The following is a 57,671-nucleotide window of genomic DNA, read 5'->3' as shown; positions in this document are numbered from 1 at the left end:
CCATGGTGAGAATCGTCAAACACCATTAGTGCTCGGAGACGTCGACGACTTTGTTCTCACTGTAGCGGATCGCCATTCCCAGCCTCCGGTGCTATTTCAAGCCAAAACCGAGGCCTACCCCGACTGGCTGAAAGAGTCCTGGCAGCAAAGAACTCTATGGCTAAATGCAGGAATACTCCACACGCACCCCCGCCTCATTCGACGATTGGATGAGACGCTAATCGAGATCGAGCGCCGCTGGCGTTATGGTGCCGATGATAACGCACTGAGAACCTACTGGATATCGGCTGTTGGACCAATGCTCTCGGTAATCGAAGGAGGCAATCTACCACTCAACAACCCCCTATCTCTGGGTTCGCTGGCACACTCCATGCCGGCTCCGAGTGTCGAGGCCAAGAACGCCTGGTCCGTCTACTTTTCATCACTTGCAGCCTTGGACTACACCGAAGCCCCGAAGATGGTTGAGAAGCAACAGTCGCAGCTGTTGGATACTCTCCAGAAAAGTTTACAACCGCACAATCAATCCGAAGTACTCTTGGCGCTACTTGAGGTACTTCCTCATGCTCAAGGAACATTCACGACTCAATTGACCGCGATCAGCGACTATCTCCAGCTGACTGGTTGCGATTGCAGCTACGTTGAAACAGCTGCGATCATTGAGATCTCCAATCGCCTGGACTCTCACCAGTTTGCCGAAGTAGAAGATGCTCAACTTTGCTTGCAGTGCATCCTTCTGGGTGAACAAGCATGCGGCGACACTCTCGCAACTCCCGATGTTTCCCATATCCTTGATCAGGCGTTGAGCCATCGCCTTGAAGGCGAAGTTCTCCTATTCAATCCGGGTTACGGCCCCATAGAGCAAGGGCGAGAAGAGCTGAGTCAAGCAATCATGCTCTACGAAAAGGCAATTCGATATCAACGCATTGCCAATGCTGCGATTGCGACACGAGACCGCTCCTTTCAATTGCTGCCGGCATTCCTACCCATTGTACGCACCAATTCAGCTACCCTTCCAAACTGGAAAGAAGCCTCGGTGCTTTCCAAGCAACTCGCCGACTTACTGCAGCAGAATAGGCAAGAAGACTTCTGCAACGAATCCCCCCTTATCGAACAACTCACTCGCTCGGTTAAGCAACACTGCGACGACCTTGAGAGTTTGCTATCTCAGGAAAACATCGATGCTCTGTTGGTAGCCATTGAGCAAGAACTCAGCATGAGTCGCGAAGAAGCAGAAGCGGTGCTCGCGACTCCGCTACTCTCTCTGGACAACCGATTAGCACTGCTTAAGAAGCTTGAATCGAAGAGCGAGGCACAGTCACAAGAACTGGACCACTTTGCAAGGCAGGTTAACACCAGGACAATCGTCGACGCGATGACCATGCGTCGCAGTGACACTGCAAACGCGACATTTGCCGACCGTGCTATCCAGGAAGCTGAGTGCACGTATCTTCTTGGCGAGATGGGGGGCCTCGACATGGCTCCATTCAAGCAGAAGTGCGACGACTACAAGCATCATACCCAAGAGTGTTTCGCTGCCATCCTAAATAGAACCTTGGCCGCAGCCTATCGAGCTGTTGCCTCCACTTCAGACACCGAGCACGACTTGGCATTCTTCGACAGAGTGTCGCGTGTTCTTCCAGCTGGATATCGCGAAGGCATGTACGCCAGCGGACAGTTCCATCCTTCTGCGGAACTTGCTACTCAAGTCAGTGAGCAATGGCGGTCGCGAGAACAACAGAGATTTGCTCTATTCTCCCGCAATCCCCTTCCCTCTTCAATCTACGCTGTTGCCAATCAGCGGCTGGCGTCTGCATATCGCTCCTCTTCGCCGGCGTGGGCGGTGATTGGTCCAGTTTCCTGCGATAAACTAAGCGAACAGACTCCAACGGAGGCGGTCGAGTTGTTAATCTCCACCGACCATGATTCGCCAGCACTAGTAGTACTCTCACCAAATTCGGCGTTATCGGCAAACACGCACCTAAGTCAACAAGACGAGCACTGGAAGGCGCATATTGATTTGGATGTGCAACCGGATGCTGCGTACCCTGAACTCTCCGGCATTCGAGGTATTCTTGCCCGCATCGAAGTCGGTAGTGATGTTCGATACTATCCAATCTCTCTTCCAAACTTGTCGCGTTCCTCTTCAGTGGAAGCCTGGATTGAAGTCGCTGGCATTCGTCGCCAGCTTGCGAACAGCCTCACCATTACGCCTGCATCCCAGAGTCAGCCTTTCGAGCTTATGCTGCAGAATCGCATGGACAATGCTCAAAGCGTGACCGTTCATTTGGATTGTGGCGAAACGTACTCCGCCGACCTTGAGCTACCGCCAGGGCAACCGGTATCAGTACCGTTTCCTGCTACGAAGGATCCTCTCCAGACTCCTCTCCCACTTGAGCACTTAGGAGTGACCGTTCTCGATCAATCCAACTCGCAAACTCTCTATACCAGCCATTCAGCAGTTACGGTACTTTCCCCCGAAAATTACATGGAACTCGCAGAGGGGTGGATAGAGTCAGCCGGTGAGCACTTTACGTTGCACCTACCTGTTCGCTGGCTTCCTGGCGGCCCACGATCGAGTCTCGTCGAGCTTTCTCCAAGCAACGGCTTGTCGACACCTAGCATTCATGCCACGGGTGGCCAGATGGCAGCGGTACTCGATGCCGAACACCCCATGAGCACGCTCACCTGTCGGTTTACGACCGACGAGTTGGCGAATCTCACTTCACCCCCTCTGTGGTCTATCACCATCGACGGCGTGCAACATACCTACTCGCTCCAAGCACCACTTCCGAATGAAGGGGAGACCACCCGGCTCGAGCTACTAAAAGAACCTCGACTGACGTGTAGCACACCATCGCTTTTGAAATCGGGTGCTCCGCTTGAATTCGCCACAACCGTTTACTCCGCCCCACGGAATGCGACGATCGAAGCAAGACTGCTTCCTGCTGATACGCCATCAACGACGCCGGTCCGCAGCATTCAGCTGAACCAAGCACGAGTTCCTCAGGTCACCCTCTCACCACCCGATAAAAAGGGCCGGATGAGCATTCTAGCCACGATGCAAGATGCTCAAGGAGCACTGACAACCGACGGACTAGTAGGTACTTACAAACTGAATCTGGCGCTCACCGACGAACGCCATCAGCTACTGGCCAAAACCGAGACCGAGGTAACACTCGACAACTCTCCTGCCAACCAGGTGCTGATCACACCGACCTCTCCACAGCTTGTCGCGGGGGCTGCGACACGGTTCGAAATCAAGGCTTCCGACAATCTAAGTGGAGTCAGCACGGTCCACATGTTCGCTGGTTCAGCCGATGGCGACGAGGTACCAAAGGGCGTGACACTCGTGCCAGCCCATGTTACTCCAGGCACCATGAACACTTGGGGTGCGACTTTACCACTCCCCGCCAACCAACCAACGACGACAGTTTCGGCTGTTGTCACCAACGGTGTTGGCTTGGCTCGCATTGTTTCTCGTGAGTTAAGGCTTAAGACAGCCGTGCAGGCTGAGCTTGGGAGTATCGCTGGACAAGTCTCTGAAGGAGGTCGACTACAACCCGGACTCACGGTGGAGTTGCGATCTCCCGACCAGAAAGTCGTAGCGAAAACCACAACACAGAAGCAAGGCAACTTCGAATTCGGCGGAGTGAAGCCGGGTGCCTATCTTATTTGGTGTACCAAGCTGCAATCCCAACGCACCGGAACCTCGTCGGTAAAAGTCGAGAAGGGACAGACAGCTCATGCCGGTATCGAACTGAGCCTATAGAGACCTATAGGACAAGAAGGCTTATGGATACCACGCCCAACGCTATCGCCACACCCCAGAGACACTTCGCCCAGCAAAGATTGCTACGATTCAGCGACACCGCGTCCGAGGTCCACTGCGCCCTTCCCGGCAAGTCGAGCAATCGTTGCATCACACATCCACCGAACCCTCTTACTTCGGGATGGAAATGGCCTGTTGCGACAAGATAGCCGCCGGCGACTGGCCATGGCTGCTTCGTTCGACTTGCAAGACTAGCGACAATCTTGCTTAGATTTTCCCGTTTCCTAGCGATGGCGTGCTGAAACGCAAAAAGCTGGCGATTCGTGTTGACTTGTGACTTTGCCGACTTGAACAATCGCAAACAAATAGCAGGAGTAAGTAGTGAACTGATTTGGCCCATCTGCTCGGCAACCCCTTTGCTATCGCCCGATGTTGCATCATCCATAGCAATATCGCATCCGAGTAGTAGCTGTTGACGATTCTTAGGCAGTTGGTTCAACAGTTCTCCGCAACCTTCGACATCGTCCACATCGGTAAAGGCACACACGATTGGCGCCGTGGCGCCGGACGACTCAGAAAGCGTGTTGAGATCTCCACAGGCCAAGCGAAGCGTTAGGTCTGCCCTGCTTGGCGAATCGAGAGACTCACCCGGCAAGAAAATTGCCACTCCGTCAAAAGGCACTTGCCCAGACCGAGCTTCACCTATGAGCGAAACGAGATACGCAAATTTAGTTCGCATCGACTCGCATTCGCTGGCAGCAATCGCCGAATCGCAAACCGAATTCTCTTCCTCGGGATCTGAGACTGCTTTGCTCATCGATCGAATCGAGAGATCTTCCAAAGTTTCATCCTGCGGCAGCGACGCTGCGTGTTCACTGGCACTCACCGACTGCAGTGTGACATCACCGCTCTCCGCTGGTGTCGCGACGCCGGCGGTTACCAAGGCAGGTGCCCGCAAAGTGATGGGCATACCTTGTTCAAGCGTACCCTGTTTCTGCTTACTATTCGTGTTCGTCGGCTTAGCGACCGCGTGTAGCTTTGCGTGACGCAGTTCGCACCAGCGTTCGGCTTGAGCCGATAAGGCCGAAACGCCTGGTGCTGAGATATACACGGCTTTCTCATCAGCCAATATTCTGACTGGTGCGGTAGCAGCTAAAGGTCGGGGACCGTAGACAGCATCAACCTCAAGGCTAGCAAGAATATCGTTGTCGGTACTGGGAGTGCTGCCGACCATGAACACAACTTGGCGGTCACTCAACTTGATGCCCGCACTTTCCAGTCCAGTGAGGCCCGCCTGCCAAGCTTGTTGAATTTCGGGGTAGGGGGATAGTGGACTAGGTTGCCGCCAGGCTAACCAAGTCCACCAACTAAACCATGCGATGGCGTAGGCGACTACAAACATCAGTGGCAACCACATTTGGCGCAGCACGAGCGAAGGTGCTTGCACTGCCATATCGAGTCGGAACCATTGGTTCACCCACCACAGCCCAACCAGTGCCGCGAGCACCATCACGCCATGCATCGCCCATGTAATAGCATTGGAGCTTGATCGCTTCCAGATCGACGTGAATGGCAAAGCAAGTACCTGCCATATCCACTTGCTGGTGCTCTTAACTAGCTGGATCATCTTCTTACTCTCACTGGATATCGATACTACCTAGCGCAAGACATACTGTACCAAGGCGTAGGTGATTACGGGGGCGGATGCCAAGGTGGCTACCATGGCTGCGGTGGACGCCCGGCGAAATTCTCTTTCGCCGGTAAGCAGGGGGGGAGTACTCATTGGCGTATCGAACACGTCCATGCTCCGAGAGCTACGGCCTCCTCGCGTGATTCTTACCTTGGTACGTTCCATCCAGGATTCAAGCGATTCTGGGTCGTTCCGCAGTTGTCCACGGAAGCCGAGTGCTACGCACACATAGAGCGTTCGCAACAGTTCCTCGTCTCCTCGCGACTCTGCCACTTTGGCCAATCGCCAAAATTCCCATGCCCGATCGTTCACCCCATACAGGCGAGACTCGAGCTTATTCTCATTCCACTGCGACGACCACGGAGAATCCTGCACAAAGATCTCATCCAGCCAACAAGCAAGGGCATAGCGTGGGCCGAGATCGCCCACTTGATCGGAGGTCGATTCAGGAAGCTCCAACAGTTGATTCAGAAGAACCGCTTGTTCGTACTCAAAGTTGCGCTGCCCAAGCGAGTTGGCTGCCTCATGCACCTTGAGTGCGTAGCTAACTAGTTGATCGACAGTTTCACGATACGACACAGTCATGGCGAGATTCAGTGTTACCGGATTGTAGCGAATGTGAGACTTGTGCTCAGGCCGAGGCCACTGCGCACTTCACGCCCAATACAAGAAAGGTAGGCCATGCACGGCTATTTGATCGAATCTGGTGAAAGTAGACAAAAAAATCTGCAAGCCCGAAATACACGCATTTACCCGTAACCTACTGTTGTCGGACTCGATCGACTGATGTGCCTTTGCCACATCTGCCCCATCCCCCCCACTCTCGCAATCGTCTCCATGCAAGAAGACCACTCGAACACCTTGGTCTGCGAACCTGCCGCCGCAGATACATGCGCGGTCGACGAGTCGTACTACGCTCATCGCTTTGCTCCGACGTTTCGAGAGCTCCGTCGCGAAGAACACCCTTTGGACTTCGACGATGTCACGCGTCCGGAAGTTCTAAAAACGGCCGATTGGAAGGCAATTTACGAGCTTTGCCATCAGTCACTCGCCGGCCCTACGAAGGACCTTCGCATCGCATGCCACCTTGTGGAAGCTGGGCTACGAGTCGACGGATTATGTGGTTTTTGCGATGCCCTTGCCCAGCTCAATGAAGTGGTCGACACATCTTGGGAATCTCTGATCCCCATAGCTCAAGACGATTCGCACGAAACTCGCGCGACTCCTGTCGAGAACCTGCTGGACGATCCAGATCGGGGTGTTTGCTTGCCCAATACACTACGGTCGTATCCGCTGTTCGGATTGTCCCCGCGAGTTAGCTACAACAAACTTGTGCAACTTACGCGGTCAACCGACCCCAATGACCAAGATCGACTCTCGCACTTCCGTTCGAATGTTCCACCGGAGCACTATCGGGAGATTGTGAATGTGCTGGAGGAATGCGACGATCACTTAAACCGTCTTTCGAAGAGCCTCCAACTCCACATGGGCGACGAGGCTCCCGCTCTGCTCAACCTGCGGGCCGCTTTGACCGACATTCGAAATCTTGTGGCGGCGGAAATGGCACTGCTTGGTGTCTATTCGGCTTCTTCCACAACCAACACACCCGATCTCCCATCGGACACCCAAACTCCGGCAGCTAGCACCGATCTCTTACACCTTGATCGTGAGGGGCTCTACTACCTGCTAGATCAGGCCGCCGATCGCTTGCGAGGCATGGAGCCCCATAGTCCCATCCCCTACCTGGTAAAGCGCGCGGTGCGACTAGGACGCCTGCCTTTCCCAGCATTAATGAAGCATGTTATTCGCGAGGAATCGATCCTCACCGAATTGAACAGAGAATTCGGCATTGCCGACTCCGAAGGACACACACCAGTCGCATGACGCCCCGTTTATCACACGTTTAGCCATACTTACCTTACCCGAGGAAAAGAGCAATGAGCGAAAGCCAGCAACATACTCTCGATCGAGTACGTCCGCCACGCGTACAAATCACTTACGATGTTGAAACCAATGGAGCCCTCGAAAAGAAAGAGCTTCCTTTTGTTGTGGGTGTGATGGCCGATCTCAGCGGTGACGCCGCGGCCGACAACAAGCCCCTGAAGCAACGCAAGTTTGTGCCGATCGACCGAGACAACTTCAACGAAGTCATGGAAAAGGCAGAACCTCGCCTGGCGATGAACGTCGCTGACCGTCTGACTGGCGAAGTCGATACCAACCTGTCAGTCGCTCTGAAGTTCAGCAATATCACCGATTACGAACCTCAGAACGTTGCGAAGCAAGTCCCCTCGTTGAACAAGTTGCTCGAAGCCCGTCATAAGCTTCGCCAGGTGCTGAGCACCATGGAAGGCAACGATTCGTACACAGGTCTTCTGGAAGAAGTACTGGGCGATCCCGAAGCTGCCAAGTCGCTGGCCAGCGAACTCGGCACGGAAGAAGAGACGAAGTAGAAGCCCCTTTACTCCGACCATCCCACCACTATTTCCTCTACGGGAGATCTAATAATGGCAACTGCCACCGAGACTACCACCAGCGATGTCGCTGAGGAGCTAAGCCTTCTCGAACAACTACTCGAGAATTCGCGTGCTCTTGACGAAGCAGAACGCGACACCCAAAAGGACTACCTGGCTGAGTTCATCCGCCATGCGGTTGAACCCGATCAAATTACTTCGAAAGACACTGCTGCTACGATCAACAATTGGATTGCTCAGATCGACGAAAAGATCTCGGCCCAATTGAACGAGATCATGCACAACGAGAAGTTCCAACAGCTCGAAGGTAGCTGGCGTGGTCTTCACTACCTGGTGCATCAGTCGGAAACTGGAACCTCGCTCAAGATTCGCGTGCTGAACGTCACCAAGCGAGAATTGCTGAAGGACCTGGAATCGGCCGTTGAGTTCGATCAAAGCGCCCTGTTCAAGAAAGTCTACGAAGAAGAGTACGGTCAACTCGGTGGTGCTCCCTACGGCCTGTTGATCGGCGACTATGAGTTCAGTCGTCATCCCGACGATATCACCCTGCTCCGTTTGGTTTCCAACGTTGCCGCGAGTGCTCACGCCCCGTTCATCTCGGCTGCCTCGCCACAACTGTTCAACCTGACCAGCTTTACCGAACTACCGAACCCTCGTGATCTGGCTAAGATCTTCGAGAGTGCCGCCCACGCTTCGTGGCGTTCGTTCCGTGACTCGGAAGATTCCCGTTACGTTGCTTTGATGCTGCCTCGCGTGCTCGGCCGTCTGCCCTATGGCAAAGACTTCAAGCCAGTCGAAGAGTTTGACTTCGAAGAGTTTGTCGACGGTCGCGACCACAGCAAGTACCTGTGGATGAACGCTGCGTGGGCCTATGGTGCGCGCGTGACCGATGCCTACTCGAAGTACGGCTGGTACGCCAAGGTTCGCGGTGTCGAAGGTGGCGGTAAGGTTGAATTCCTGCCGGTGCATACGTTCAACACCGACGATGGCGACGTTGCCATGAAATGCCCGACGGAAATTGCGATTTCCGATCGCCGTGAGTTTGAACTCTCGAATCTCGGTTTCTTGCCACTGCTGCACGCCAAGGAGACGGACTTCGCCGTATTCATGGGTGCCCAGTCGACCCAAAAGCAGAAGACCTACTTCGACGCTTTGGCCAACGCAAATGCTGAGCTGAGCGTGAAGATCAACTACCTGATGTGCGTTTCGCGTTTTGCCCATTACCTGAAGGTAATGGCTCGCGATAAGGTTGGCTCGATGCTCGAAGCCGCCCAATGTGAAAAGTGGCTGAACGATTGGATTGGCAACTACGTGTGCGATCCCAACATGGCTGGCGACGAAACCAAGGCCAAGTGCCCGCTTTCGGATGCGACCATCGAAGTTCGCGAAGTCGCTGGCAAGCCTGGTTGGTACGAAGCGGTTGCTTGGTTACGACCTCACTTCCAACTCGAGACTTTGAATGCCTCGATGCGGTTGGTGGCTGAAGTACCCAAGAAGGGTTAACCACAATTGGATCCACGTGTCGTCCCTGGTGCTCGTCGCCGGGGACGGCACTTCCTAAAAGCATAGAGAACTAACCATGGAAACGCCAAGCAACGCGACGTTCGGGAACAACCACACTGGTCTACCCGACAACTTAAAGTCGGGCTTAGAAAATTTATCTGGTTACAGCATGGACGATGTAAGAGTCTACTATAACAGTGCAAAACCTGCTCAACTGCAGGCTCATGCCTATGCTCAAGGCACCAATATCTACTTGGCCCCCGGACAAGAGCGACACCTCCCTCACGAGGCGTGGCACGTCGTCCAACAGAAGCAAGGCCGTGTGAAACCCTTTACCCAACTCAACGGCGGCACCAGCCTCAACATCGATGCTGGATTGGAAAAAGAAGCCGATGTCATGGGTGCCCGCGCCATGAGCGTTTAACTACCACAACAATCACTATCAACGACATACAAAGGATATAACTATGGGCAATAACGGCGAACCCAAATCGCAAGGCTCGATCGACTACTTCCTGAAGATCGATGGCATCGAAGGCGAATCGAAAGATTCGAAGCATGCCAAAGAGATTCAGATTCTGGGATTCACCTGGGGCGAAAGCCAACCAGTGAGCATCCCCTACACCTCCGGTGGTGGTAGCGGAAAGGTCACGATGCAGGACCTCACCTTCACCATGTATGCCTGCAAGGCCTCTCCCAAGTTGTTCCTGTCGTGCGCCAAAGGCGAACACATCAAGGAAGCAACTTTGGTAGCCCGCAAGGCTGGTGGTAGCCAGGAAGAGTTCTACCAAATCAAGCTCGAAGAAGTACTTGTGTCTTCGTACAACACCAGCGGTGGCAATGGCAGCACCTTGCCTCTCGATACGGTTACCTTGGCCTTTGCCAAGATTAGCTACGAGTATCGTCCTCAGAAGGACAAAGGTGCCCTCGATACCCCAGTGAAGGCTGGTTGGAACCTGGAAGAAAACAAGGCCATCTAGGTTCATTCACAGCTGAGAATACTCGGGGGCCGCCACGTTAGTGTGCGCGGCCCCTTTTTTATTTTCACCGTCACACCCCCATCTCATGCTGGCGACAAAATCACATCCTGATCTAGTACCATCGCTTCTCGACAAGCTCACGCTCGCGAGTTACGACGTGTCGTCGTCTGTACCAGCGGATCCAGTCAGAGGGCTGTTGCGAGATATCACCGACCTGCTCAACACCTGGACAACCGCTGACGCCCGTACCGAGGGATTCGATGAGCTTGCTAGCAGCATTACCTGCTACGGTGCACCGCTGCCTTCTTCGCTAGTGATCGGCACCTACGACAATCAGCAAGCGGTGGGCCGTCGACTTGAACAACTGATTGTTCGCTTCGAGCCTCGTATCGCTACGGCAAAAGTGACCGTGACTCCCAATCGCCAGCAACCCACGACGTGTCAACTCACGATTGTGGCGACGCTCACCAGTAATCCCGACACGACAATCTCCGCAGACTACTCGGTTAATTACCGACAAGGGCGGGCTCAGGTGGAGTTAGTGCAATCATGAGCGACACACTCTATCCCTACTACGAACGCGAGCTTCATTTCATTCGTCGTGAAGCGGAAGATTTCGGGTGCCAATACCCTGCGGCCGCCGGGCAGCTGCTGCTGGAACGCAATCGTAGTCGCGACCCGCATGTCGAACGATTGATCGAAGCGTTTGCTCTGTTGAGCGCACGCGTTCAAAAGAAACTCGACGACGATTTCCCCGAGATCACCGACGGCATGCTGTCGATGATCTCCCCTCACTACCTTGCGCCGATTCCTTCTTTGGCCATTGCGCAGATCAATCCCAATCCGGCGAGCCCGCAGGTTACTGGTTTGACCATTCCTCGGGGCACTGGCCTGCGTAGCGCTAGCGTCGAGGGTACTCGCTGTCGCTACCAGAGCTGCTATCCACTCAAGATCTGGCCGATTGAAGTTGCCTCGGCCGAGCTGCTACCGCCTCCCTTTGATCGCGACCTATCGGTTCCGAACGGAACCGCTGCCATCCTCAAGATTCGCCTGAAGACTCATGCGGACTTGCAATTCGAACAACTGGATATCGACTCCCTGCGTTTCCACCTGAGTGGCGACCAAGCTTTGATGGCAACGCTTTACGAGTTGCTTTTAAATCACGTTACTTCCATCGCACTGGGGGATGGAACTGACTTCACAAATGCGCGTCATCTGCCGATTGGCTCAACCATAACGCCGGTTGGTTTCTCGAAAAATGAAGGGTTACTCCCCTACCCTGCTGCGACGGACCATGCCTATCGGCTACTGACGGAGTTGTTTGCCTTCTCCGAGAAGTTCTCCTTTGTCGACATCAATGGAATAGGTAAAGAGAATCTCGTCGGCGTCGGCCAGACGCTTGAGCTTCGCCTCGCGTTGAATCGCTGCGACGATGCCTTGCTGCGAGAAGTCGATGCCCAAACCTTCCGGCTGGGATGCACTCCGATCGTCAACCTATTCGCGAAGGTGTGCGAACCCATTCGAAACACAAAAAAAGCCAGTGAATACCTGGTGGTGCCCGACCTGAACGATCGCGATGGCTACGAAGTGTACAGTGTCGACAACGTTACCGGGGTCGCCGGGAATAAAGGCACGGAGTACACCTCGCTGTTTGGGCTGAACCATGAGAACTCATGGCACGGCCCCGGCGAAGCCCGATACTACTGGCAAGATCAGCGACGCGACAGCCTTCGGCACAACGATCGTGGCACCGACGTTTACCTTCGTCTTGTGGACCTCGACTGCAATCCTCATCATCCTACCAACGAAACGATCACGGTTCGCGCGACCTGCACCAACCGCGACATGCCGATGCGGCTTCCTACCGGAAACGATGGACTGCGGTTCGAGCTAGAGTCGGCCATGCCTGTCGGTGCGGTACGGTGCCTGCAACACCCCACCGCTCCTAACCGGGCAGCGCTAGGACATGCGGCAAAATGGAGGCTCATATCGCATCTCTCACTCAATCATCTTTCACTTAGCGAAACAACCAAGTCCACCGAAGCGTTGCAAGAGCTCTTGCGACTTTACGACTACGCCGACAAGCACACCGATCCACAGCGAGCGATAGCCAACAGTGAGATGATTGATGGAATCAGCAACGTAACCGCGCGACGGTGCGTTACCCGGGTCGGCGGAGCCCTCGAAGGAGGCGTATGCCGAGGAGTGGCTGTCGACCTGACGCTCGACGATCAACGCTACCGCTCGGTAGGTAGTTTTCTGTTTGCTAGTGTACTGGAACGATTTTTTGCCCAGTACTGCAATGCCAACTCGTTTACAAAGCTCCACTTCTCAACTGAGCAGGAAGGACTTAAACGAGTGTGGGGGGCCCGTTCCGGTGAGGTAGAACTGCTATGACAATTTCCAACTCCCAGACATCGCCGACAAAAAACGCCAACGAACTCGAAGACCTGCTGAGCGACCAGGGCCACGCTTTTGATTTCTATCAGGCCATTTCGCTGCTGACAAAGCAAGAGACTGACGGTGATGTAAGAATCGCTGATGAAAAGCCGGTGAAGTTCGTCACTTCTCCCAGTCTGGCGTTTCCAGCTAGCGCTATCCAGCGAATCGACATCGCGGACTCCCAAGCCCCTCCCACGGTTACCGTAAACTTCATGGGGCTCACCGGCCCCAGCGGAGTGCTCCCTCGACATTACACGGAGAAGGTCCAAGAGATCGAACGCGACGGGCACGGTCCGGCGCGTCATGCAATGCGGGGATGGTTCGATATGTTTACCAGTCGATTCGTCTGGTCGATGTATCGAGCTTGGAAGAAAATGCGTATCGACCGCAGCCTACCAGAACGTCAGGGTCCTCGGCCGCCAAGAAGCACCTACACCCAAGCTTTATTCGGCTTGATAGGTCTGGGAGGCAACGCGTTTCGCAATCGTCTACACGTCACTACCACACCCGGTACTTCGGAGCGCACCCACACCACATCCGACGATTTCATTAACGACTGGGCTCTGCTGCGACATGTATCGGTGCTCTCGCGCCGGCGGCGTTCCGCGGCGCAGATCGAGCGAGTACTTTCGGAACACTTTCAGGTGTCGATCACCGTCGAACAGTTCACTGGGCAGTGGCTCGAACTTGACTCAGCAAGCCAGACTCGCCTTGGCTGTCGCAACAACAACTCACAGCTTGGGATCAGTGCGATTGTCGGCAGTCGTGTTTGGGACGTTCAAAGCAAGCTTCGACTTCGTGTGGGTCCTTTGTCACAGCAGCAATTCGACTCGTTCTTGCCCAACACCTCACCCGACGGAGAGCGGCGGCGGTTCTTCATGCTTTGCCAGCTTGCAAGATTGCTGTTAGGTCCGGAGTTTGACTTCGATGTTCAGCTAGTACTCGATCATCAGCAGGTTCCAGCGATGCAGCTTGGTAGCCCCACCGAGACGAGTTCGTTCCGACTCGGGTGGAACACCTGGCTATCCGCTTCGAGCAAACATTCGGATCGGGTGGATGCCATCTTCCCGTGCATCGACAGTACCAGCATTGAGAGCGTTTGCTCATCAGCGAATGTTGCCTAAGCATCGACAGGCTATACAGTCAGCGGTATGTCGGTGCTCGATGCCTCGAATCCAAAGGGAACCCTTGCTTTCGCTTTTGGCACTGCAAACAGTGATAGTGCTAGCGTGCTAGTGTGCCCCTGGAAATTCACCACAATCGTTTGACCATCAGGCAGATGATCGATAACGACTTGTTCGCCAAATCTCGCCGCCAAGGTGAGCGAGTGCATCACTTCGCGCCATTCGCCGAGTGCCTCGTCTTTCTCAACCAAGTAGTAGGAGACATTCGTACTGAGGGGTAACGCTCGCGGAGGGTGACCGACTCGCGTGAGCTTCAAACCTGCGGCCCCTTGCAGATAGAGTTCATTCGCGCGATCTCGCGACCCTACTTTCAGGAACCGACCACTCCGGAACAGCTGCTCTACTTCATCGGTATCTAGAGAGCTTCTCACTCCGACCAACAGTAGATGCCCTTCGTCGAACCAATTGGGGGCCAGCTCAACATTCAAGAGAGTGCCTTCGGCCATGAACGGACGCTGTTCGTACCGTGGTTCTGCGACTTCGTCCAACTGCTGCTCAATCAGATCGCGGAGCTTAAAGAAACATTTTCCAAGTTCGTCGTGGTTGTAGGCAGGAATTGTCGGCAAACCGATCTCTGATGCAAACACGCTCAACTGACCAACGATCGAAGCCAATTGGCGGTAGGCAAAGAAAGGTGGAATGCCGACTGCTTGAATATCGACCGCCAACTCGGCTGTGATTGTATTAAGCACCCGCAACTGCTCTAGCAACAACCGCTCGCCTTGCCCGGCGCAATCGAAATCGATCGAGCGGCTGGTAGCTTGCGCCTGCAATACCGACCGTTTTCTGCCTAGATGCTCGGTCAGTCGGCCGAGCACTTCCGCATGCAGCGGCTGCCATCCGTCGCATGCCAAAAGTGGGGGAACATAGGTCGGATCAATCTCTGGCACTGAGGTCGATCGATGCGAACGCCGCACTTGGGCGATTGGCAAAGTCTCGAACCCAGCATGATCTTCCTGCGAAGTCAACAGTCTCGCATTGAGTCGTCGCACTTGCACGGTTCGCGCATCGGTTCCCAGGTTCTCATCCGGCACTTCGGCATTCGAAACTAGATATCGAGCCTCAATACTCTCAGGCGACTCCGCGACATTGGCTCTCGCCAGATGATGGAGCGGCACCGCTAAAAAGATGCGAACAGTCGCATCCTTCTGCAGACAACTTCGCAAATCGATCACTGGCAAGGTCGTGTCATCGGGCACCGAAAGCACTTCGCCACCTGGCAATCGTGCCCGCAATTGCCTTACCAGGAAGCGGTGATTCGCAAGCGATTCCTGGTCGACTTCAATATCGCGAATCCCCCAACCATACGGGCGAGTCCAATCAATGTCGCGTTGTAGCGTCTGCGCACTAAATCGATCTGCCAATTGATAGTGCTGAGGAGCGAGAAACATCCCCTCGCTCCAATGGACGGCTTGGTACGACACGTTATCTGCTCCACTATCACCGTACGAATGGTCATGGCCGAGGAGCGTGCGCACCTCGCTGCCTTTCCATCATCGTGATAGCAGCAGACTCTAAACCAGAAATCAGCGAGCTTTGTCGATTACGTACACTGTGGGGGTTTACCGCACTTTGCCGGCTGTATCGACAGCACCAATCACAGGGACATCACCGTTGCCTCGCTGCGAACTAGAGATCAAGCCACCAATTGGAAAGTGACTGCATCTTTCGTGTTCTGCTTTACCTCGTACATCAACACATCAGCACTGTGGATAATGTCTTCGATGGAGTCAGGCAGGGTTCTATAGATTGCCACACCGATACTAAACGTGACTGGCCAACCATTCTTTTCCATGCGGGCGAGCAGTGTCTCTCTCAAGCGAGAGATTACCATCTGAGCATCTTCCATGGTTGCTTCGGGAAGAAGAATAGCAAACTCGTCTCCCCCCATCCTGGCGGCAGTGTCCATTTTTCGCACGCCTTCCTCCATGGTTTCGGCAATGGTCTTGAGCAGAGCATCTCCTGTTCGATGCCCGAGTGTATCGTTCACTGTCTTGAAGTTATCGCAGTCGATAAAGGCAACCGCAATTTGGTTTTCGTATCGCTTGGCCCGCGCCAGTTCTCGATCGGCAACATCATGAAACGCTTTTGAGTTGGCTAATCCTGTGAGTGCGTCAGTGCGGGCATAGAGTCGCTCGCGTTCGTGAGCGGCCCTTAATCGAACCAGCATGCCAGTAATCACGGTAAAAAACACAAAGTGCACCGATGCAATCCACAGATTGTGCGGACTAACGTGATGCCTCTCTAACACGAGAAGATCATCGACCATCCATGCCGACGAGCAGATTCCCGCAGCTAGATACGCCCACATTGGTCGCACCGCCCAACACAACATCATGATGGAGGGAAGATAGAGCACCACGAGAGGCACTTTGTCGCCAACGAGAAAGTCGATCACGGCCACCACCGAAGCAGCCAACAACGAGACGATCACCGCAATCGGAGGATGATTTGCGCACACCTTGATCGCTGCTTTTATGTGAGACTCGAATATCGCACGAACTGCACGCATCGATCTTACCTCTTAGGGGTACGTTCTCTTCCAGCTGAAATTGCACAGGTAAACCGCAAAAGTCTAGCTTGCGGCTGGAGTCTGGGGTTAGAATGTAATCACCTGTTAAAAACTAGTTATTGCCAGCTCGCTATAATCGCTTCAACCATCACCAATTCGTTTTTTGGCGAGACCTGTCATGACACGAAAGCCTCGCCCAGCCTTCCCTGCCGCCCTAACCACAAAACCTACACGGCTCCGAACAGGCTACCACTCGACTTACAATCAACTGCGATACGGGGGCGCTACCGAGAAACGACGCACACCGCGCAATCAGTACCCCTGCTGGTTATAATGGCCGGTGATTGTCGCAAATGCGTTCCTGTGCTACCCCCGCCCAGTCTCCCTCCTGTGTTGCCTTCCTGGATCTTGAACATGAAGTACACACCTTCGTTTCGACTCGCCTGCCTCCTGTTACTGTTTAGTCTGTCAGGCTGGGCGTCGATCGCGACCGCTCAAGATCCTCCCTCTGATAACCTGCTGCAAACCGAAGAGACCTTAACTGCGGAAGAGATCGACGCGGTAAAAAACCCACTCGACTCAGAACTCGTACAGGTGAATTGGATTGAAGAGCTCTTCGAAGGTGGACTGACTATGGTCTTCCTCGGTATCCTGTCTGTCGCTCTGTTGTCGCTGGTCATCGAACGCTTCTTGACCGTTCGAACGAATCGTTTTGTACCGAAACAGTTGTTCGCAGAAGTGACTCCTCTGTTTGCAAGCAAGCAATACGATCAGATTCGAGCACTCTGCGACAAGCACAAATCCGTCTCGGCCGACATTATTCGACACTGTGTCGACTATCGTCATCTTGATTTCCCCATCCTGCAGTCTACTGCGGCAGACATCGGTGCTCGTGAGATCGAACAGCAGGAGTCTCGCTGCAACTTTTTGAGTGTCATCGCTGGTGTTGCTCCTCTGCTCGGGTTGTTAGGCACCATGATCGGTATGATTGAGTCGTTCAAGCTGGTCGAGGTCTTCGGCGACGAAGGTGGCGCTTCGCTGCTCGCAGGGTCCATTTCCAAGGCCCTTATCACTACAGCCGTAGGCTTGGTGCTAGCGATTCCCGCGGTGATTGCCTACTACTGGGCGCGTCACCGAGTACACAACGTTGGGTTTGCCATCGAAAACGAAACAGAAAAGTTACTCAAATACTGGTTCCTCGATCCGAGAAGTGCCTCCGCCCCCCCATCCCCCAACTCCATGGAGCAGCCACGTGAACATGCGCAAACGTCGGCGGAATCCCTCTGAGCCAGGGGTGATGCTCTCGCCATTGATCGACTGTGTATTCTTGCTGCTCATCTTTTTTCTGGTGACCAGTATGATCAAGCGATTCGAACGACAGATCCCAGTCACTTTGTCCGACGACACATCGGCCATTACGACCGATCCAATGGAAGACAGCTCATTTGTGGGGGTTGATCGCCACGGAGGAATCTATCGTCCTACGGGTAAAACTTCTTGGGGCGCAGCCACCTTTGCGCTCACCACTTCTCCCAACGATTGGCTGAATCAAGTGATCCGCACGCGTGGGGAACAATTGCCAATTACCGTAGTGGTGGAACGCGGAACCCCGTTCCAAAAGGTGATTACGGTTCAAGACAAGCTTGAGCTTATCGGATTCAACAACATCCGATTTCGACTGCGAGACTATGCACTCAGCGACACAGGGTCCGCTCAGCGTCTGGACTAAGCAATATGCGACTTAAAAAAAGAGCCAATCCTGACGCAGAAGTATCGATGGGTCCGCTAATCGATTGCGTCTTTTTGCTATTGATCTTCTTCCTTGTAAGCACCATGTATAAGAAGGAGATTCGGGACATCGATATCATCCCCCCCGAGTCCGATTCCGCGATCAAACTTCCTCCAGATGACGAACAGATCGTGCTTGGTATCGACGAAACAGGGCGTGTTTTCTGGCAAGGGCAAGAGATTTCGCGAACCGATCTTCACTCTCGGCTACGAAGCGTCGCTGCCACGAGCATCGACCGCCGGATACGCTTGGATGCCGATCATGAAACTCCTTTTGAGTTGGTGGTTGAACTATTGGATGTATGCCAATTTCGCGGCTTAACTAACGTGGGCATTCGAACTTACGACGATCGCTATAATCGGTGACCCTATGAAGAACATTGTTCTGGCATCCGTACTGATTCATGTCGTACTTCTCGCCTGCCTTGCGCCCTGGCTGAAGACCACGATGGAATTCAGCCAGAAAGAAGAGTCACAACGATCCGAAGAGGTTCGCCAGCGTGAACTTGCCCGACAGGAACACGAACGCCTGGAACGAGAGCAACGACAACTCGACGAAGATAGCGCCCGCAAATTGCGTGAGGAAGCCGAACTCAAGGGCAAGGAAGAACTTGAAGACGTGGTTGAAGAACTGCGTGATCTACGAAATGAGATACTTCAAGAGCAGCGTGAATTGCTTAGCGAATTCAGAGAACGCGACTTTGAAGATGTCCTCCACTTCGAAAAAGACCTCTTGCTAAAAGAGATCAAGCAGCTTACCAACCAAGTGGCGAACGCTACGGCGCAAGCGGCGATAAGAAACCTGACGATCGCAAATGTCACAGGGAGCCAAGTCGGTATTCGGGGATTTGTTAGCAACGTGCGCGTCTATGAGGGCACTTTACCCTCGCTGCAAGAATCAGAAGACTCCTCGACACCGGCTAGCAATCTGAAACTCAAGCATCAGTGGCCTCTTCAACAGGACTTCGTCGACAAAGTAACTCACAAGGCTGGTAAATCTGTTCGAGAGCCTCACTTTTTGGACAAATCACTTAGCTTTGAACAAGCGGATCAGCAATTGCATCGAGCAGAGAAAGAACCGTTTGAATCCCTTTCACTCTCTACTGAGCAAATGGCTTATTTCGGTACCACTCGACACGATCAAATCAACCTCTGGCCGATTGATCTTGGCACCCAATTCGCTATTGCCTTAGACACCAAGCTGTTCCCCGCAGATCGAAGCCAAGCACTCGTATCAAACACATCGGCCTCCTGGGTTTCAGGATTTCGCTTGGCGGTCGATACGGAGAATCATAATGCAGTTGTGAAGCTCATCACCATCGGCCCTGAGGGGTCTCAACGGCGGGAGATTAAAGCACGCGCTGGATCGTTCAACTGGGGGCAATGGCATGAGATTGCCATTGTGATGGATACCGATCGCGCCTCAGCTCGTATCTACATTGACAACGAAGATGTCACCGAGCCCACCGGACAAGTAGCCCAGCAGGTTTACACTCAAGGATCCGTACTTGACCAATCCCTCCAACAAGCAACCGACGAATTTGCCAAACAAGTGGCTGAACAGCCGTTAACCCCTCAGTCGGCAGAGGAGTACAAGGAGCAACTGAGTGAACTGTCGGAGCAGATGGACAGTTACATACAGAAAGAGAGTCCTCTGAACGACGTGCATCACTCGATGACCCTTGCAAGGCAACAAGCGGACCGAATTACCCAGCGGCTAGACACAATTACTGCCAAGCCTGATCTGGCAGAAATGAACGACACCAGTAGCTCGCAGGCGGATAAAATGGAGGTAGCTACTTCTCCAACCAATGCCGACCCCGCGGAGCTCTACGCAGAGGCCGTTGAGATCGAACGTCAAATTGCCGAAGCTCACGCCGACATGGAAGCGGCCAAAGAAGCAACCGTGGAAAACACTGCTTACTCCGAAGCCCGCTCCCACGCCTTTGCGGCCACGCCTGCGCGTCCCGACATGGCCAATCAGCTTTCTCAAGCTTCGGAAACCATGCCAGGCACGATTGGGGAACTTTCGAATTTCCGCGACCAACTGGCACAAGCGACCAACGAAGCGCAAGACATGGTAGCCCGAGCAGAGATGCTAACTGGCAAAAACAGCGGGAACTCCCAGCAGGCTTCGCAACAAGGCAGAAGCCTCTCCACTTCGTCGGCCATGCGATCGATGGCCACGCAAGACCTTGGTTATGGGGCTGTAATTGATCTCACTGGTTTTGGCGGAGGCGGCGTGGGCGATTCCAGCGGGCTTCGTCGCGACTCGTCGTCGGAGGGAGCCGACATGGCGTTCCGCCAGAAACCGATTTCGCATTTGCGACTCGATCAGGGAGACATTCTACAAAAGGCAATGCCAGGACGCCGGTTCACCAGCGATAGTATGCGCCGCGGATGGCTCTACATCGACACCTGGTACGTGATTGGACCTTGGGAGAACGAATCGCAAATCGACTTCAACAAACGCCATCCGCCCGAGCAGGTGGTCGACTTCGATGCCAAGTATTACGACGGCAAGTACGGCGACCAGGCCGGGCACCCTCAACAGGTGTTGAAGTGGGAGTTCTATCAAAGCGACCAAGTCCGTTGCCAGCCGCCGGTGGTGCATGGAGCCAGCACTTACTACGCCTACACGGACGTATGGTTTGAAGAGGCAAGAGACATGCTCATTGCCGTGGCCAGCGACGATGCTGCCCGCGTGCTATTGAATGATCAAGTCATCTGGCAAGACGACGGTCTATCGCCATGGCAGATGGGCGAAGGGTATCGCCGCGTTCACTTCCGCAAAGGATACAATAACCTACTGGTCCGCGTAGAGAATGGCCCCGCGCACTGCGTATGGAGCGTCCTCTTGTGCCCTCCCGAGGTGCTCGAGAACCAAAACAACTAATCGCCGTGCGAGATCCGGCGACCCAACAGATTAGTATCGCAGTTGTTCGTAAGCATCGGTCAGCGATGCAGCTTGTTCGGGATTCACCATTCGCACGTAGGCGATCATTCCCTGCAACCACGCTTCGAAGTCGGGACGACCCTCGCGATTCTGGGCAGCAAGCCCTGTGGTCTTGGCGTTATGCAGTATCGCACGAAGCTGACGCACAGTCTTTCTGGCGACTCCCGCGCGATCGTTTACCACAATGCCAGTCACCGATTGCTGCGCACTACGACGTTGAACCCGCGTTTTCTTGCGGTTCAATCCGAAACCTTCTTCTTGCGTGATATGCCGAATCCTCGCCAGCAGATATCCCACTTGCTGCGACGCTTCGCCAGCAGTGGAAAAGGTCAAATCGTCCGCGTATCGGCTGTAGCTCCACCCCAGTTTGCTGCTGATCGCTGTCAGCCGAGTGTCCATGGTCCAACTGATAGCATTCGACAAAGCAGGACTGGTACAAGCTCCTTGAGGAAGGCTTCGCGGCCCCGTTGCCACCCATAGCTCTTTGCCAGCGTAGCGCACCCTCTGTCGGGGTGACTCTGTAACCAACAACGCGAGGATCGTGGCCACCGCCCCCGAATACCCCAAACTGCGGAAAAAGCCTTCTACTCTCGGGAAGGTAACCGAGGGGAAGAAGTCTTGTAGATCGACGTTGACGACCACCTGTTGGCCGACATGCATTGCTGCGTTTGTCACAGTGCTGCGTCCTGCAACGAATCCGTGCGCAGCCTCGTGAATATCGATCTTGGTGAGAATGTTGTCGAGAATCCACTGCTGCGCCCGCCGCATTTTCTTGTGCGGAGAAGCCAGCACTCGAATCCCACCACTCTTTTTGCGAACCTGAAACTGCACGTAGTGAACCTGCTCGGCAGCCTCGTTGTGATAGGCTAGCCAGCGAAGCGTTGACAATGGCAAGTCGATGGCAGTGGCCAGTTCGCTCGGCGTGTGAAGCACTGGAAGTCCTCGCCCCTCCAGCTTCTCAGCATTCGACTCTCGATCCGCCAATCCCCGCGACACTCCCCGACCAAGGAAAACGATATCGTTTCGCTTTCGCTCGGCAATCGCATCCGCACGGAGGCGCTTTCTTTCGGCAGCTTCGGCTTTTTTCTGCGCCTTCAGCTTGGCTCGGTCCTCTTTGTTCCGCGAGACTGCCTGACCTGCTTGTTTTGCAGCATCGTCCAAAGCCGGTCGCAGGCGGTCCATCTCTGCACCAACCTCATGGATCTCGGCCAGCTCTTCAGGGGTGGCCAAGCCATCGGCAACCATCAGCCGATCGACCAGTTTGGTTCGCTCATCACTGGCTGGCGGAATGCGATCGCGCAGGCCAAACCACGTAGAGGTCCAGAAACGCAGCCGCATCGACTTTGCTTGACGCAACGCGGCTGCCTCTTCAATCGGTGCGAATTGAGACGCATCGAGTCCTTCCAGTCGCTTCGACTTGGGAGGAGCGGGCGGCCCGGGGCGCGGTGGTTGAGGAGGAGTAGGGGCTGGGCTACTCGACGAAGATGTCGATGCTGGTCCCTGAGGGCCAGCGCTATCGCTGCTCTCAGGCTTTGGTGGATTGGCCGTCGATGACGATCCACCAAACAGGTTCGAAATCCAGTCAAATAGTCCCATCGCGAGTTGCTTATGTTGTGTGTGCAAAAAAAAACGAGGTGGCCGGCTTCCCAACTTCGCAGCTGCGGACCAAGGTCGTTCACTCAAGCAAGTGGACGCTACCGTGTCCACAGGGAGCTGCAAGCTCGTCTTGGCTAGTGGACACGGTAGCGTCCACTTGCAAACGAACAACGGCCTTGGGGATGCAATCGAAACCAATCTCACCCACGGCGTATCGCCGCAGAAAAGTCTTGGAAAGCCGACTCACCTCGCTGTATCTAAATCTCTACTTAATAACTCTCAAACAATCTCGTTAGTTTCTCGACAAGTTCAGTAACCGATGATACCACGCGTCGGTCGAAGCGTCCGACGTGGGACTCTGCCCGAGCATCACTGCTCGCAGCGCCAACAAATGGCGACAAGCCCCGCGACGAATACCAGCACGATGGTGATGGCTGCAACTACACTTCCCGCGTTTGATCATGCCATCCACGTCGATCACGACTTCCACTGGATGTCTCTCGACGGTCCCCTTGCCAACCCGTACCCCGGAGGTTTGCAGACTGCTGTCGAGTAGCGAAACTTGATTTCGCTGTAATAGAACTCGCGAAGCAGAAACCTCCGGCGATGCGGGGCCGAGTTCCGCCTCGCCCAAGGCCATCGGCATCACCTGGCGCCAGCGGTAAACGCCTGCTGCCAGATCGTGAATCACTTGGCCCGAATAGGCCAGTTGATTCAAAGCAGCAGCACAGTCGCCGATGTTGCAGGCCATGCTTGCCTGCAGGTCGTCGAAGCGCAGCGCCCGTTCTCGCTGTAACAATTTCGCGGCGAGTTGCAGTTGGCTGGGACTTGGCTCACCGGGAGGCAGAAGGCTTTCTAGCGATCCTCCGCTGCTCCAATCGTTGGCAGTCCAGCCACTTAAGCCGAGGGTAAGCTGCATCTCTCCCATTTTAGCAATCCAGAAGCTTGGCAAGCCTGTGCCAAGCAAGTAGACATCGCACGATTCCATTAACGGCAGCACTCTTGCCAACGACAAGAGCCTACGACCACCCCAGATGCGGATTGGCTCCACAGGACTGCCATCGTGCCTGGTTCCATGAGAAACAATTCGCTCCTCCCAGGGTTCCAAGACGACATTTGGTGGTTCACCAGGGGTGAGTTCGAAGCGAATCGCCCGGGGACTTCGCTTGGCCTTATGCCGGCGGAGCCATGCGAGTAGGGAGTAAACGGAATCGCGCGACAGGGTCACTCGCCGCATCGGCAACGTCATCCCGCTCTGCAGTTGCATAAAGCCACGCAACCATCCTTCTGGTAGATCGATCTTCTCTTCGCGATGCTCTCCCGCACCAGTAGTGGTGCTCCCGAAACCTTGGGGATCGACTTTGAGCCGCGTCTCTCGATAACTTCGAAGCGTCTGGAAGTGATCGTACAACGCCCAGGAATAGTCGACATTGGTCGTACCTAGTTGCAATTCGGAACTCGTCCCAAATGCATCCTCGCGCACGACATTTAAGCAACCATAACTCGCTTGATCGGCCGAGAAGCACTCGAAGAAAACGGTATCGTCAGCGACAGTCACCACCGGATCGGCTGGCATTAGCATCCGCCATAGCTCGGGATTTCGCACCCGAAGTCGTATGGAGTGTTTGTTTCGCAGATCCCAGTACTTCTTCCGCAGACGTTTGAAACGTTCTTCAAACTCCCCCGCTAACTCTTGATGCGCTCCAATCAACACTTCCTTCTTCAGTCGCTCGTATTCCGCTCGATGCAATTGCATCTCCCGAAGTCGTTCACCCTTCTTCCACGCGTCGTAAGCATCGTGGTCGCGAGGCTGGAAACGGAGGTCGCTTATCACCACGTCGTGCAAGGCCGAGATGGCCTCGCGAAACCGCAATGGCATCTTCAGTGCAGCATCGAACGCCACCGCTTCGCGGTTCAGGTTAGTGGCAAATCGTAGTGAGCGTGAACCGCTGCTACCCGCGACGAGTTCGCTTCGGCCACGATAGGCTACGTCGAGTTTCATGCACTGGCCTCCTCTGCGATCACCTCAAGCTCCGGCAGGTAACGCTCGAGGGCTGCGTGGAGGTCCGGTTGTATGCTGAGCGACGACACCACGGCCGCAATACCAGCCCTAGCTTCGGGCTTGCGAATGGAACGGACCGCTGCAGCCAGCACCGGCAGCAGTTCGTCGGCTTGATTGGGTTGTCGAATCAGCTCGGCGGCAAGTTGACGAGTGGCTTTAAGCTTTTGCCGCCCGCCACGGTGAACGCCCAGCAGCACTGCGGTCCACACGGGAATCAATCCACTGCGAGCCTCACCTGGGAGATTTCGCTTTTCCAGCAGGTCGACCACACGCAGTCGCAATTCGTCGTACGGGGTTTCCAGCAATCGGCAAAACAGTACGGGGTCCTGCGAACCGGGGCACTTAGGCGATTCCAGCCAGCTCCAAGCTTGCAGTCGGACATTCGGCACCAGACTATCGAAGAACTGCGATACGTGATCTCGATCGTATTCGTGCGGCGATCCCACCTGCGACAACGCCCATTCGGCAGCTTCCTTAGCAATCGCTAAGCAGCGAACATTAGCCAGCCTTGCGACCTGCTCGAAGTCCTCTTCACTTCGCACTGGTTTCGCCTGCATCCATCGCAGCCCGAGGCTCGCAATCGGCGTGGGCTCGCGAAGCGCCAACTCGGTGCACTCGGTCAACGTCAACCGATCGGGAGAGACATTCTGCTGAATCGCCTGGCAAACCAATTCCAAGGCGTTAGGGGGAGCACGCTCAATCAGATCCAGCCATACTTCCAGGAGAATCCGATCCAAGCCAGAACAGTCCTTTAGCAGTCTGTCGGCAAAGTTCTGAATGTCCTTGTCGGCGTTGGTCATTAACTCCAGCAACTCATCGGCCGGCAACAGGGCGACTCGCTCCTGATGATGTTGCTCCAGCAACTGCATGGCCCACACCCGCACCAACCGGCTCGGAGCCTGCTGTAGCAGATGCATTAACTGCTCAAACGCATGTTCGGTTTGCCAGAGATGCCTAAAACGAGGGGCGGCCTTTAGTTGATTGAGCGACGCCCCTTCGGCCAAGTGGATACGTGCCCGCCCAAACTCCAGGGCAAGGTGTTCACGAAACGCCAGTTGCAGTAGGGTCCAGGAATCTAGGATTCGCTCACCGCACGAAAAATCTTCGTCCTGATACTCCATCAGTAGCGTCGTTGCCGCGTCGACGTACTGCTCGGGAGACGAAGTGGCCAGCCGCCTGAAGTAGCGCCAAGCGCGTCGCTGCAAGTAATATCGCGTACGGTAAGAAAAGTAGATCGCGTCCCGGGGAGGGGGAGGAGCACGAAACATCACTTTCTCTCCGGTAAACGGATTGATCCCTTCACGCTCGCGATCACCGTAGGGCAACCTTGGGCAAGTTGCGAATAGATACTCCTCTTGCCAGCTGGTACGACTCCGCCAATCGTAGAGATAGCGTGTACGTCGGCGATGCTGAACAAGTCGATCGAACATTGCCGCGCAGGCGGCTACCACCCCGTGGTCGCGATCTTCTTCGGCCTGCTTGAACAATCGCTTTACGATTGTTTGATGCCCTATGCAGTTAGGCTCACCACGTAGATAAGCAATCTTCTGCTCACGCGCCCACGGCCGGGTGTCGACTCTCCAGCGATTAGCAAACACAGCCAGTAGCTTCGACTCTTGGACCTGTCGCAGGGTTTCAACGAAGCGTTCATCCTGCGTCGAAAAGTACTCTTCGACGAGCGACATGCGATTCGATGAAGGTTGCTTCGCCATCGTAGTGACGCCTAGTAATGCCCAAACCACCGACTGTAGTGTACGTTTGACTTCCGCCGCAGTATAAGGGGGATGTTACATAGTGTCAAACATCGACTCGGTATAATGCGATCTTTCCCGTTGCGGAAACAAGGACAAACTGGTCCGTTTGCTCTCCAGGCAGTATGGCGATCGGCGTCCCGATCGGGTTATTCGTTTCCAGCGTTTTGCGATGACGTCGATCGCGTGACTTCAGTCCCTTCAGCTCATGCATCTCAATCTTCGATGCGTCGGCGGCAATCAAAAACCCTCCCAGGCTGAGTAGTGCTTTCGGATTGTTCATGTCGTAACATACCGGCCTTAGGTACCCATCCATCCCTAGGCGAGTGAGATAAACGTTCGATTCGGTCGTCGCAACCATCATGGGAGCTGCGTAGGGCGCACCTCCCGATAGAGTCTGTACAGGCTCTGGAAGTACGTGGAGCAGTTCGCCGTGCCCTTGCTGCAGACTGAATAGTTGTTTGCCGACCGCCATCACTACGTGATCTCCAGCAACGTGCATTGGCACTGGCAACGAGACCTCGCTCCAGGGGACATTCCCCATACTGAGAACCGACTGCGTGTGAATCACATGCCCGGTGACATCGACGCAAATCAGCGATGGATCGTCGCGATTCTCGATCGCCCAGGTGTGCCCCGTTTTTCCAAGTGCCGTGCCCAGCACGTTACCCAGTCCACGCGGAGTGCCTGCTCGCACCTGACTCGGCATATCGCTTGTCGCTTCAAACAACGTCGTCACTGGCAGACGCTCTTCCCCCAACGCGTGAAACTGCAACGGCGATTGCGTGCCGAGTAACCAGAGGGTCGACCACTCGGGAAATAGCGAGCGTTTCCACACTTCTTGCGTCTTCTCGACGATTCCTTCAACATCGAACCTCGCGAAAACGGCTCGATTATTGGTTCGTCCGGCGACCACGTATTGACGGTCTAGGGCCACGGCCGACTTCCAGACTGCCGGAAGTCCCAAATCAAATTGCTTTACCAACTCCAAACGCCCGTCCGGTGGACGCCGTGTGGCGATCGGTGTGGGGGTGACCGGAGCAGGATCGCGATGAAGAAAACGCAATCCATCACGAGTAATCAAACGATCCTCAGGAGCCAGGCGGGCGAGCACATCGACCAGCTTTCTTGCTTCCGCTGGTACCGCATTTCGCATACGTGCTACGACCAGTTGACTCGAGCACTTGCGGGAGTGTTCTTGCACCGCTGCTTCCGGATAGGTCTCGAACACCTGGGCGAGCAGTTCGGCCACGTCGGCAAGTCGGTAGCTCTCTGCCGAGGTTTCCTTCAAGTAATTTGCCCGCTCGATGGCTTCCTCGTGCCAGCCCACGCGACCACGAAGGCTGAAACTAGCAACCACACATTGCCGGGCCTGCGAGGCCTCGGGCCATCCTGAATCCAATGTCTGCACGGCCAATCGTGGGTCTCGCAGTTTCTCGTCGTAGATGCGGGCTGCCAGCAGCAAGTTCTTCTGAGCAAGTGCTTGGTCAGCCGCAAGATGGTAGGCTTCGTCGGCTTCTTCATGCTGTTCGATGAAACGAAACAAGTCGCCCACTTTCTCGTGGTCCCCCAATTCGCGGTAGGCTTCGATGGCCTCGTACCAAAGCTCGCCCCGTTCCAAGCATGTCGCAGCAGCGGCTGCATCGTGAAGCCTTTCGCGATAGAGTACAGCTGCTTCGCGGAAATGCCTGCCTTGCTCTAGCGACGAAGCAGCCGAACGTAAATCGCCCAGTAGTTCTGCGTAGATGTAAGCCGCCCGACGATAGCGTCCCAGGCGACTCTCGCGTGCGGCGAGTTCGCGGTACTTCTGCAGCAACTGTGCTCGGTGCTCAGCCGACATATCCCAAAAGTCGGCGGGTCCACCGCCACGCAGGCCGCCGAGACTGAAGTCGACGTTTCGCGCCCCCAAACTTCCCCCGGCAGGTGCTCGCCCTCGGTGAGCGTTACCGCTGCCAAGCCCCAGGGGAAGCGCGTACTTCAACCCTTGATCGGGATCGTTCTCAAGCATGTGCAGCAAACGACCTATTTCTTTATTTCGCTGAGCTTCGAGCGTCTTGCTCACTCGCCCCATGAGGTCATTGGCAAACTTGCCAAGCCCTTCGAAAGGCGAACGTCCGCCAGCCCCCCCTGCCCTTCCGCCAGCTTGACGACTGCCGCCAGCGGAGAGCATGTTGCCAAGCGACGAGAGCATCTTACCAACGCCGAGCACTGGGATCGCAGCTCCCAGCATGGCGGCCCGCATCGCCGCGCCTGCCATGCCCGATAGAGGCTCATTGGGAGCCTTTGGCAGCTTGGTTAAGTCCCCTGCTTGCTCGCCTATATCGTCGCGACCTTGATCAAGCATCTCTTCGAGCGTGGGAGTTTCGCGAGGAAAGATGCCTGAGAGTCGGTAAGGGAACGCAATGCCTTCGACCGCTTGACTCCAGCGAAGGCCATCATCGCTTGGGGCCGCTACGAGTTCATCGATCGACACAATCTCTTCCGGCTCTGCAGCGGTCAGTCCACAACCTGGAATCCACACGTAGACATAATCTCCATTGCAAAGGTCCGCCAACTCTTTTCGACTGACAAGCGGGAATAATTCCGCATCGATCGGCAAGTAGAGCTGAGGAGCGAGTCGACCAAGTGGAACGCACCATCCGCTCGGCACGAAGTTGGCCCGAGGGGGAATCGCAACAACGCCAGCGATGCGATCTTCCTCCATCGCACGAATCAGAATCAAGCGAATCGCCAGGTGCTCCACTGGCCAGGCAGCGATTTCAGCTAACCAGGCACCAACATCGTGGCCTGGCAGGTACCAGGCTTCGGTTGCGAGGGGAGCTGTCGCGCGAGGGCGGATGGTAAGTTCAATCGATGCCATCTAGCCCCCTCAATAGTAATTCAATCGACTCTTTAAAGACTTGCCTTACCGACGCGAGGCGAGGCTCATGCCCCTCGACACCTTCCGGAAGATAATAATCGCGCCCAAACACCACTGCGTCGTCTCGCCAACCAGTGAGTTCCCCTTCGGCAAGCACAATGGTCACTTCTTGTTCCTGCTGCGAATCCGGCATCAAATGCAGGAGGCCTCGCGAATCGAGTACTACAGAAAACCTTACCCCAAGGCGTGCAATGCGTAGCGAATACCGCAGATGGTCTACGTCGCTGATGTCAACAAACTCCTGTTCCTCGAACAATCGCGTACTGGCGGAGATTTGATGCAGCACTGGCTGACCATTCTTCTTGTCAATCACCACAATGCTCTTACTACTGCGGAGAGCCAACAATCGATCTTGAGTGACACCGACCGAGCGGAAACGTCGACGCAAGCTGGCAGGCGACGCGACCCGAGTGATGCGGTCGTCGAGCAATTGGCCATAAACCTGAGTACACTCCGGTCGCAGGTTGAGCTTGAGATAGCGTTTCTCGCGGTTTCTAGAACTGCCAACCAGTATCAAACGCGTTCCATCGGAACTAACATTCTTCACGTGGTCGATCTCAAACGGCAACGAGATCTTCGGCAACTTACTGCGATCCCCTTCCGACGCAACCAGGTTACCGCGGCGGGTGATTGCTAGCGGCTCGTCAAACCCCAATGCCTCCCACACAAAGACGACCGGATCGTTCACGACCCCAAACGCGGGAAGTGGTTCGACCGACAGCGATGTTCCATTGAACGACAATGCTAGCCACGCATTGGTACGAGTATTCACGAAGAATAGGCCACCAATCCACCGAATGTCCGAGGGAAGCATCAAGTGATGCGTTGGCTCCCCTGTGGCGACGTTCAGCCCAGTGATGTAGTGCGACCGAATGCTGAATAGCACACCGTTGTGCATGGTGAACCCGGAGGAATCGGAACACTGCAGAGCGATTCCCTGCAGGTCACCATGCGGGATGTCGAGTTCGTAATAGATTGGTTTCTGACTCGTGCCGTAGATGAAATGGGTGCGTCCACTCAGCGAGATGTCGGGCGACGACCACCAGAGCTTTCCTTTGGGCAGCCGATCGGTCAATTGCCTGGGGCCGCGACTCCGATTGGTCCACTGAAGCAGCCGCCCATCGCCGGTCACGGACAGTGCCCCCCAATTCCGAACCGACCAACTATTGTTCCCGTCCACAGCGCAAGGCAACCGAAGGGGAAATGGTTTACAGCGGAAAATGGCTGGCAGGCTGTCGAGACTTCTCGATACTCTCAGACTGCTAGGGTTAGTCACGAGCTGATCTAGCTGCAGTTGAGCCTGACGGAGAATCTTCTCTCCACGGTCGCGACGCTCGCTGAGTCGGAACGTCCCCTGGCGATCGACCGTCGCAATGTAGAGCCGATCGGCTTTCAAGCGACGCAGCTCGTCGATCACCGCTGGCTCGGCGTACGCCTCGGCGGTCATGACTACCATGGCTTCGACTGCTTCTTCTGCTTGCTCGATTTGCGAAGCAAAGCTCGGCAAGGCTTCGGCAAGATGCGGATCGGCTTCGAGCGAGACCAAATGGGCCAGTAGCCCTTCCTTGGTGCAGAGATCCACCGGTTCGAGCAGCGGCCCACTTCCTCGACTGGCTGCAAACGTTGCCCCAGCAGGTGTGCTGGCGGCCAGGGCGAGTGCCACCGAGGTAGCAAACACGCGCGGAAGTCCCCACGACTGCACTCCGACATCTATCAGCAACTCTCGGCGAATATTCGGAACGCTCGGCGGCGTTTCGCGATGCAAATACATCGCCTCGTTCATAGCCACGCGCACCGCCAATGTCAGACCATCCTGCGCTAACTCGCTAAGCAACAACCGATCGGGTGTGCCGCGGTTGGTGATATCGGAGTACCCCCCCATCTCGTGTTCATTGGACTCGGTTAGCTTTCTCGGCAGCGTGATCGTTGCCAGCAACTGCTTGGCGAGCTTCGCCATGCCGGCATGTTCGGGCGAGTCGAGCAGCTCCTCGATCACCCGCCGGGCCGCCTCTCTGGTTTCGGGTGGTTCCTCTTCGACCACCTCGTCGAGAGGAGCTGGCTCGGGAATCTCTTGGAGTCCCGTTTCCATCCACACGCGAACCGCCTCGGGCGTGATTCGCTCGAGCCCAGGAGCCACCGCGGCCAGATCTTGTAGCAGCAAGAACGGACCGAAGCCAGTCGCCACGGTATCATTCTCTCCGGCTAGTAGCGACTGCAAACCAGGACGAATTGCATCGGCCACTGGTACTGCATCCTTGGGCTCAACGACTGGAGCGACTCCCTGGAACACGATCGAGGCTAACGCCGACTTGGCTTTGAGCGACGTCCGCAGCGAGCCATCCAGTGCCCGCACCTTGTGAAGTCCCGACATCACGCGTTCGAGCAAAGCAACGTGAGAGCTGTCAGCACCAGACGCCCCTTTGGTTTCAACCGAAGGCGGAGTGGGGAGCAACAACGCTTCGGATCGATCGACCTGCCCATACTCAGCATCCTTGATCGTGGAGAGAATGCCAGCCAACAGCCCAACTTCGCTTCCGTCGACCGCCCAGTTCTTACGAGTAGCAGCCATCAACAACAATAGCGACCCCAACCGCGGCAATCCCTGGGGGGCCAACTGCTTGAGCACGTGGCTCAGTTCTTCGCCGAATACAATCAATCGACCATCGCTCCAGGCAATGGTTTCTCCGTCGTCCTGCCAACTCCAGAAAGAGTCGGTCGTTGGGGAGTAGTATTCGCGGATGGCTAGCTCACGCTCGTGCATCGTCGACTCCCTCTGTCAAACGCACTGCGGAGCGTGAGGCTCGCACGAACTCATCACTCTTTACCACGCTGCAACTTCCATTGGGCTGCAACAAAGCGATGTCGTCAGACTTTAGTTGCAGCACGAGGCTGAGCACTTCGGCATCCACCGCAGGCGACCAGTGATAGCCAACCGGGGCGGCGACGCCTACACGGACCCAATAGTAAGTCCCATTCAGTGGAGGAAGCGGATGCCCGGCAATCAACGTCGAATCACTACTGGTCGCGAATTGCAATCGATCGAGTCGAACCTGCGGGGCGGTGACTACGTAGTTGAGCCACTCGCGACGCGAGACACATACCAGCGCAGCGGGCTGCATCTGCTCGCAGCGCACCAACTGGATATTAACACGCCCAGGCACCTTTGCAGCAAATCGTCGCGTGGGGAGTTCCACCGTTAGCCAGCGACTCAGCGGGGTCCATGCCCCTTCAGGGGCGTAGCCCTGAGGCACCGATTTCCCTAGCGGTACTAACTGCCCGTCCGGCAATGCTCGGAACATCCGGCAACCGAGAATCGACCGCAACACCTGTTCAACGGGTGGGTCGAGTTCGGCACCTCGGACCCAGCAACAAGTAGCGTCGTCGGCCAACACCTCGACACGCGAGTGATGACACAACGGGCTCAAGTGAATGGCCCCCTTGGTCGGCAAACAGGCGTACCAGCCTGGCATCACTTCGGTGCGTCCAAGCTGCGCCATAGGTCGTTGGCCTTGTTCTCGAGAAAGGTACGCTGCTGCGAGTCCACCACCCATTGGCAGCGCGCGGTCAAAAGCGTCAGGCGATCTCGCAACACGCTACGTTCGCTCTCGGCGGCTTCGGCAAGCAAGCTGGCAGCATTCGCCAAATCGGCTTCCAATTGCTCGGGGTCGGGTGCCTCGGACACCAGCGAACGAGGATGCCCCACCGCCCGCTCTTCTTCGGTCGACGACTTAAGCGCCTGGGCGACGAGCGACGCCAGCAGCTCTTGCTCGTCCTCGGTATCCCAGATGTAACGCAACACCCACATATCGGTTTGATTTGCCTCGAGCCGTCCACACAACAACGCACTCGCGGCAATCAGACGCTGCAGTTTCACCGCACGCCGATCCGAAATTTGCACGCCTGCATTACGCAACTTCACGACTAACTGCACGTACTTTGGGCGCACCTGGTCGAAGTTCACTTGCGGTACTAGCAACTGCAAGCGGCGCAAATCGTCGGCAGTGATGTTGGCCCGATGCGTTTGCCGATGACTATCCATCTGCCATCCTGCGGAGAGCACTTCGTCGAGATGCTCGTCGGGCACGTTGTTGCAGCTTACCCGAATCAAGAAGCGGTCGAACAGCGCGTTCAGCGCTTCGTCTTCCGGCAAGTGATTGCTCGCACCAACCACCATCAGCGTCGGCAACGGACGAGTCTCGCGACCGCGCCGAAAGATCCGCTCGTTAAGCACCATCAGCAAACTATTCAGAATCGCACTATTCGCGTTCAGCAATTCGTCCATAAACACGAAATCGGCTTCGGGCAGCATGCCCGTGGTATTGGTTTCCAGCTCTCCATCACGCAGCTTGCGAATATCAAAAGGCCCGAACACTTCGTTCGGCTCGGTAAAACGTGTAAGCAGGTAGTCGAACACGCGACCATCGATCTGGCGAGCAAGCGATTGCACCAGAGCACTTTTCGCCGTACCGGGAGGGCCGAGCATGAACAGATTTTCGCGGGCGACCAAACATAAGCCCAGCAGGTCGATGATTTCGTCCTTGCCGACAAACTGCTGCTTGAGTGGCTCCAGCACCTCGGCTCGCAATTGATGTCCAAGCTCTTGCGTGGCCGGTTCCGATGCGGCAGATTCGGGCGTACTATTCTCAGCAGTTTCCATCAGTCTACTTGTGTCACAGGTTTCGGAGCGAGTTGCTGAGCAAGCCGGGGGCTCAGCTCTGGATAATTGCCCAAAGCACTCTTCACACTTTCGGCGACCACCTCATCGTCGAGACGCGAACCATCGCTTGCTGCAATCACGCGGTCTACATAGAGACGTAACAGCATGGGCGGGGTTCGCAGCACCGCCGCATCCACCGGGCCAACTCCGGCAACGCCTACCGACGACAACGGCCAGGCTGCGGCCCAAGCCATCAGGCGGCCGACTAGAGTATCTTCGGGGGCTGCTGTCTTGGCAAGCTTTAACAGTTCGGGCAGGAATCGCATGGTCAGGTCGACCGCGTAGTGCGTTTCCGGCTGCGTGCGATCGGAGGCGGGGGTGTCGAGCGTCTGGACGATCACATCGTCGCCATAGTCACGATTCACCAACAGCGAAGCGGCATGATGAAACGACTCGGCCGCCCATAGGGCTGCGTCCAAATCCAATTCCGGAGGATCCTGAGGTAAACAAATACGATAGTCTTCCTCAAAGCGAACCAGCACGACACTTGCTTCACGCTTGGTCTGCTCGTCCCACGGCGTGGGGGCTCCGACAAACAGCGGACGACCTTCTAACAGGTGATGCACAAACTCTGCAGACACGCCGATTTCCCCCCCAAAGCAATTGAGACCGCCAGATCCACTTCTCTCTCAGCACTCAGATAGACCCGATACTTGCCACTCGGTTCACCATGCAACTTACCAAAAGCGGTTCACTCGCTGCAGTCTTCTTCCAATGGAATCCGCCTGCAACCCGAAAACTGGCAGGTTTCTGCCATGAGATCGACCTCCTACCGCAGGGAATCATTGTATACTCAGGCAGACAAATTGGTTGCCTAAACCTACCCAATGCTGGCAAACTGCACCGCCCTCCATCGATGATTCTTCGCGACATGAAATTCTCAATTGCCACCGCAACGCTCGTCTCTCTAGCATTACTCTCGCTTTCTCCCAGCTACGCAGAGGAACCACTGTTCGAGAACTCCGGCTTCGAATCGGGAACCCTTCACAACTGGACACCCGAGGGCGAGGCCTTTGCCGTTCAACCCACCAAGGGCGATAACCCATCGCTGCGCGGGCGGGAAAGCAGCTGGCACGAGGGCGAGTATTGGGTCGGCGGATACGAAGCCTACACGAAAGACTCCGGCACCCCCGGCCAAACCCGAGGCGACCAGTTCACCGGCACGCTTACCTCGACTGAGTTCGTCATCCAACAGCCTTACCTCAGCTTCTTGATCTCCGGCGGCAAGCAGCCTGGCAAGCTTGGTGTGAAACTGGTGTGCGGCGACATCGAACGCGAACTCGCCACCGGGTGCGACTCGGAAACCCTGCGTCGATGCAATGCGGAAGTGAGTGACCTGGTAGGTCGACGCGCCAAGCTGGTGATCTACGATAACTCGACTGGGCAATGGGGACATCTGAACGCCGATGCCTTTGTCGGTTCCGCCGAGCCGCTCGCCGACGAGTCGCAAGCGTTTGCTTTCTCGAAACTAGTGCGGGCCGAATTGTACGACGACATCAACTACAGCGAACCGCTCCGACCGCAGTTCCACTTCACTTCGGGTCGCAACTGGATCAACGACCCCAATGGCATGGTGTTCAATGGACAGCAGTATCACCTGTTCTTCCAGCACAATCCCGCGAGCACCGAATGGGGCAACATGACTTGGGGACATGCAACCAGCCCCGACATGATTCACTGGACCCAACATCCGCATGCCTTGCTGCCGTATCGAATCGATGGGCAAGCGGGCACCGTTTTCTCCGGCACCGCAATCATCGACCACAACAATAGCCTGGGCAAGCAACAGGGCGACACTCCCACGATGTGCGCCTTCTTTACGTTTGCTTGCGAGCCACGCTTCTATCAGGCGTTGGCCTACAGTACCGACTTAGGACATACTTGGACCTACTGGAACGAAGGCCGCCCGGTGGTCGAGAACCAAGGGTTCGACGCGGGCGAACGCGACCCCAAGGTGTTCTGGCACGAGCCGAGCCAAAAGTGGGTAATGGCTCTTTGGGTTCAGCAGAATCCAGGACGCGTACGTTTCTTCACTTCAACGAACCTCACCGAGTGGACGTTCGCATCCGATCTGATGCGAGACTGGGCCTTCGAGTGCATGGATCTCATCACGCTGCCAGTCGACGGAGATCCCGCGAAAACCAAAGTGGTGCTATACGATGCCAGCTTCGACTACGAGGTTGGTCAGTTCGATGGCAAGACCTTTCACACCGAAGCGGGCCCATTCGTTGCCGGGGGTGGCGATTTCTATGCGGCTCAAACATTCAACAACCACCCCACCGGGCGGGCGGTGCAAATCGGTTGGATGCGAGGGGGCCCCAATCCCGAGCGGGTTTATCAACTGCCTTTCAACGGCCAGATGTCCTTCCCGTGCGACCTCACCCTGCACACGCACAACAACCAACCACGGCTGCACGCCTGGCCGGTGGCCGAGATCGCCTCGCTCGTCGATACCACGCTAGAGTTTTCGGATGTCACGCTCTCGCCTGGCGACAACTTGCTTGAACAAGTCGAGAAACTCGACCTGGTAGATTTGGAAATCGATTTTGCTCCTGAAGCTTCGAGCGAGCTTGTGCTCGATCTCGGTCGGGCGACGGTCCGCTACGACGCGACGAGCCAGAAGCTCTATTTGCCAGCAGTCGATGGTGAAGGCCACGCCCGAGAGGTCGTCGCTTTCGAGAATCTGAAACCGCGTGATGGATCGATTCGTCTTCGGTTGTTAGTGGATCGCTTGTCGGTGGAAGCCTTTGTGTTCGACGGCGAGCGGTTCTACGCGAGCTATTACAACCCGACCGTCGGCGACGATGCGGTGTCGATCACCAGCCAACATGGAACCACCACGATTCGCTCACTGAAACTCAATCAACTCCATTCGGCTTGGCCTAGTACAAAACGCTAGCGACTCGCTTGAGTGTCCGCGGACGATTCGCCGATTTCGATGGTGATCTCGGCTGGCTCCAAACCTTCGACGGTGGCCTTCAGCACCGCTAGGCCCCGCTCTCCCGTGGGGCGGAGGATCGCCAGGCATCGCCCGGCCCTGGTTTCGCAAACTGGTGCATGAAAGCTTGCGGGCCGGTTCGGTGCACCATTGGCCTGCGCGGCCAGCTCGGCAACTCCTTCCACCGAGAACTCCACCATCTGCTGGGCGTCGGGCACACGGTTTCCGTCAGCGTCAACGAGCTCCACGGTGACGTACGCCAGGTCGTTGCGACTTGCCTTGATCGTTGCCCGGTCGGCTGTTAGCTTCACCGCGACAGGCTCGCCGGCCGTCACCAGTTCGGTCTCAGCGATCACCTTGCCATCCTCCAGCCCAATCGCCTTCAAAGTGCCTGGTGCATAAGGCACCTGGAACACTGCAGTGAGTTTCGCGTCGGCCGCAACCTGCTGCTCGCCAATCACCTGGCCATTCAACTCGAGTCGTACCGCTGAGCAGCGAGTATAGACAGCCACCTGCAGCGGCTGCTGCTCGTAGCCCGCCCAATTCCACTTTTGGTATTCATTCGGCCAGGCCCATCCACTCAGCACTTCGTGCGTGCCCTCTGGCATCGGCGCGTGCACCGCCAACTCGATCGAGCTGCGTCGCCAGAGCACGTCGCGATAGTACGACTGAGGTTTCTTGAATCCGCAGAGATCAAGGTCGCCACACCAGGCGTTGTGCCAAGGCCACGACATGAAGAACGGATTCGGTTCGTTGCTCAGCACCGAGTGTGCTAGGCCCGACTCGCCTAGGTAGTCGATCGCCGTCCAGACGAAATCACCAATCACATATGGATGCTGCTCCACGAGGTCCCAATAAACCAGGGCATCCTTGGGATACGACTCCGCCCCGTAGATCACGCGATCGGGCACTCGCTCGTGATCCCGCTCATACACCTGAGGCAAGTAGTTATACCCCGCGGCATCCAAATGCTTGAACGCAATATCCGACAGTTGGTCCCAGTTCTGGTAGACCTTTCCCCAGTCGTTGCATATCGCCTGCGTGACTGGCCGAGTGCGATCGTGCTGCAGCACCGCCTCGCGCAGGGCGAGTTGGGTCGCCTCGCCGCGGAACTGCTCGGGAATCTCATTGCCAACCGACCACATGATCACAGACGGATGATTGCGATCGCGACGTACCATCGAAGCGATATCGCGAGCGTACCAATCTTTGAAGTGGCGATGATAGTCTTGATCGTTGTCGAGCTTTTGCTCGTTCCACTGGTCGAACGCTTCGTCGATCACCAGCATGCCAAGCCGGTCACAAGCGGCGAGCATGGCTGGAGCCGGGGGAGCATGGCTGGTGCGGATTGCGTTGTAGCCGTTCGCCTTGAGCAGCTCGACCTTACGCACTTCCGCTCGATCGATCGCGGCCGCCCCCAGCGGGCCATTGTCGTGATGAATACAACCACCTTTGAGCAACACTGGCTCTCCATTGACCAGCAGGCCGTCGTTGGCATTCATCTCGACACTACGTATCCCAAACGTCGTGCCGACCGCGTCGACGGTTTCGCCATCGATCTCAATGGAGACTTCCGCTCGATACAACTGCGGGGCGTCTAGCGACCACAGCTTGGGACTCGCGACTTGCAGCGACTGCTTTAGCACTTGGCGATCCTTGGCCGGCAACCTCACTCGCTGGCGGGTGGCCTTGACCACTTGCCCAAGCGGGTCGGTCAAACGCATATCGACGACCGCCGCCTCCGCTTGCTCCGCACGGTTTTGGATCTCGACGCTCAGCTCCACGGTAGCTTGGTCGGGTTGCACGTCGTGCGTGGAGACGAAGAGCCCGCCGCTTGGCACGTATTGCTTGTGAGTTCTGGTCAACCACACATGGCGAACGATGCCCGAGCCCGAGTACCAGCGACTATTCCGCCCAAGGTTCCGCACCCGCACCGCAATCACATTGTCGACACCGGGCTCGTGAAGATAGGGAGTCAGCTCGTACTCAAAACTGGTGTACCCATAGGGATGATTGCCGAGGTGATGGCCATTGATCCATACGTCAGAGTTCATGTACACCGCGTCGAACCGCAATACGGTTCGATCCACGGAAGTATCGATAGTGAAGTGCTTGCGATACCAACCGACACCTCCCACCACGTAGCCAGTTTTGTCGCGTCCCTCACTCTCACTCGGATCGAACGGGCCGACGCGCCGCGACTCCACGCCCGAAGCGTACATGCCCCCTTCGCCGGAGCCATCGTACACGCGCACCGCAATCACATTAGTTCCATCGGCACGCAATACTCCAGTGGGAACCTGATACCGGCGTTCCCGGTCCCAGGCAGTTTGATAGTTAGGTGGGAACGAACCGGTGCCGCCAAGGCGGGTGCCATTCACCCACACTTCATCCACGTCGTCGATGCGGCCGAGCAGCAACGTGACTTGCTTGCCTTGCATTTGCTCGGGCACTTCGATCGTGCGGCGGTACCAGCCATAAACGTTGTCATCAGTGTAGTCGGAATGCCGATCCCAAGCGGCCGGCAACATCACGGTTTGCCAATCGCTGTCATCCAGGTCCGCCGACTTCCAGTTGGCATCGTCACCGCGATGAAAACGCCATTCGCCGGTCACGACGTCGAGTTCGGCATCGTTCGTCTCACGGGGCGGCAGGTCTTCGATACTCCAATCATGCGGCAGGTCGAGCACCCGCCAGGCGGAGTCGTCGAACTCCGGCAAATCGGCACCTTGCACGTCTCCTCGAACAAACCGCCAGTCGCTATCGAACGCCAAGTCGCGCTGTGCACACGCAGGCGATGGGAATCCGACCTGCAACATCACCACAACCGCTAACAGCACGCTTACTTTGAAATTATGATTCGCGAACATGAACCACATGCTCCTCGACGCGCGACACGCGAAGGTGCCGCAGAAAAGGGAACGAGGCAACCACCTGAAAGGGAGACCACCTGCTCAGCCAAGTGGGCCGCGCAGGCGACTTTTCCATAAACCAAGTTTAGCTAAAATCACGTCGTCGCTAAAGACACGAGCCAACAACTGAGCGGACAATTCTGAAAATGACCGGTGGAAAGCTCCGGCCGCTGCCCCATAGCAGTGGGCGAGAATGCTCATTCACCCTCCCTAGAAAGAAAGGTAAAAAAGCACGCCCGGCAGGACTCGAACCTGCAACCCCTGGTTCCGAAGACCAGTGCTCTAGGCAACCTACGGCTTGCCGCTTAACGGATTCACAGCACGCACGGAAGCTAAAACCGCGTGCTAAGTTTCGGCAGAATGAACGCTTCGGATTCTCTTACTTCGCTTGCTCGTTCGTACATTACCCGCGAACACCTCTCCCCCGCTTACGCTTCCCAGATTCTTGCCCGTTGCCACCGCTTCGAACAATGGGCCAGCCGAGAAGTTAGCCCCCAGGTTCTGGCCGCATCACCGACTCTATTATCGGCATTCCTGGTACACTTAGAGCAGCTAGGATTATCAGGCACCACGGTCAGAGGATACCGGGCTTGCATCCTAGCTGTTTCCCATGATGCACTGGGCAATACTGGACTAGGTGCAAACGTCCGAAGAGTGCGACGGAAGCAAGGAAACCCCGTCGCATGGACAGCAGAAGAAATCCGGGCATTGCTACGAGTCGCCACTACTGCACGCGGTGCGACTGCGGACGGTATCCCCTTTAAGCTCTACTGGCCCGCCTTGATTCACTTTGGATATTCGACCGGGCAACGGCTAGCTGATTTACTCGCGTGCAACCGCACGGACATTAGTAAGAATGGCGTTTGGACTTGCACCCAAAACAAAACCGGAAATATTGTCACCTTGCGACTTTCGGCCGATGCTCTCAATTACGGCCGACGCCTTCCCTCTGATCGCGTTCATTGGGTTCCGTGGCCTTACTCCGTCGAGATGCTTCGCCGGAGGTTTGCCAGATTGGTGGCCGACGCACAGATACGACCCGGTTCCTTTAAGTGGCTACGTCGATCGGCGGGCAGTCACTATGAAAAAGAAAACCCAGGTGCCGGGCATCGACTACTTGGCAACACCAGAGCAATCTTCGACGAAAGCTACCACGATCGGAGCTTGACCCAACAACCGCTAACGGCTCCACCACTCGGCAACGACTAACGCCGCCAAGTGCACCGGATAAAACCAGTAAAACAAATCCGAGCGGATACGCGGCATCTGTGGAACCAGATGGCTATAAGAGTAGAAGCCCAAGGGCACTACCGAAAAGATAATAAACCACCAGTCTAAAAGGCTCGCAACCGGCCAGAGATAAACCGCCATGCACGCCACAGCAACCGCCGGAACGTCCGGCAAGCGATGAGCATAAGCCACAAGCAAGACCCCAACCGCGATCGCTCCCCCTTCGCAGACGGAATGCCCTACGGCAAACTCCCCCACGGCCAAGGTCAGCAAACACGCCAGGCACGACCGCCAATTAAACGTAGAGAGAGTCACCACCAGAGAAAGAGTAAATAAGATATTCAGGCGAGGGACACCGAAGCAGAGATAATAGAACGGTTGTGCCATCACCGCGAAGCAAAACAGCCGAAGCGAATAATCTGGAGCGCTTCGAGTATGGCGGAGGCCATTCAGGAGCAAAAGAAAGAAACCAGGGATTGCGGCCCGTCCGACCATCCGAAGCCAAATCGAACCATCGTAAACGGCCGTCACGTGGTCGACCACCATTGCCGCCACAGCAAGCCAACGGATCAAAGCGTAATTCATGGTTTAATCCCTTCCTTGGGAACATCGAACAAAGCAGGCGGTCTAGGTTAGGACCCTGGCAATCCTGCAGCGGGGGCGTTCTACCTATCACCCCCTTGCCACCCAACCTAGACCACCTGCCATTGGAGCCGCTACGCGGCCTATTTTCTTTTCCGCTCATTGCCGCTGGGCTAGCCCCTTCTCAGGCATGCAGAGGAAACTAGCGGAGGCGGCCTTGCCGCCTTAATTCTTCCTGAACCTCATCCGCAATAACGTGCCCCCAGCTTTGCGGATAACGATAGATTCCTTGGACTTGCTTCGGCATCCTATCGAACGTGCAGAGCCAACGTCGGCACACCATGAAGGCCACGCGGCCGACGGCATCGGGTGAAAGAGTCACCCCTGCCCGCTTCAACTCACCAGAAACCGTGATTTCATTAGCCATCGTTGCCCCCCACTTCCAAGAAGTCGTAAAGCTCCTGGAAACACTCCGCCACGTCGTCATCGTAATCCCAATGGACGTTTAGCAAGACGCCGCGGCCGTTCGGCACGGGAACAATCATGCCCGCGTCCGTTTCGAGCATTTCGAGTACATCACCGACGGACGCGAAACCACGGACGTTACCACAGGCACCGCACGTAGGCACGACAACACCGGCAGAGCCATCGCCACGGTAGAACTGCTGCAAGAACAGCGGCGTATGGCCCCCGAGCCAAAGCTTTTCCGCTTCCCCGATAACGCTGGCAATGCTCCAGTGCCCAAGGAACTCACGCCCAACCACACAGCCCCTAGCACACTGATTCCACGAACCGCAAGCCTCACACCTACAAGGACTCGCGTACACATAGGTTTCGAACGCTACTCCATCGGTACGACTCATGGCTTCTTATCCTTTCCAAAGTTCACACGAAACACCGTATTATTAAAGAGCGGAAGAGGCTCCGAGCCGCTTGCACCTTCCTTGCCCGCCGGTGACATCGGCCGGACTTGCTCGGAGCTTTCCCCCGCTTCAGTTGGCGAGAGTTCATCGAGCAAACCGCGGGCGTCGTAACTGTCCTTTTCGATCGAGTGTTGCGACAGACCCCCCGCGATTCGATAAACTCGGCACCACACTTGAACAACATGCACCTCACGTGAGAAAGCGTCATTCGTTCGCCACCCGACGGAATCCTCACCGGTTTCCCTGTCCTTGACGATCGCACCAAGAAGGTAGACGCCGCCCGCTTCTACCGCGGCCGTTGTCTTGAATGTTTCCTCTCCGGTCACCGGAGCCAGCTCGACGTAAGAGCGAACGTCCGACATTCGTATTTCGAGATCGAGCAACGCCCGACGCTGATCGACTTCCCGTAGCGTCAGAGACACATCGGTGCCAGTTTGAATGAAGTCGTAACCGTCCGTTCGCGTAGTGCCCTGATCGGTCGTCACCTGCCGAGGGATCGGCACCTTATCGCCTTGCACCACCGAAGAGGTTGCCCCGTCGACCAACACGAACATCGGAGCCGAACTCACGCGAACGTCGGAACGCTCGGAAGCCGCTCGTAAGATTCCGTCGAGCGCAGCACCGAGGTCGAGATCGAGATCGAACCCGGAGGAGCCGACGGCAAAACCGAAAGCCAGATCGGCGGCCGGCGTCAGATCAAATCCGAAATCTTCAGCCGCACGTCGGGACCACCCGACCAAATGCAACTCGCACACCCAGACGGGCACCGGCGTTGCTTCCACCTGATCGAGCATCGAGGCGACTTTCGCCAACACTTCCACCTTGTCGCCGACGACGACCAAGCCATCCGAGAAGGCGACAGACCGCCCCGACTCGGCTCCAAAGACCTGCAAGGCTTGCGTCAGTTGCTCGGCAGAAAGACGACGCACACGACGCACCAAAACCCCGCGGTCCTGCGGTTGGCTCTGGCCAATGATGTAGACGCCGTTTTGCTCGCGGAGAGAGAGCCCCAGGCGACGAGCCACTGCGTTCAGGAGTTCGACGATTGGAATGTCGCGGACTTCGGCGAACACTTCCTGATCCTCAGCACCGGCATCGACAATCACAGACACGCCAGTTTCGTCCACCAACCACCGCACGAACTGACCTAGCGGCATGCCATCGGCCGAGACGGTGACCGTTTGGCTCTGTTCATCCGAGGCCTTTTGAGGCTCACGGGCCAGAGCTTGCTGGTAGAGGTCCCGAAACTGAGGTCCTACCGATCGCAGGGGAACTTCCCGCGGGCTTCGAACCACTCCCGCCGTCGGCAGGTTTAGCAGAGTCGAGCAACCCAGAAGGGGCACCCATGCCAAGCATAACGCCGTCATCGAACGTAACCCGACGCCGCCACGTATCAACTTTCTCGATTTTCGCCCCATCAAATTCGCCTCCTACGATTGTTTCCCCCTCCCGGATGTCCGATCCATCGGACAACCAAACCCGCTTCCCATCGATCGCTACCACTCGGATTGAGCGACGCCTCTTTTCTCGTGCTTCTTCTTCCGCTTCGCGTTCCGCCCGAATCCTTGCCCTCTCGGTTTCGACCTGGTCACGGAGGACACTCATTTGGTCGAGGACCGTTTTCCGTTCCGCTTCCGGTAATCCCTTGAGCAATTCTGCAAACTCAACCGCCGAGGCTTCTGACAGCTTTGACTCTTTCCCAACCGTTGAAAAAGACCGGGTGCCCTTCTCGCCATCCAAACGAATAACCTTTTCCACGGATTGTTCCTCGGCGTTCGCTGCCATCATCGACTTAGAGCCATCCATCCAGCTATCAAGCAAATACGCTACTCCCCCACCAAAACACAACCACCCGACAACAGCCACCAACACCAGCCGCGACGTAACGCGAACCCACGTACGCCGCAAGAACCAGAGCCACGTCGGCATCCACTTGCGGCCGTTCCTTTCCTCAAACCAGAACACCGGCCGCTTTTGATGCTCAAGTAACATCGTGGCCGCCTGCTTCGACGAGGTACCTCCACCCGTCGCAGACAACGACTCATACAGATCGAAATAAAACGGCATCAATCGCGATAACCTTACGCCGTCCTCTCTCATTTTCCCCATCTGACGACGAAACTGAACAACCTGTACACTCAGCCAGTAATCACCAGTAAAGGACGCGATGACCTCCCACCACAGACCAAGTTCGATACCAAACCAAGGGTCCCGGAGCTTATCTGCTTTCGTTAACTCATAACGAAGCTCCGAGTGAATTTTGATTGCAGGACCAACCTTACTTTGATCCTGACTAACAAAGTACACACCTGCCCATTCCTCATGCCGCACTTCGCCTAACCACGACTCCCACAGCGTTTTCCGCGACGGATCAGACGCCGGATAAAACAAATGGCATTCATCGAGAATAAAGACAGCACCCTTAACCGTCTCCAAACCCACCAACCACGGCGACTCCCTCAACTCGGCCGGGCTCGAATTTCCCTCTTTCCAATTTGCAAGCACCGTTTGCGGTATAAGAATGAGTTGATCCTTAACCGATTCCAGTTCTCGGCCTGTTGCTTTACTGACTGCTCCGCTGAACTCCTCAACCTTGAGCGGTAAATTCGTAACAACAGGCCCTTCGTGTTCTTTAAGACGCTGAAAAAGATCATAGACACAGCAATAGGATTTCCCCGCCCCAGGTGCACCTGTAATGAAGACGACACAAAAACTAGTCCAGGAACTTTCGAACATCAGGAAGAACCAATGGTAGGAATAAACTTAATCACATAACGCACGAACACAACCGAGACCCAGAATATCGAATACGCACCAAGAATCTGAAAGAACTCGTCGAGCGGTAACCACAAATTAGCCCCCGCATAGAGATCGAGGAATTGGGTCGTATCGGGGAAATGCAGGTACTGCAGTAGAGCATCCAGCATATCCCGAACCCACTGCCAAGCAGGTTGCATGTACGCCCAAACCCAATTCCAGACCCAACCAAAAAGAGCAGTACAAGCATCTAAAATGGTTTTTCCTAACCACTTTAATGTCCACAAAATCTGCTGAATCGTGTCGAGGAGTTGCATCATTACCACCTGAACAAAAGGTACGCACTACGTCGAATGAAGTACACGATCATATAAAACGTGAAGAACACCCGCACAAACTCCCGCAAGGCGTCCACCGCACCAAACACCTCCACCTCAGAATAAAACGAGTCGTTCAGAGTCATATCGACCGAGACCCGTTGACGAAAATTCTGGTTATAGAATGGCACGTCGAAGTAATAACTACCGACGCTGCCACCAGAGAAATCTGGTATTTCAAACTGGGGTGGATTGAGGTTCGACATATCCGGCACTTCCCAACTCATGCCAGCCCAATAATCCTCTCCAGTGTCTGCCCCACCACCAAACCCACCACCCGAGTTCTGATACTTCAATTCATTAGCAATGATCTCAAGCCAATAACAAGGATCGCAATCCCCAGTAGCAGGAGGATCAGGCCATACAGGAGGCGGATCATAGCTCGGAGGATCACTCGGAGGAGGCCCAGGGGGATCGATACCGATAGGCGGATCAGGAGCCGGAGTAGGTTCTGGAAAGTCCTGGTACGCATCATCCGTCCCATTACCGTCCGCATCCGGATCGGACCAGTTAGGAATCCCATCACCGTCCGCGTCATCATCGAACTGATTCGGGATGCCATCGCCGTCGATATCCCCAGGTGGAAAGACTATGACTGTTTCCCGCTCGATCTCGTTACCGGGCGGCTGCCACCACGGCGGCGTTGGCTCCGGGTCCGGGTCCGGTTCTTCGGAGCAGTCTTGCCCGCGGGGGAACTCGTCTTCCGCGTCGGGGCTTCCATCGCCGTCATCATCGTCATCTTCCGAATTTGGAATACCGTCGCCGTCAACGTCGCCATCCTCGCAATTTCCGACACCGTCGCCATCCATGTCACCGCCACCGCACACTGGGTTCCCGTGCGGAAACTCGTCCATTTCGTCGCGGATACCGTCGCCGTCGTCGTCATCGTCGACCGAATTAGGTAAGCCATCGTCGTCAATGTCGCCATCCTGACTATTCGGTAGCCCATCGCCATCGATATCGCACGAGTTGTACCAGTCTTCGCCGTTTTCAAAGCCGACCGGTGGCCCGCTGGTCGTATAGGTCACCGTGTCGACTTCCTGCCACTCATCGGTAGATGCTCCCTGAGCAATCTCCCAATACTTCTCCTTAAAGTGCCATTCTCCCGCGATCCGCCACTCAGTCCGAGCCACAAAAACCCGAGCAAACGTATTATCCGAGGAGTTCGCCTCCACCGGATGCACATACTGGTAGGTTTTAACGCCGCCCACCTCGCTGAATACGGTAACCCTTGGTCTTCCCCACCTTAGACGGACCGACGGCGGCGCCTCGATGACCCCCGGTGCGGCGAGTTTCCGAAGTTTCCCAGGCTGGAAACCCACTCTGTCGGCCGCCCTCCCCGAACGACCCCACGAAGGTTTCTGGTCCATCAAATAACTGATTAGAAGTCTCCAATGGGGGAATAACACGGCTGACAAGCACATCGGAAATGACACCACCAAAGAAGCGAGACACATGTGACGAGTCCCCCCCCACTTCCATGAGGCCGGGGACTGGTGCACCCATCGTCATATACCACAATCCCTCATTCTCGTGATTTGCAAACACACCATACCCACCCTCCGGGTCTGGGGCACAACCCAACATCACCGTATGAAACTCGCCGTCTGTGCACGGACCCAAATCAGCGGTGATCCAACTGCTCTGGTCATCGCTCCGTCGCCACATAACCAGATTGCCCTTTGCAATGCCGTTATTCCCATTCGGATTCACCGACAGAAAAATACCGACCGGCTGTGAGCCGCCAGTCGTCATATCAAGCACGCACCGAATATTCGAACTCCACCCCTCCGGCTGCTCGGTATTCGCCTTAAACCGTACCAAGACGAAACCAAGGCCGTCGTTAAACGTCTGGGGCCAATCCAACACCGTATTACCGCTGAAGGACAACCCGCCATCCCACTGAATCGTATCGGAATCGTCGATATTGGGTTGGTCGCCAATCACCGTGGCACCAGGAGGAACGGCGATCATATCCGCACGGGCCAGGGCGGTCGCAGCAACGTCATCGTATTCGTTCGCGAAACCCACCGAGGCGGACAGCACACACAGAGTACAGAGAAGGGCACGCATTACCAAATATCCTTATGATTTTTCGCGTAAACGATCAAACGCCACGACACGAAGCCAGAGATGAAGGACAGCACCATAGCACAGACCTCAGCGAAAAACTGGATCGTCTCCAACAGTTCGATAATCGTGTCCGCCTGGGTCTCAGTCATCAAAACACCTTGGAAAAAAAGAGCGGGTGCCGCCCGCTGAATGGACAAAGACGACCGACACCCACCCTCAGCTTGGCCTAGCGACCCAAAGCCCGCATCGCCCACTTCATGGCGTAACGGACAATCAGAAACGCGAACATACCACCAACGGCCACGGCAACGACCGAGCCCATTTTGGTAATACCCTCACTGATGAAGGCCCCAATATCCACACCGGAATCAGGAATCAGAGGATCGGAGGCAGATGCCACGCCCATCTGCAAACCGAAGAATGCCGCCACGGCAGTACAGACCCGGCCAGCAACGCTATTGCACGCCGACGACGCCCGCCGAAGAACACCAACGCCCTTCGACAACGCACCTAATACCAAACTCTTTGCACCAGAAAACATAACTCGACACCTTATCGCCCCTGACAATCCCGCGGCATCCAAATACAGCCGGCCGCGGTTCGGCTGTTTAAGCTTTACTCCACCAAGATGACCAGCGGCCCCCCTTCGAGAACCAAGCAAAAAAATGAAACACAATAGCAATCGTCATGCCATACCACCAGTGTTCCGCCCACCACATAAACGGAGTCATACGCCTACTCCTTCCAGGACCATCGGCCCGGTATCGAATAAGGCTCGCTGGCAATCCAGCGGAGGTGGAATCGCTTCCTTACGTGGTGCCCACTCGGAGACCTGCCCGCCCCGCCCTTCGAGGTAATGCACGATTGCTTCACATTGCTCCCAATTTAGAATAATGCGATTGCTAGAAATCTCATGGCCCGCGAGGTCGGCCAGAGCCGAAAGGCTCTCATTACCCGAAGCAACCCACCGCTTATTCACAACGACTTCGCCGCCGACCTCGATCGTCGTTTTATATTCGATGATCGTTACCTTGCGGCCGCAAAGCTTCACGCGACCCTCGATCGACTCTGCCCGACGCTCGTAAGGCCCGCGTGCTGGTGCTTCCGCTTCCCCGTCCGGGTACTCGTACGCCACGTACATTTCATACTCGTCGGGCTCCTCGTCCATTTCCCACTCCGGCGGGTAGCCCTCCTGTCGAATGAACTCTGCACGCTCGGCCGCATCGCGGAGGGCATCAAGCTCCGGGTCTGAGAACAGCCCTTGCGACGCCGTGTAACGCTTGAAAATCCCCTGACGCTTCAGCACCCAATCGGGATAACCACCCTTTGGGAACTTAACCAGGTATTTGGTCGAGTAGTTCGCAGCGTGGTCCTTCGAAACGAAGCCGCGGGGCTTCGTAATCTTCACCATGCCCATTCTGAACCGGTGCCCCTCACGAGCAGGCCCAGCCGCATTCCAAGCCCGCTCGACCGAATCGTGAGGAATGAAGTCGGCATCGATAAGCACGTGCCAGTGCGGCCAGCCCGATTCGTGCAGTTCAAGTACCGCGAAGTAGTGCCCCACCTCCTCGCCGTAAAGCCGCCTTAACTCCCGCACCATCCGAGAGATCAGTCCCTTCTCCCGCACGTAATCAAATGCTTGTTCAGGCCCGTCGAAGTTCCGAGGGTCGACCGTACAGGTAACCATAATAGGCCGAGAAGCCTGCCACCGCTGAACCGCCGCCATCAACTTATGACGCAACGCCCAGCCCCGCCCGGTACAGCACTCCGGGCAGAAGAACGACTTGCACCCGCAGCCGATTACATGGAATCCGTTTGGTTTTTCGTTCATCGCTGTTTATCCAAACAATTCGGAGGTATTCAAGTTAAAGGCGGCGGAGCCGCCTGGCGTGGCTCCGCCGCTCCGGGGACCGCGAGCGAGCCCGCCAGCGTGCTCCGCCGATTACCCCTTTACTCCATCCAGCTACTACACACACGCCCCAGACGCAATAGCCCCCCGGCTACTGTATTAACGTGGGCAGGAAATAGGGGGCGTTGCTACTCCTTGACCCACGCCACTATCGGTTAGGGTTGCGACTTTTCGCGGCTTCCTACCTTCCGCATCGAACCGTATAACCTCTCCCAGTGGATTCACGATGCACAAACGCCCCTCAAGTAAGTCGTTCAGAACCGAGTGGGTCATTTTCTGAACGCTTACGCCAACACGCTCCGCACGCAGCCGCAACCGCTCACGGAAATCACGATCGCACCGGATCGTTAGAACAGGTGCTTTAGTAGCCATGATCGCACCTCAGAATCTCGCCGAACATAAACGCCACAGCGTAAGAAGAAGCCAACCAAAGAATTCCATTCCCCAGGTTGGCCTCATATGCCGCGTTCAGCTTCCATGCTTCACGCCCCAATTGGTCTAGCTGTTCTCGCTGGCGACCACACGTAACTCCGTCGCTGCGATCCGTAGGGTCCCGTCGCGGGTTTGGGTCACATCCGCTTTCACATGCACCCAATCGCCCTCGAAGGGCCAATGACGGAAGTCGGCGGGATTCTCGCCGTACATCGTGTGCGTGAAGCCCATCCCTTCGAGCTTCATCACTTCCCGTTGCTTGCCCTCGTAGGTCCGTGGTCCACGGGCAACACACTTCACCACGCCCTGAAGTTTGATCCCTTCGATCATCATGGCTTTCGCACGATCGAGAGAGATTGCATCGTTGTTCTTTGGTTCCGGCTTCGTAGCAGATTCGGCCATCAATCGCCCCATCAGAATTAGGGAACGCGGCCACTAGAACAGCGGCAAGAGATATAGCCAATAGCATGACCGTCGCTCCATCGGTAAAGGAAATACCCGCCGGAACTCCCCGGCGTCGATGGAGTGATTATTGCACTTTAAACGTTATTCGTCAATCGAAATTATTGCGATTTCGACGTTCCCGCTTTAGGATCAATACGCATTAGCTTACTAGGGGGAACGTCCAACGCTTCCGCGAACAGCTCGACAGTAGATAAACGCACATCCTTACGACGATTCAAAAGGTTCGAGACATCCGATTGCCTACGGCCCATTCGCTCCCCAAGCCGCTCCTGATTGAGCCCCTGACGCTTCATTTCACGCTTGGTATTCGCAACGAAGACTTCGTACAGCCGACACATAACAAGGCTCCTAGAACGAAAGGAGGGAAACGAAGCACGCCCGGCAGGACTCGAACCTGCAACCCCTGGTTCCGAAGACCAGTGCTCTATCCAATTGAGCTACGGACGCATGGCTAACCAGCTTGCCGAGGCAATTGGTTTCGCTCGGCAGCATTCTAATCGGCTGGCTGGGGTCTTGGGAAGACATCGGTCGGCTGCTGTGGGTTCGCGTTGGGCAAAAAACTACTCCTCTACGGGGAAATATGCCACCGCGAACAGCCGCGATGGATCGGTCCAGACCGTGGGAGCCGCAAAACCTGCGCGGCTTGCCATCTCGCTGAACGACTCGACACTGTATTTGTGCGACAGCTCGGTACGCACGGTCTCGCCTTGGCGGAACGCGATCGACCGACCCGCCAGGTGCACGGTTTGGTCGGCCTGGCTGACCAGGTGCATTTCGATGCGATGATGCTCTTCGTTGAAGACCGCGCGATGGGTGAACGCCCTGAGATCAAAATCGCCATCGAGCTCTTCGTTAATCCGACGGAGCAGATTCAGGTTGAACTTTGCAGTGACCTGCTGCTGGTCGTCGTACGCCTGCTCCAAAGTGCGACGATCCTTGATCAGATCGAACCCAATGAGCAGCCCGCCGCCGGGGCCTACGAGGTTCGACAACCGCGACAGCAGCTCTTCGGCCGCGGCAGGGCGGAAGTTGCCGATCGTCGAACCGGGGAAGTACGCCACGCAGCGGGCGGGTTCGAACTCGGCGTCGGGCAGGGCGAACTCCTGCGTAAAGTCGGCATGCACCGGTACCACCTGCACGTCGTCGTGTGCTTCGGCGATGCGCTCGGCCGCTTCGTAGAGATGCTCGCCGGAGATGTCGACCGGCACGTAGCAAGTTGGTTTCGGCAGGCGAGAGAGCAACGCGCCGGTCTTCATGCTGCTGCCGCTGCCGAGTTCGACAACGATCGCCCGCTCGCCGATGCGGTCAGCCATCTGCTGGCCATGCTGCTGCATGATGGCCACTTCGGTGCGGGTGGGATAGTACTCCGGCAGCTCGCAAATCTGATCGAACAGTAAGCTTCCCCGGCGGTCGTAAAAGTACTTACTCGGCAAGGTCTTCTGCTCGCCGGAGAGACCCTCGAGCACGTCCTCCAGAAACTCTTCAATGGCTAGCGGCAGCTCGGTAGTGGTAGAAGGGGGCATGGGATTCGCCTGGTTAAAAGTAGTATTTGAACAAACGGAGTCGCTGCAGAAGCGACTATCGTGCGAGCCGGATGCCGGTGAATTGCCAGCGGGCTTCGGGCGGGAAAAAGTTGCGATAAGTGGGGCGGATGTGCGACTGGCTTGTCGCGCACGAGCCGCCTCGCAGCACGTACTGGTTGCACATGAACTTCCCATTATACTCACCAATCGCCCCGGGCGGCGGAGCGTAGCCAGGATACGGGGTGTAAGGGCTCGAGGTCCATTCCCACACATCGCCGTAAGCCTGCTGCAAGGAGCCTTCTCCTATGCTTGGAGCCGGGGCAGGGTGGTAGCGACCACTCTCTACGAAGTTGCCCGTGATCGGCACCTGCTGGTCGATGGTCATCCGCTCCCACTCCGCTTCGCTCGGCAATCGGCACCCAGCCCAGCGGGCGTAGGCGTCGGCTTCGAAGTAGCTGACGTGGCACACCGGTTCGTTGCGATCTACCGGCACCAACCCGGCGAGCGTGAATTGATGCCATTCGCCGTTGACTTGCTGCCAGTACAAGGGAGCGTTCCAGCGATCCGCTTGCACCACGCTCCAACCAAGCGACAGCCAAAGCTCAGGACGCTGATAACCACCTGCGTCGATGAACTCCAGGTACTCGGCGTTGGTAACTGGCCGCGAGGCGATCTCGTGCGACTGCAGCAAGGCTTCGTGCCGTGGACCTTCGTTGTCGTAGTGAAAGCCGTCGCCAGCGTAGCCAATCTCACGCACTCCTTCGCTGCCCGGCAACCAATCGATCGCTGCTGCTGGCCTGGGCGAAAGCGGTTCGCGCGATTCGTAAACCGGCCACAACGGGTTGCACGAGAACAGGTGCTTCACGTCGGTGAGCATCAACTCCTGGTGCTGTTGCTCATGCTGCAAACCCAACTCGACGATCGACAACAACTCGGTCGAACTGCTATCGAGTCCTGCAAGCAGTTCCACCATTTGTTGGTCGATTGCCTGGCGATAGCGATGCACGTCGCTCATCAGCGGCCGCGACAACAGTCCTCGCTGAGAGCGAGGAAACTGCTCGCCGACCTGATTGTAGTAAGAGTTAAACAAGTACTCGAACGCAGGATCGAACGGCTCGTAACCGGCAATCGCAGGCTTCAGCACGAAGGTCTCAAAAAACCAAGTCGTGTGAGCCAGATGCCAGCGAATGGGACTCGCATCGGGCATCGACTGGATCACGCAATCTTCCGGAGCAAGTGGCGAGCACAACCGATCGGTGGTTTGTCGCACCTGCTGATAACGCTCCAACAGAGATGCGGCAGGAGAAACAGGCGAAGCTTTGAGGGTTGTAGAAAAAATAGCACACCTCGTGCGATCCATGAGTTTGCAATCTAGATATGATATTGTTACGACCAGTATAGAGGGGGACCGTTGAATGACTACCCACGAGGTCGGTGGTGCCTGGAGCGACCCTTCAGCATCGCGAAGGCTTCCTCCATCCGTGCGTTGCCAGCGATTGCGGAACATGCGAAACTTCATTTCTAGGTGAGTTGTGTCGGTTGTTGCTGGCAATGCTTGCCTTTGGGTAGCGAATGTTCATTTTGTGTAACGGAGCGTTTGTTCATGGATCAACCATTGCCACCCCCCGAATGCCTGCACCGCGGCAAACACTTGACCCTTGTTGCTCGCGGGCACTGGGAATACGCGGTTCGTACCGTGGCCTCGGGCGCGGTTGGCATCTTGGCGATTACCAGCGACGAGCAGGTGGTGCTGGTGGAGCAGTACCGCATTCCGGTCGGGCGACCTGTGATCGAGATCCCCGCCGGCCTGGTGGGCGACACGGCGGAGTTTGCCGGCGAGCCGCTGATCGAGGCGGCCAAACGCGAACTGCTGGAAGAAACCGGCTACGTCTCGGACAGTTGGTCGGAGCTCGGCAGCGGATACTCGTCGCCAGGTCTGTCCGACGAGTCGATCATGTTCTTCCTGGCCGCCGACTGTCGCAAGGAATCCGACGGCGGTGGTGACGACTTTGAAGACATCCGCGTGCACACCGTGCCGCTGGCCGAGGTCGATCAATGGCTCGACTCGCAGCAAGCGGCCGGCATCGGATGCGACTTCAAACTGTTCGCTAGTTTGCGAATGGCCGAGAAGCACCGCCAACAGTAGCGATGCATTGAAACGCCATCGTTTTCCGCGGGCTACAGCATCGGTAGCATGTCGCTGCCGCGCATGTCGTCGAGCATCTTGCGGCACTCAAGCGGATCGGTCGGGTCCATCTTGAGCAAGGTGCTCACGATTTCGTCGGCCATCACTCCTTTGCCTAACTTCTCCAAACACCAAGCGGCTCCCCGCCCCGCGGCGAAGAACCCCTGATTCGCTAACTGCGAAGCCGGCACCGGCACCGGCTCGCCCGCCCGCCGCCAGGCCTTGTAGCCAAGCTGGTACGCGTAACCAAAGTGCCCACGGGCCAGGGGAACATCGTTCTGATACTCCACGGCCATCTCGCCGAGCAGCAGATGGGCGTCGAGGCAGTCGCTGCAGCCCGACAACAGCCAGCGAAGCTCGTCCTGGGCGACTTCCCATTCCCCCTGTTCGAGCATGAACCGCACTTCGTCGATGTCTTCGGCCCGATCGCGGGCGCAGCGGGGATGCTTGAGTGCCCAGCCTTTGCCGCCGGCTAATTGGGCGAGTGACACGCTGCTGGAGCTTGGGGTACCAGGTTTTTTCTTGCCGCGGGATTGCGACGGACGCTTCTTAGCCAAGGGAAAATCCGAATAATTGCCGAGTCGATGGATCGAACGAAACTCGCATTATCGCTTTGGAGACTCGTTTCGACCAGCTAGGATAGTAGGAAGAACCTCCTATTGGAACTTGCCGCACAGAAACGCCCCCTCTGCTCGGCAAACTCAAAACCTGAACCTGCATGCCCGACCCCGCACCGCTTCCGCCGACCAACTGCCCGTTCTGTGGGTACGCGCTGCCTGCCGACGTGATGGCGGTGACCTGCGAACATTGCGGGCGGGTGCTAAAGCCAGCGAAGAAGCGGAAATCGTCGCCCGCCAAGCCTGCGGCCCAATCGCCGCCGGCCGAAACGCCAGCCCCGCGGGTGGAGAGCACGTTTTTCGAAGCCCCGTTCGTGCAGGAACCGATAACTGCTCCCACTCTCGAACACGAGGCGTCGGCCCCGCCGCTCGATGCCCCGCCGCCGCTGGTGACCGCCGACGAAGCGCTGGAGGCCCGCGCCCGACTGCGGAAGAAGGTTCGCACGGTTGTTGCGGTTAGTTCGGCCATCATTCTGCTACTGGTCTATTTGGTGCTGCTCACGTTTACCAAAGACCCACGATAACGGCCGCTGCTTCCCCGCATTCGCGTGGCCCCAATTGCCCCCAAAAGCCCGAAATCGATTCGTGGGGGCTTTATTCTCTCCTCACCGGGGGCGGCAGATTCGCTTTTCGCCTGTGTTTGTCGGCACTTTTTCACGCCACCCAAAAACGCCCACCGGGAGATTCGCCCCACCCCACATCGAGTGGGGGCAAAACCATGCCCCACGCTCTGGCAAAAGCCGAATGGCACCAGGGATTTCGCCAGGGCAGTACCAGTGCACGTAGCCCACTGCTTACGAGCTGCAACTTACAACCAAGTTGTCAAAGATCCTCACACCAACCACAGTGTGGTGCACTGATCATTAGTGCACATCCGGTGGCCAATTGCGAGAAGAAAATGGAAAGAAAAGTAGAACAGAATAAGGGCAACAACTCGGGTGCCCCTGGCTCCGCCAGGGTGAGGCGACAGTGAGCTCTGCCAGTGGCAATCGGGCTCGGAGAGCCCTGTTACCCAAAGGGCAGGTGTAGCCTGCTTGTGCCTGAAAATGAGCCAGGGATCGTTATCGAGAATCTCCTCGAATACAATTTATAACACTCCTTATAAGCTTACCTTTTTAAGGTGCGAACCATGCGTAGGATTTGGATTGTTGCACTTCTAGTACTCGTAGCTGGCTGTGGTAACTCGACTTGGCATCAGAAGTTCGACTGGAACGCGGAAGACTACTTTGACGACCCGCAAGTCATCGCTCTTTGCAAAGCCATCGAAGCCAACGACCTGGAAGAGATGGAGCAATTGATCCAAGCAGGGGCCGACGTTACCGCAACCGGCAAGGATAACATGACGCCTCTTTTGTGGGCGTTTCCAGACAACAAGCTTGAGCGATTTAAGAAACTCCTAGAGCATGGCGCCGATCCAAACGTCATTGTTCGAAGCGATTTCAATACGCACAGCTCCGGCATTCGTCCTGGCTTCTCAATCACGCATATGGCCTGCAAAACCAGTTTTCCGGGATACTTTGAAGCGGTGTTCGAACACGGAGGGGATCCCAACCTGGTGGAACAAGGTCAAGGAATTATCCCCGAAACACCTATCTTTAAAATTGTCAGAAACAGGCCCGCTGATCAGAAAGAGCGAATTGTAACCCTAATCAGCCTAGGGGCCGATCTCGACTTCATCAATGGTGCCGATGTAACCCCCTGCATGCAAGCAGTAAGTTGGGGCGAACAGTTTGATCTTGTACTATTTTTGCTCGAAAAAGGTGCGGATTGGAAAGTCTATCAGACCACCATAAACGCCCGGCTTGCCCATAAGATGATAATGTGCAAACGTCTTCGTGGAAACAGATGGACACCCGAAACGAAACGGCAATACGATGAAGTAAAGCAATGGCTGGAATCGCAAGGCGAATCGTTTGAAGACGCTGAAAAGGATCTTGATCGACGGCAATCCTGGCAGTCGCTACCTCCCCACGAGTATTCTCTACGAATTGAGGCTGAAATAGCGGAGCGTAAAAGACGAGAAGCACAAAAGCAACCAGGGCAGAAGTAGCAATCGTGCTCGGAGAGCCCTTTATTTACCCGCTTCGATTTCTTTGCCCAGCGCGTAAATCTGCGGGGCGTCGAGCACCAGGTCGTTGGCCGTGAAGAGTCGGGCGATGGCCGCGCGGTGGATTTTCATCTTGGTGCCACCGATACCGATGGCTCCGTAGCAGAGGGTGCCTGCCTGTTCGATCGCTTTGTCGCCGACCTCGATCCCCTCGATGCCGACCGGCGGTACCGCGTTCAGATCGATCGCGACTTGCAAGTCGGCGAAGTCGCTGCGAACCGCTGCTGGCAGCAACTCGACCCCTGCTGCTCCGCAGCCGAATACCAGGTTCGAGCCGGTGAGCGACTGTCGCAGTCCCGC

General features: G+C 56.1%; 46 protein-coding genes and 2 tRNA genes (2 of these 48 running past the window's edge). 17 read left to right on the top strand and 31 right to left on the bottom strand.

Annotated features, from left to right (window positions below):
- Positions 1-3,769: the 3' portion of a carboxypeptidase-like regulatory domain-containing protein gene (locus tag Pan181_RS21975; protein WP_145250210.1), read on the top strand. 833 nt of this gene lie to the left of the window's left edge; only the last 3,769 of its 4,602 coding nucleotides appear in the window; its start codon lies beyond the left edge, outside the window; its stop codon occupies positions 3,767-3,769.
- Positions 3,770-3,773: 4 nt separating this feature from the next.
- Here Pan181_RS21975 and Pan181_RS21970 read toward each other — a convergent pair whose 3' ends face one another.
- Positions 3,774-5,222, bottom strand: coding sequence for a type VI secretion protein IcmF/TssM N-terminal domain-containing protein (locus Pan181_RS21970; protein WP_197528589.1), 1,449 nt, complete (start codon positions 5,220-5,222; stop codon positions 3,774-3,776).
- A 204-nt stretch (positions 5,223-5,426) separates the two neighbouring features.
- Positions 5,427-6,044 carry a DotU family type IV/VI secretion system protein gene (locus Pan181_RS21965; protein ID WP_145250204.1) on the bottom strand — a complete coding sequence of 206 codons (618 nt, stop codon included), beginning with the start codon at positions 6,042-6,044 and terminating at the stop codon, positions 5,427-5,429.
- A 252-nt stretch (positions 6,045-6,296) separates the two neighbouring features.
- Here Pan181_RS21965 and Pan181_RS21960 point away from each other — a divergent pair, with 252 nt between their 5' ends.
- The 8 genes from Pan181_RS21960 (at position 6,297) to tssG (ending at position 13,979) form a co-directional block, all read left to right on the top strand.
- The gene (locus Pan181_RS21960) at positions 6,297-7,343 is read left to right on the top strand and encodes a type VI secretion system protein TssA (RefSeq protein WP_197528588.1); all 1,047 of its coding nucleotides are present in this window, start codon (positions 6,297-6,299) and stop codon (positions 7,341-7,343) included.
- Positions 7,344-7,396: 53 nt separating this feature from the next.
- Positions 7,397-7,909 (top strand): type VI secretion system contractile sheath small subunit, encoded by a 513-nt coding sequence (gene tssB / locus Pan181_RS21955; protein ID WP_145250198.1) that lies wholly within the window; start codon positions 7,397-7,399, stop codon positions 7,907-7,909.
- 54 nt (positions 7,910-7,963) lie between these two features.
- A complete protein-coding gene (gene tssC / locus Pan181_RS21950) occupies positions 7,964-9,433 on the top strand; it encodes a type VI secretion system contractile sheath large subunit (RefSeq protein ID WP_145250195.1) in 1,470 nt (489 codons plus the stop codon).
- Between the two features lie 76 nt (positions 9,434-9,509).
- Positions 9,510-9,857 carry an eCIS core domain-containing protein gene (locus tag Pan181_RS21945; RefSeq protein WP_145250192.1) on the top strand — a complete coding sequence of 116 codons (348 nt, stop codon included), beginning with the start codon at positions 9,510-9,512 and terminating at the stop codon, positions 9,855-9,857.
- A 43-nt stretch (positions 9,858-9,900) separates the two neighbouring features.
- Positions 9,901-10,413 carry an Hcp family type VI secretion system effector gene (locus Pan181_RS21940; protein ID WP_145250189.1) on the top strand — a complete coding sequence of 171 codons (513 nt, stop codon included), beginning with the start codon at positions 9,901-9,903 and terminating at the stop codon, positions 10,411-10,413.
- Between the two features lie 85 nt (positions 10,414-10,498).
- Complete coding sequence (locus tag Pan181_RS21935; RefSeq protein ID WP_145250186.1) at positions 10,499-10,966, top strand: GPW/gp25 family protein; 468 nt, start codon at positions 10,499-10,501, stop codon at positions 10,964-10,966.
- Entirely contained in the window at positions 10,963-12,810 is a 1,848-nt protein-coding gene (tssF, locus tag Pan181_RS21930; RefSeq protein WP_145250183.1) for a type VI secretion system baseplate subunit TssF, read from the top strand. Before Pan181_RS21935 ends, tssF begins: the two co-directional genes overlap by 4 nt.
- On the top strand, positions 12,807-13,979 hold the full coding sequence (tssG, locus tag Pan181_RS21925; RefSeq protein WP_145250180.1) for a type VI secretion system baseplate subunit TssG: 1,173 nt from the start codon (positions 12,807-12,809) through the stop codon (positions 13,977-13,979). Before tssF ends, tssG begins: the two co-directional genes overlap by 4 nt.
- Before the next feature lie 11 nt (positions 13,980-13,990).
- Here tssG and tssK read toward each other — a convergent pair whose 3' ends face one another.
- Positions 13,991-15,463: a type VI secretion system baseplate subunit TssK gene (gene tssK, locus Pan181_RS21920; protein WP_145250177.1), complete on the bottom strand. Its 1,473-nt coding sequence runs from the start codon at positions 15,461-15,463 to the stop codon at positions 13,991-13,993.
- A gap of 212 nt (positions 15,464-15,675) precedes the next feature.
- A complete protein-coding gene (locus Pan181_RS21915; RefSeq protein WP_197528587.1) occupies positions 15,676-16,473 on the bottom strand; it encodes a GGDEF domain-containing protein in 798 nt (265 codons plus the stop codon).
- Between the two features lie 492 nt (positions 16,474-16,965).
- Here Pan181_RS21915 and Pan181_RS26315 point away from each other — a divergent pair, with 492 nt between their 5' ends.
- From Pan181_RS26315 to Pan181_RS21895, 4 genes are read left to right on the top strand one after another with little or no spacing between them, the layout of a single operon-like run.
- Positions 16,966-17,838 carry a MotA/TolQ/ExbB proton channel family protein gene (locus Pan181_RS26315; protein ID WP_197528586.1) on the top strand — a complete coding sequence of 291 codons (873 nt, stop codon included), beginning with the start codon at positions 16,966-16,968 and terminating at the stop codon, positions 17,836-17,838.
- Entirely contained in the window at positions 17,810-18,280 is a 471-nt protein-coding gene (locus tag Pan181_RS21905; protein ID WP_315861146.1) for an ExbD/TolR family protein, read from the top strand. Before Pan181_RS26315 ends, Pan181_RS21905 begins: the two co-directional genes overlap by 29 nt.
- 5 nt (positions 18,281-18,285) lie before the next feature.
- The gene (locus Pan181_RS21900) at positions 18,286-18,705 is read left to right on the top strand and encodes an ExbD/TolR family protein (protein ID WP_145250165.1); all 420 of its coding nucleotides are present in this window, start codon (positions 18,286-18,288) and stop codon (positions 18,703-18,705) included.
- Positions 18,706-18,709: 4 nt separating this feature from the next.
- Positions 18,710-21,235, top strand: coding sequence for a hypothetical protein (locus tag Pan181_RS21895; RefSeq protein WP_145250162.1), 2,526 nt, complete (start codon positions 18,710-18,712; stop codon positions 21,233-21,235).
- A 30-nt stretch (positions 21,236-21,265) separates the two neighbouring features.
- Here the strand turns inward: Pan181_RS21895 and Pan181_RS21890 are convergent, their stop codons facing one another.
- From Pan181_RS21890 to Pan181_RS21855, 8 genes are all read right to left on the bottom strand, one after another.
- Positions 21,266-22,891, bottom strand: coding sequence for a reverse transcriptase family protein (locus Pan181_RS21890; protein ID WP_145250159.1), 1,626 nt, complete (start codon positions 22,889-22,891; stop codon positions 21,266-21,268).
- A gap of 292 nt (positions 22,892-23,183) precedes the next feature.
- The gene (locus Pan181_RS21885; protein WP_197528583.1) at positions 23,184-24,893 is read right to left on the bottom strand and encodes a metal-binding protein; all 1,710 of its coding nucleotides are present in this window, start codon (positions 24,891-24,893) and stop codon (positions 23,184-23,186) included.
- Entirely contained in the window at positions 24,890-26,665 is a 1,776-nt protein-coding gene (locus Pan181_RS21880) for a hypothetical protein (protein WP_145250156.1), read from the bottom strand. Before Pan181_RS21880 ends, Pan181_RS21885 begins: the two co-directional genes overlap by 4 nt.
- 85 nt (positions 26,666-26,750) lie before the next feature.
- Positions 26,751-29,564, bottom strand: coding sequence for a hypothetical protein (locus tag Pan181_RS21875; protein ID WP_145250153.1), 2,814 nt, complete (start codon positions 29,562-29,564; stop codon positions 26,751-26,753).
- Positions 29,551-32,385: a hypothetical protein gene (locus tag Pan181_RS21870; RefSeq protein WP_145250150.1), complete on the bottom strand. Its 2,835-nt coding sequence runs from the start codon at positions 32,383-32,385 to the stop codon at positions 29,551-29,553. Before Pan181_RS21870 ends, Pan181_RS21875 begins: the two co-directional genes overlap by 14 nt.
- Positions 32,372-33,121, bottom strand: a complete 750-nt coding sequence (locus Pan181_RS21865) for a hypothetical protein (protein ID WP_145250148.1) — start codon at positions 33,119-33,121, stop codon at positions 32,372-32,374. Before Pan181_RS21865 ends, Pan181_RS21870 begins: the two co-directional genes overlap by 14 nt.
- A complete protein-coding gene (locus Pan181_RS21860) occupies positions 33,094-34,281 on the bottom strand; it encodes an AAA family ATPase (RefSeq protein WP_145250145.1) in 1,188 nt (395 codons plus the stop codon). Before Pan181_RS21860 ends, Pan181_RS21865 begins: the two co-directional genes overlap by 28 nt.
- Complete coding sequence (locus Pan181_RS21855; protein WP_145250142.1) at positions 34,281-34,922, bottom strand: hypothetical protein; 642 nt, start codon at positions 34,920-34,922, stop codon at positions 34,281-34,283. Before Pan181_RS21855 ends, Pan181_RS21860 begins: the two co-directional genes overlap by 1 nt.
- A 290-nt stretch (positions 34,923-35,212) precedes the next feature.
- Between Pan181_RS21855 and Pan181_RS21850 the strand changes: the two genes are divergently transcribed.
- Positions 35,213-37,240: a glycoside hydrolase family 32 protein gene (locus tag Pan181_RS21850; RefSeq protein ID WP_197528582.1), complete on the top strand. Its 2,028-nt coding sequence runs from the start codon at positions 35,213-35,215 to the stop codon at positions 37,238-37,240.
- On the opposite strand, the gene Pan181_RS21845 is transcribed toward Pan181_RS21850, so the two are convergent.
- The 17 genes from Pan181_RS21845 to egtB all read right to left on the bottom strand — a co-directional run bounded on the left by Pan181_RS21845 (position 37,237) and on the right by egtB (position 53,822).
- Positions 37,237-40,149 (bottom strand): glycoside hydrolase family 2 TIM barrel-domain containing protein, encoded by a 2,913-nt coding sequence (locus tag Pan181_RS21845; protein WP_197528581.1) that lies wholly within the window; start codon positions 40,147-40,149, stop codon positions 37,237-37,239. The genes Pan181_RS21850 and Pan181_RS21845 overlap by 4 nt on opposite strands.
- A 271-nt stretch (positions 40,150-40,420) precedes the next feature.
- Positions 40,421-40,493: transfer RNA gene (locus Pan181_RS21840), tRNA-Ser, on the bottom strand.
- An 877-nt stretch (positions 40,494-41,370) separates the two neighbouring features.
- On the bottom strand, positions 41,371-42,006 hold the full coding sequence (locus tag Pan181_RS21835; RefSeq protein ID WP_145250134.1) for a TraX family protein: 636 nt from the start codon (positions 42,004-42,006) through the stop codon (positions 41,371-41,373).
- A gap of 199 nt (positions 42,007-42,205) precedes the next feature.
- Positions 42,206-42,430: a hypothetical protein gene (locus tag Pan181_RS21830; protein ID WP_145250133.1), complete on the bottom strand. Its 225-nt coding sequence runs from the start codon at positions 42,428-42,430 to the stop codon at positions 42,206-42,208.
- Entirely contained in the window at positions 42,423-42,866 is a 444-nt protein-coding gene (locus tag Pan181_RS21825) for an Hsp33 family molecular chaperone HslO (protein ID WP_145250130.1), read from the bottom strand. Before Pan181_RS21825 ends, Pan181_RS21830 begins: the two co-directional genes overlap by 8 nt.
- Entirely contained in the window at positions 42,863-44,221 is a 1,359-nt protein-coding gene (locus Pan181_RS21820) for a hypothetical protein (protein WP_197528580.1), read from the bottom strand. Before Pan181_RS21820 ends, Pan181_RS21825 begins: the two co-directional genes overlap by 4 nt.
- Positions 44,139-45,662, bottom strand: a complete 1,524-nt coding sequence (locus tag Pan181_RS21815) for a zonular occludens toxin domain-containing protein (protein ID WP_145250125.1) — start codon at positions 45,660-45,662, stop codon at positions 44,139-44,141. The genes Pan181_RS21820 and Pan181_RS21815 overlap by 83 nt, the downstream gene beginning before the upstream one ends.
- Complete coding sequence (locus tag Pan181_RS21810) at positions 45,662-46,003, bottom strand: hypothetical protein (RefSeq protein WP_145250122.1); 342 nt, start codon at positions 46,001-46,003, stop codon at positions 45,662-45,664. Before Pan181_RS21810 ends, Pan181_RS21815 begins: the two co-directional genes overlap by 1 nt.
- Positions 46,003-47,271 (bottom strand): hypothetical protein, encoded by a 1,269-nt coding sequence (locus tag Pan181_RS26310; RefSeq protein ID WP_197528579.1) that lies wholly within the window; start codon positions 47,269-47,271, stop codon positions 46,003-46,005. The genes Pan181_RS21810 and Pan181_RS26310 overlap by 1 nt, the downstream gene beginning before the upstream one ends.
- Positions 47,258-48,133 carry a hypothetical protein gene (locus Pan181_RS21795; RefSeq protein ID WP_145250117.1) on the bottom strand — a complete coding sequence of 292 codons (876 nt, stop codon included), beginning with the start codon at positions 48,131-48,133 and terminating at the stop codon, positions 47,258-47,260. The genes Pan181_RS26310 and Pan181_RS21795 overlap by 14 nt, the downstream gene beginning before the upstream one ends.
- A 226-nt stretch (positions 48,134-48,359) precedes the next feature.
- Complete coding sequence (locus Pan181_RS21790) at positions 48,360-48,674, bottom strand: hypothetical protein (RefSeq protein ID WP_145250115.1); 315 nt, start codon at positions 48,672-48,674, stop codon at positions 48,360-48,362.
- Positions 48,675-48,860: 186 nt separating this feature from the next.
- Complete coding sequence (locus Pan181_RS21785; protein ID WP_145250113.1) at positions 48,861-49,964, bottom strand: rolling circle replication-associated protein; 1,104 nt, start codon at positions 49,962-49,964, stop codon at positions 48,861-48,863.
- 576 nt (positions 49,965-50,540) lie between these two features.
- A complete protein-coding gene (locus Pan181_RS21780; RefSeq protein ID WP_145250110.1) occupies positions 50,541-50,876 on the bottom strand; it encodes a hypothetical protein in 336 nt (111 codons plus the stop codon).
- 161 nt (positions 50,877-51,037) lie between these two features.
- Positions 51,038-51,277, bottom strand: a complete 240-nt coding sequence (locus Pan181_RS21775; protein WP_145250108.1) for a helix-turn-helix domain-containing protein — start codon at positions 51,275-51,277, stop codon at positions 51,038-51,040.
- Between the two features lie 35 nt (positions 51,278-51,312).
- A tRNA-Arg gene (locus Pan181_RS21770) sits at positions 51,313-51,386 on the bottom strand.
- Positions 51,387-51,499: 113 nt separating this feature from the next.
- Positions 51,500-52,462, bottom strand: a complete 963-nt coding sequence (gene egtD, locus Pan181_RS21765) for an L-histidine N(alpha)-methyltransferase (protein WP_145250105.1) — start codon at positions 52,460-52,462, stop codon at positions 51,500-51,502.
- 55 nt (positions 52,463-52,517) lie between these two features.
- Entirely contained in the window at positions 52,518-53,822 is a 1,305-nt protein-coding gene (egtB, locus tag Pan181_RS21760; RefSeq protein WP_145250103.1) for an ergothioneine biosynthesis protein EgtB, read from the bottom strand.
- A gap of 243 nt (positions 53,823-54,065) precedes the next feature.
- Here egtB and Pan181_RS21755 point away from each other — a divergent pair, with 243 nt between their 5' ends.
- Positions 54,066-54,608, top strand: coding sequence for an NUDIX hydrolase (locus Pan181_RS21755; RefSeq protein ID WP_145250100.1), 543 nt, complete (start codon positions 54,066-54,068; stop codon positions 54,606-54,608).
- Between the two features lie 32 nt (positions 54,609-54,640).
- Here Pan181_RS21755 and Pan181_RS21750 read toward each other — a convergent pair whose 3' ends face one another.
- Positions 54,641-55,204, bottom strand: a complete 564-nt coding sequence (locus Pan181_RS21750) for a hypothetical protein (protein WP_145250097.1) — start codon at positions 55,202-55,204, stop codon at positions 54,641-54,643.
- Positions 55,205-55,365: 161 nt separating this feature from the next.
- On the opposite strand from Pan181_RS21750, the gene Pan181_RS21745 reads away from it, so the two are divergent.
- Both Pan181_RS21745 and Pan181_RS21740 read left to right on the top strand, forming a co-directional pair.
- Positions 55,366-55,788: a hypothetical protein gene (locus Pan181_RS21745; protein ID WP_145250094.1), complete on the top strand. Its 423-nt coding sequence runs from the start codon at positions 55,366-55,368 to the stop codon at positions 55,786-55,788.
- 605 nt (positions 55,789-56,393) lie between these two features.
- Entirely contained in the window at positions 56,394-57,314 is a 921-nt protein-coding gene (locus Pan181_RS21740) for an ankyrin repeat domain-containing protein (RefSeq protein WP_145250090.1), read from the top strand.
- A 21-nt stretch (positions 57,315-57,335) separates the two neighbouring features.
- Here Pan181_RS21740 and Pan181_RS21735 read toward each other — a convergent pair whose 3' ends face one another.
- A protein-coding gene (locus Pan181_RS21735; RefSeq protein WP_145250087.1) for an NAD(P)-dependent methylenetetrahydromethanopterin dehydrogenase crosses the window boundary here: on the bottom strand, positions 57,336-57,671 show its 3' portion. It continues 537 nt past the right edge of the window; the window shows 336 of its 873 coding nt (coding positions 538-873); the start codon falls outside the window, past its right edge — the gene reads right to left on this strand; it ends in the stop codon at positions 57,336-57,338.

This window comes from Aeoliella mucimassa (assembly GCF_007748035.1).
GTDB lineage: Bacteria > Planctomycetota > Planctomycetia > Pirellulales > Lacipirellulaceae > Aeoliella > Aeoliella mucimassa.
This window is presented reverse-complemented; position numbering and strand designations above follow the sequence as displayed.

What these genes read in the sequence shown, in the direction of transcription:
- Pan181_RS21745 (WP_145250094.1), top strand. Translation starts at nt 55,366, where the DNA reads ATGCCCGACCCCGCACCGCTTCCGCCGACCAACTGCCCGTTCTGTGGG.
- Pan181_RS21875 (WP_145250153.1), bottom strand. Translation starts at nt 29,564, where the DNA reads ATGGCATCGATTGAACTTACCATCCGCCCTCGCGCGACAGCTCCCCTC.
- Pan181_RS21960 (WP_197528588.1), top strand. Translation starts at nt 6,297, where the DNA reads ATGCAAGAAGACCACTCGAACACCTTGGTCTGCGAACCTGCCGCCGCA.
- Pan181_RS21865 (WP_145250148.1), bottom strand. Translation starts at nt 33,121, where the DNA reads ATGGCGCAGCTTGGACGCACCGAAGTGATGCCAGGCTGGTACGCCTGT.
- Pan181_RS21830 (WP_145250133.1), bottom strand. Translation starts at nt 42,430, where the DNA reads ATGGCTAATGAAATCACGGTTTCTGGTGAGTTGAAGCGGGCAGGGGTG.
- Pan181_RS21895 (WP_145250162.1), top strand. Translation starts at nt 18,710, where the DNA reads ATGAAGAACATTGTTCTGGCATCCGTACTGATTCATGTCGTACTTCTC.
- Pan181_RS26315 (WP_197528586.1), top strand. Translation starts at nt 16,966, where the DNA reads ATGAAGTACACACCTTCGTTTCGACTCGCCTGCCTCCTGTTACTGTTT.
- Pan181_RS21755 (WP_145250100.1), top strand. Translation starts at nt 54,066, where the DNA reads ATGGATCAACCATTGCCACCCCCCGAATGCCTGCACCGCGGCAAACAC.
- Pan181_RS21940 (WP_145250189.1), top strand. Translation starts at nt 9,901, where the DNA reads ATGGGCAATAACGGCGAACCCAAATCGCAAGGCTCGATCGACTACTTC.
- Pan181_RS21860 (WP_145250145.1), bottom strand. Translation starts at nt 34,281, where the DNA reads ATGGAAACTGCTGAGAATAGTACGCCCGAATCTGCCGCATCGGAACCG.
- Pan181_RS21885 (WP_197528583.1), bottom strand. Translation starts at nt 24,893, where the DNA reads ATGAAACTCGACGTAGCCTATCGTGGCCGAAGCGAACTCGTCGCGGGT.
- tssB (WP_145250198.1), top strand. Translation starts at nt 7,397, where the DNA reads ATGAGCGAAAGCCAGCAACATACTCTCGATCGAGTACGTCCGCCACGC.
- Pan181_RS21870 (WP_145250150.1), bottom strand. Translation starts at nt 32,385, where the DNA reads ATGCACGAGCGTGAGCTAGCCATCCGCGAATACTACTCCCCAACGACC.
- Pan181_RS21815 (WP_145250125.1), bottom strand. Translation starts at nt 45,662, where the DNA reads ATGTTCGAAAGTTCCTGGACTAGTTTTTGTGTCGTCTTCATTACAGGT.
- Pan181_RS21905 (WP_315861146.1), top strand. Translation starts at nt 17,810, where the DNA reads ATGCGCAAACGTCGGCGGAATCCCTCTGAGCCAGGGGTGATGCTCTCG.
- egtB (WP_145250103.1), bottom strand. Translation starts at nt 53,822, where the DNA reads ATGGATCGCACGAGGTGTGCTATTTTTTCTACAACCCTCAAAGCTTCG.
- Pan181_RS21845 (WP_197528581.1), bottom strand. Translation starts at nt 40,149, where the DNA reads ATGTTCGCGAATCATAATTTCAAAGTAAGCGTGCTGTTAGCGGTTGTG.
- Pan181_RS21785 (WP_145250113.1), bottom strand. Translation starts at nt 49,964, where the DNA reads ATGAACGAAAAACCAAACGGATTCCATGTAATCGGCTGCGGGTGCAAG.
- Pan181_RS21795 (WP_145250117.1), bottom strand. Translation starts at nt 48,133, where the DNA reads ATGCGTGCCCTTCTCTGTACTCTGTGTGTGCTGTCCGCCTCGGTGGGT.
- tssG (WP_145250180.1), top strand. Translation starts at nt 12,807, where the DNA reads ATGACAATTTCCAACTCCCAGACATCGCCGACAAAAAACGCCAACGAA.
- egtD (WP_145250105.1), bottom strand. Translation starts at nt 52,462, where the DNA reads ATGCCCCCTTCTACCACTACCGAGCTGCCGCTAGCCATTGAAGAGTTT.
- Pan181_RS21945 (WP_145250192.1), top strand. Translation starts at nt 9,510, where the DNA reads ATGGAAACGCCAAGCAACGCGACGTTCGGGAACAACCACACTGGTCTA.
- Pan181_RS21965 (WP_145250204.1), bottom strand. Translation starts at nt 6,044, where the DNA reads ATGACTGTGTCGTATCGTGAAACTGTCGATCAACTAGTTAGCTACGCA.
- Pan181_RS21790 (WP_145250115.1), bottom strand. Translation starts at nt 48,674, where the DNA reads ATGTTTTCTGGTGCAAAGAGTTTGGTATTAGGTGCGTTGTCGAAGGGC.
- Pan181_RS21825 (WP_145250130.1), bottom strand. Translation starts at nt 42,866, where the DNA reads ATGAGTCGTACCGATGGAGTAGCGTTCGAAACCTATGTGTACGCGAGT.
- Pan181_RS21890 (WP_145250159.1), bottom strand. Translation starts at nt 22,891, where the DNA reads ATGGGACTATTTGACTGGATTTCGAACCTGTTTGGTGGATCGTCATCG.
- Pan181_RS21880 (WP_145250156.1), bottom strand. Translation starts at nt 26,665, where the DNA reads ATGGCGAAGCAACCTTCATCGAATCGCATGTCGCTCGTCGAAGAGTAC.
- Pan181_RS21740 (WP_145250090.1), top strand. Translation starts at nt 56,394, where the DNA reads ATGCGTAGGATTTGGATTGTTGCACTTCTAGTACTCGTAGCTGGCTGT.
- Pan181_RS21850 (WP_197528582.1), top strand. Translation starts at nt 35,213, where the DNA reads ATGAAATTCTCAATTGCCACCGCAACGCTCGTCTCTCTAGCATTACTC.
- Pan181_RS21935 (WP_145250186.1), top strand. Translation starts at nt 10,499, where the DNA reads ATGCTGGCGACAAAATCACATCCTGATCTAGTACCATCGCTTCTCGAC.
- Pan181_RS21780 (WP_145250110.1), bottom strand. Translation starts at nt 50,876, where the DNA reads ATGGCCGAATCTGCTACGAAGCCGGAACCAAAGAACAACGATGCAATC.
- Pan181_RS21970 (WP_197528589.1), bottom strand. Translation starts at nt 5,222, where the DNA reads ATGGCAGTGCAAGCACCTTCGCTCGTGCTGCGCCAAATGTGGTTGCCA.
- Pan181_RS21835 (WP_145250134.1), bottom strand. Translation starts at nt 42,006, where the DNA reads ATGAATTACGCTTTGATCCGTTGGCTTGCTGTGGCGGCAATGGTGGTC.
- tssC (WP_145250195.1), top strand. Translation starts at nt 7,964, where the DNA reads ATGGCAACTGCCACCGAGACTACCACCAGCGATGTCGCTGAGGAGCTA.
- tssF (WP_145250183.1), top strand. Translation starts at nt 10,963, where the DNA reads ATGAGCGACACACTCTATCCCTACTACGAACGCGAGCTTCATTTCATT.
- Pan181_RS21900 (WP_145250165.1), top strand. Translation starts at nt 18,286, where the DNA reads ATGCGACTTAAAAAAAGAGCCAATCCTGACGCAGAAGTATCGATGGGT.
- Pan181_RS21810 (WP_145250122.1), bottom strand. Translation starts at nt 46,003, where the DNA reads ATGATGCAACTCCTCGACACGATTCAGCAGATTTTGTGGACATTAAAG.
- Pan181_RS21775 (WP_145250108.1), bottom strand. Translation starts at nt 51,277, where the DNA reads ATGTGTCGGCTGTACGAAGTCTTCGTTGCGAATACCAAGCGTGAAATG.